This window comes from Halomonas rhizosphaerae (genome assembly GCF_030010555.1).
Lineage (GTDB): Bacteria > Pseudomonadota > Gammaproteobacteria > Pseudomonadales > Halomonadaceae > Halomonas > Halomonas rhizosphaerae.
In genome coordinates this window covers 1-56,337 of sequence record NZ_JASCQP010000035.1, presented here as the reverse complement: position 1 = coordinate 56,337, position 56,337 = coordinate 1, and the positions used below count along the sequence as shown (strand labels likewise).

General features: G+C 68.4%; 51 protein-coding genes and 1 tRNA gene (1 of these 52 only partly in view). 31 read left to right on the top strand and 21 right to left on the bottom strand.

The window, feature by feature from the left end:
- From mltB to QLQ83_RS16105, 7 genes are all read right to left on the bottom strand, one after another.
- On the bottom strand, positions 1-4 hold the 5' end (the start) of the coding sequence (mltB, locus tag QLQ83_RS16135; protein ID WP_282736534.1) for a lytic murein transglycosylase B. It extends 1,031 nt beyond the left edge of the window; only the first 4 of its 1,035 coding nucleotides appear in the window; the start codon lies at positions 2-4; the stop codon falls past the left edge of the window.
- A gap of 62 nt (positions 5-66) precedes the next feature.
- Positions 67-1,227: a rod shape-determining protein RodA gene (gene rodA, locus QLQ83_RS16130; protein WP_282736533.1), complete on the bottom strand. Its 1,161-nt coding sequence runs from the start codon at positions 1,225-1,227 to the stop codon at positions 67-69.
- 2 nt (positions 1,228-1,229) lie between these two features.
- Positions 1,230-3,137: a penicillin-binding protein 2 gene (gene mrdA / locus QLQ83_RS16125; protein ID WP_282736532.1), complete on the bottom strand. Its 1,908-nt coding sequence runs from the start codon at positions 3,135-3,137 to the stop codon at positions 1,230-1,232.
- Positions 3,138-3,229: 92 nt separating this feature from the next.
- Positions 3,230-3,697 carry a 23S rRNA (pseudouridine(1915)-N(3))-methyltransferase RlmH gene (rlmH, locus tag QLQ83_RS16120; protein WP_282736531.1) on the bottom strand — a complete coding sequence of 156 codons (468 nt, stop codon included), beginning with the start codon at positions 3,695-3,697 and terminating at the stop codon, positions 3,230-3,232.
- Complete coding sequence (rsfS, locus tag QLQ83_RS16115) at positions 3,694-4,062, bottom strand: ribosome silencing factor (protein ID WP_282736530.1); 369 nt, start codon at positions 4,060-4,062, stop codon at positions 3,694-3,696. The genes rlmH and rsfS overlap by 4 nt, the downstream gene beginning before the upstream one ends.
- 77 nt (positions 4,063-4,139) lie before the next feature.
- Positions 4,140-4,769 carry a nicotinate-nucleotide adenylyltransferase gene (gene nadD / locus QLQ83_RS16110; protein ID WP_282736604.1) on the bottom strand — a complete coding sequence of 210 codons (630 nt, stop codon included), beginning with the start codon at positions 4,767-4,769 and terminating at the stop codon, positions 4,140-4,142.
- Positions 4,770-4,828: 59 nt separating this feature from the next.
- Positions 4,829-6,136, bottom strand: coding sequence for a glutamate-5-semialdehyde dehydrogenase (locus tag QLQ83_RS16105; RefSeq protein WP_282736529.1), 1,308 nt, complete (start codon positions 6,134-6,136; stop codon positions 4,829-4,831).
- A 97-nt stretch (positions 6,137-6,233) separates the two neighbouring features.
- Between QLQ83_RS16105 and QLQ83_RS16100 the strand changes: the two genes are divergently transcribed.
- From QLQ83_RS16100 to QLQ83_RS16090, 3 genes are read left to right on the top strand one after another with little or no spacing between them, the layout of a single operon-like run.
- Positions 6,234-7,103: a hypothetical protein gene (locus tag QLQ83_RS16100; protein ID WP_282736528.1), complete on the top strand. Its 870-nt coding sequence runs from the start codon at positions 6,234-6,236 to the stop codon at positions 7,101-7,103.
- Positions 7,096-8,031, top strand: coding sequence for a diguanylate cyclase domain-containing protein (locus tag QLQ83_RS16095; RefSeq protein WP_282736527.1), 936 nt, complete (start codon positions 7,096-7,098; stop codon positions 8,029-8,031). The genes QLQ83_RS16100 and QLQ83_RS16095 overlap by 8 nt, the downstream gene beginning before the upstream one ends.
- 42 nt (positions 8,032-8,073) lie before the next feature.
- Positions 8,074-9,477: a bifunctional DedA family/phosphatase PAP2 family protein gene (locus QLQ83_RS16090; RefSeq protein WP_282736526.1), complete on the top strand. Its 1,404-nt coding sequence runs from the start codon at positions 8,074-8,076 to the stop codon at positions 9,475-9,477.
- 124 nt (positions 9,478-9,601) lie between these two features.
- Here the strand turns inward: QLQ83_RS16090 and QLQ83_RS16085 are convergent, their stop codons facing one another.
- From QLQ83_RS16085 to mpl, 3 genes are read right to left on the bottom strand one after another with little or no spacing between them, the layout of a single operon-like run.
- Positions 9,602-10,225, bottom strand: coding sequence for a LysE family translocator (locus QLQ83_RS16085; protein ID WP_282736525.1), 624 nt, complete (start codon positions 10,223-10,225; stop codon positions 9,602-9,604).
- Complete coding sequence (locus QLQ83_RS16080; RefSeq protein ID WP_282736524.1) at positions 10,222-10,839, bottom strand: flavin prenyltransferase UbiX; 618 nt, start codon at positions 10,837-10,839, stop codon at positions 10,222-10,224. The genes QLQ83_RS16085 and QLQ83_RS16080 overlap by 4 nt, the downstream gene beginning before the upstream one ends.
- The gene (gene mpl, locus QLQ83_RS16075; protein WP_282736523.1) at positions 10,820-12,223 is read right to left on the bottom strand and encodes a UDP-N-acetylmuramate:L-alanyl-gamma-D-glutamyl-meso-diaminopimelate ligase; all 1,404 of its coding nucleotides are present in this window, start codon (positions 12,221-12,223) and stop codon (positions 10,820-10,822) included. The genes QLQ83_RS16080 and mpl overlap by 20 nt, the downstream gene beginning before the upstream one ends.
- Before the next feature lie 208 nt (positions 12,224-12,431).
- Here mpl and QLQ83_RS16070 point away from each other — a divergent pair, with 208 nt between their 5' ends.
- A complete protein-coding gene (locus QLQ83_RS16070; RefSeq protein ID WP_282736522.1) occupies positions 12,432-13,691 on the top strand; it encodes a 6-phosphofructokinase in 1,260 nt (419 codons plus the stop codon).
- Between the two features lie 131 nt (positions 13,692-13,822).
- Here the strand turns inward: QLQ83_RS16070 and QLQ83_RS16065 are convergent, their stop codons facing one another.
- Positions 13,823-15,550 (bottom strand): bifunctional protein-serine/threonine kinase/phosphatase, encoded by a 1,728-nt coding sequence (locus QLQ83_RS16065; protein ID WP_282736521.1) that lies wholly within the window; start codon positions 15,548-15,550, stop codon positions 13,823-13,825.
- 221 nt (positions 15,551-15,771) lie between these two features.
- Between QLQ83_RS16065 and ppa the strand changes: the two genes are divergently transcribed.
- Positions 15,772-16,302 carry an inorganic diphosphatase gene (gene ppa, locus QLQ83_RS16060; RefSeq protein ID WP_282736520.1) on the top strand — a complete coding sequence of 177 codons (531 nt, stop codon included), beginning with the start codon at positions 15,772-15,774 and terminating at the stop codon, positions 16,300-16,302.
- A gap of 93 nt (positions 16,303-16,395) precedes the next feature.
- Here ppa and QLQ83_RS16055 read toward each other — a convergent pair whose 3' ends face one another.
- Positions 16,396-17,901: a DUF2333 family protein gene (locus QLQ83_RS16055; protein WP_282736519.1), complete on the bottom strand. Its 1,506-nt coding sequence runs from the start codon at positions 17,899-17,901 to the stop codon at positions 16,396-16,398.
- A 207-nt stretch (positions 17,902-18,108) separates the two neighbouring features.
- Here QLQ83_RS16055 and dsbD point away from each other — a divergent pair, with 207 nt between their 5' ends.
- From dsbD to purH, 7 genes are all read left to right on the top strand, one after another.
- Positions 18,109-20,016 carry a protein-disulfide reductase DsbD gene (gene dsbD, locus QLQ83_RS16050; protein ID WP_282736518.1) on the top strand — a complete coding sequence of 636 codons (1,908 nt, stop codon included), beginning with the start codon at positions 18,109-18,111 and terminating at the stop codon, positions 20,014-20,016.
- 206 nt (positions 20,017-20,222) lie between these two features.
- The gene (gene accB, locus QLQ83_RS16045; RefSeq protein ID WP_282736517.1) at positions 20,223-20,681 is read left to right on the top strand and encodes an acetyl-CoA carboxylase biotin carboxyl carrier protein; all 459 of its coding nucleotides are present in this window, start codon (positions 20,223-20,225) and stop codon (positions 20,679-20,681) included.
- 42 nt (positions 20,682-20,723) lie between these two features.
- Positions 20,724-22,064 carry an acetyl-CoA carboxylase biotin carboxylase subunit gene (gene accC, locus QLQ83_RS16040; protein ID WP_282736516.1) on the top strand — a complete coding sequence of 447 codons (1,341 nt, stop codon included), beginning with the start codon at positions 20,724-20,726 and terminating at the stop codon, positions 22,062-22,064.
- Positions 22,065-22,151: 87 nt separating this feature from the next.
- Positions 22,152-23,081: a 50S ribosomal protein L11 methyltransferase gene (gene prmA / locus QLQ83_RS16035; protein WP_282736515.1), complete on the top strand. Its 930-nt coding sequence runs from the start codon at positions 22,152-22,154 to the stop codon at positions 23,079-23,081.
- Between the two features lie 62 nt (positions 23,082-23,143).
- Entirely contained in the window at positions 23,144-24,202 is a 1,059-nt protein-coding gene (gene dusB / locus QLQ83_RS16030) for a tRNA dihydrouridine synthase DusB (RefSeq protein ID WP_282736514.1), read from the top strand.
- Positions 24,199-24,537, top strand: coding sequence for a DNA-binding transcriptional regulator Fis (gene fis, locus QLQ83_RS16025; RefSeq protein ID WP_282736513.1), 339 nt, complete (start codon positions 24,199-24,201; stop codon positions 24,535-24,537). Before dusB ends, fis begins: the two co-directional genes overlap by 4 nt.
- Before the next feature lie 83 nt (positions 24,538-24,620).
- On the top strand, positions 24,621-26,201 hold the full coding sequence (purH, locus tag QLQ83_RS16020) for a bifunctional phosphoribosylaminoimidazolecarboxamide formyltransferase/IMP cyclohydrolase (protein ID WP_282736512.1): 1,581 nt from the start codon (positions 24,621-24,623) through the stop codon (positions 26,199-26,201).
- 193 nt (positions 26,202-26,394) lie between these two features.
- Here purH and QLQ83_RS16015 read toward each other — a convergent pair whose 3' ends face one another.
- The 3 genes from QLQ83_RS16015 to folE all read right to left on the bottom strand — a co-directional run bounded on the left by QLQ83_RS16015 (position 26,395) and on the right by folE (position 28,951).
- Positions 26,395-27,852: an NAD-dependent succinate-semialdehyde dehydrogenase gene (locus QLQ83_RS16015; RefSeq protein WP_282736511.1), complete on the bottom strand. Its 1,458-nt coding sequence runs from the start codon at positions 27,850-27,852 to the stop codon at positions 26,395-26,397.
- A gap of 108 nt (positions 27,853-27,960) precedes the next feature.
- Positions 27,961-28,371, bottom strand: coding sequence for a dihydroneopterin triphosphate 2'-epimerase (folX, locus tag QLQ83_RS16010; RefSeq protein ID WP_282736510.1), 411 nt, complete (start codon positions 28,369-28,371; stop codon positions 27,961-27,963).
- Between the two features lie 22 nt (positions 28,372-28,393).
- On the bottom strand, positions 28,394-28,951 hold the full coding sequence (gene folE, locus QLQ83_RS16005; RefSeq protein ID WP_282736509.1) for a GTP cyclohydrolase I FolE: 558 nt from the start codon (positions 28,949-28,951) through the stop codon (positions 28,394-28,396).
- Positions 28,952-29,231: 280 nt separating this feature from the next.
- On the opposite strand from folE, the gene QLQ83_RS16000 reads away from it, so the two are divergent.
- A complete protein-coding gene (locus tag QLQ83_RS16000; RefSeq protein WP_282736508.1) occupies positions 29,232-29,783 on the top strand; it encodes a TraB/TrbI/VirB10 family type IV secretion system protein in 552 nt (183 codons plus the stop codon).
- 75 nt (positions 29,784-29,858) lie between these two features.
- Here the strand turns inward: QLQ83_RS16000 and QLQ83_RS15995 are convergent, their stop codons facing one another.
- Positions 29,859-30,845, bottom strand: a complete 987-nt coding sequence (locus QLQ83_RS15995) for a serine/threonine protein kinase (RefSeq protein ID WP_282736507.1) — start codon at positions 30,843-30,845, stop codon at positions 29,859-29,861.
- Positions 30,846-30,893: 48 nt separating this feature from the next.
- On the bottom strand, positions 30,894-31,610 hold the full coding sequence (locus tag QLQ83_RS15990) for a ComF family protein (RefSeq protein WP_282736506.1): 717 nt from the start codon (positions 31,608-31,610) through the stop codon (positions 30,894-30,896).
- Between the two features lie 70 nt (positions 31,611-31,680).
- On the opposite strand from QLQ83_RS15990, the gene bioB reads away from it, so the two are divergent.
- The 7 genes from bioB (at position 31,681) to bioA (ending at position 37,754) form a co-directional block, all read left to right on the top strand.
- Positions 31,681-32,826 carry a biotin synthase BioB gene (gene bioB, locus QLQ83_RS15985; RefSeq protein WP_282736603.1) on the top strand — a complete coding sequence of 382 codons (1,146 nt, stop codon included), beginning with the start codon at positions 31,681-31,683 and terminating at the stop codon, positions 32,824-32,826.
- A 6-nt stretch (positions 32,827-32,832) separates the two neighbouring features.
- Positions 32,833-34,005: an 8-amino-7-oxononanoate synthase gene (bioF, locus tag QLQ83_RS15980; protein WP_282736505.1), complete on the top strand. Its 1,173-nt coding sequence runs from the start codon at positions 32,833-32,835 to the stop codon at positions 34,003-34,005.
- Positions 34,002-34,709, top strand: a complete 708-nt coding sequence (locus tag QLQ83_RS15975) for an alpha/beta fold hydrolase (RefSeq protein WP_282736504.1) — start codon at positions 34,002-34,004, stop codon at positions 34,707-34,709. The genes bioF and QLQ83_RS15975 overlap by 4 nt, the downstream gene beginning before the upstream one ends.
- Positions 34,706-35,518 carry a methyltransferase domain-containing protein gene (locus QLQ83_RS15970; protein WP_282736503.1) on the top strand — a complete coding sequence of 271 codons (813 nt, stop codon included), beginning with the start codon at positions 34,706-34,708 and terminating at the stop codon, positions 35,516-35,518. Before QLQ83_RS15975 ends, QLQ83_RS15970 begins: the two co-directional genes overlap by 4 nt.
- Position 35,519: 1 nt before the next feature.
- Positions 35,520-36,221, top strand: coding sequence for a dethiobiotin synthase (bioD, locus tag QLQ83_RS15965; RefSeq protein ID WP_282736502.1), 702 nt, complete (start codon positions 35,520-35,522; stop codon positions 36,219-36,221).
- Between the two features lie 44 nt (positions 36,222-36,265).
- Positions 36,266-36,350, top strand: a tRNA-Leu gene (locus QLQ83_RS15960).
- Between the two features lie 117 nt (positions 36,351-36,467).
- Positions 36,468-37,754, top strand: coding sequence for an adenosylmethionine--8-amino-7-oxononanoate transaminase (gene bioA, locus QLQ83_RS15955; RefSeq protein ID WP_282736501.1), 1,287 nt, complete (start codon positions 36,468-36,470; stop codon positions 37,752-37,754).
- A gap of 12 nt (positions 37,755-37,766) precedes the next feature.
- Here the strand turns inward: bioA and QLQ83_RS15950 are convergent, their stop codons facing one another.
- Together QLQ83_RS15950 and QLQ83_RS15945 are read right to left on the bottom strand one after the other, a co-directional pair.
- On the bottom strand, positions 37,767-39,791 hold the full coding sequence (locus QLQ83_RS15950) for a CocE/NonD family hydrolase (protein WP_282736500.1): 2,025 nt from the start codon (positions 39,789-39,791) through the stop codon (positions 37,767-37,769).
- A gap of 28 nt (positions 39,792-39,819) precedes the next feature.
- Positions 39,820-41,124 (bottom strand): ATP-grasp domain-containing protein, encoded by a 1,305-nt coding sequence (locus tag QLQ83_RS15945; RefSeq protein WP_282736499.1) that lies wholly within the window; start codon positions 41,122-41,124, stop codon positions 39,820-39,822.
- Between the two features lie 227 nt (positions 41,125-41,351).
- Between QLQ83_RS15945 and QLQ83_RS15940 the strand changes: the two genes are divergently transcribed.
- The 5 genes from QLQ83_RS15940 (at position 41,352) to QLQ83_RS15920 (ending at position 47,246) form a co-directional block, all read left to right on the top strand.
- On the top strand, positions 41,352-42,347 hold the full coding sequence (locus tag QLQ83_RS15940) for a hypothetical protein (RefSeq protein WP_282736498.1): 996 nt from the start codon (positions 41,352-41,354) through the stop codon (positions 42,345-42,347).
- 16 nt (positions 42,348-42,363) lie between these two features.
- Entirely contained in the window at positions 42,364-42,666 is a 303-nt protein-coding gene (locus tag QLQ83_RS15935) for a winged helix-turn-helix domain-containing protein (RefSeq protein ID WP_282736497.1), read from the top strand.
- 8 nt (positions 42,667-42,674) lie between these two features.
- Entirely contained in the window at positions 42,675-43,730 is a 1,056-nt protein-coding gene (locus tag QLQ83_RS15930; protein ID WP_282736496.1) for an alpha/beta hydrolase, read from the top strand.
- Positions 43,731-43,922: 192 nt separating this feature from the next.
- Positions 43,923-45,854: a hypothetical protein gene (locus QLQ83_RS15925; protein WP_282736495.1), complete on the top strand. Its 1,932-nt coding sequence runs from the start codon at positions 43,923-43,925 to the stop codon at positions 45,852-45,854.
- An 84-nt stretch (positions 45,855-45,938) separates the two neighbouring features.
- Entirely contained in the window at positions 45,939-47,246 is a 1,308-nt protein-coding gene (locus tag QLQ83_RS15920) for an ATP-grasp domain-containing protein (RefSeq protein WP_282736494.1), read from the top strand.
- Between the two features lie 102 nt (positions 47,247-47,348).
- On the opposite strand, the gene acuI is transcribed toward QLQ83_RS15920, so the two are convergent.
- On the bottom strand, positions 47,349-48,332 hold the full coding sequence (acuI, locus tag QLQ83_RS15915) for an acrylyl-CoA reductase (NADPH) (RefSeq protein WP_282736493.1): 984 nt from the start codon (positions 48,330-48,332) through the stop codon (positions 47,349-47,351).
- 67 nt (positions 48,333-48,399) lie between these two features.
- Positions 48,400-49,038 carry an acrylate utilization transcriptional regulator AcuR gene (acuR, locus tag QLQ83_RS15910; protein WP_282736492.1) on the bottom strand — a complete coding sequence of 213 codons (639 nt, stop codon included), beginning with the start codon at positions 49,036-49,038 and terminating at the stop codon, positions 48,400-48,402.
- Positions 49,039-49,229: 191 nt separating this feature from the next.
- On the opposite strand from acuR, the gene QLQ83_RS15905 reads away from it, so the two are divergent.
- The 6 genes from QLQ83_RS15905 (at position 49,230) to trkA (ending at position 56,337) form a co-directional block, all read left to right on the top strand.
- On the top strand, positions 49,230-49,637 hold the full coding sequence (locus QLQ83_RS15905) for a hypothetical protein (RefSeq protein WP_282736491.1): 408 nt from the start codon (positions 49,230-49,232) through the stop codon (positions 49,635-49,637).
- A 248-nt stretch (positions 49,638-49,885) separates the two neighbouring features.
- A complete protein-coding gene (locus QLQ83_RS15900) occupies positions 49,886-50,488 on the top strand; it encodes a hypothetical protein (protein WP_282736490.1) in 603 nt (200 codons plus the stop codon).
- A gap of 242 nt (positions 50,489-50,730) precedes the next feature.
- Entirely contained in the window at positions 50,731-52,221 is a 1,491-nt protein-coding gene (trkI, locus tag QLQ83_RS15895) for a Trk system potassium transporter TrkI (RefSeq protein WP_411971139.1), read from the top strand.
- A 30-nt stretch (positions 52,222-52,251) separates the two neighbouring features.
- Entirely contained in the window at positions 52,252-54,231 is a 1,980-nt protein-coding gene (locus QLQ83_RS15890; RefSeq protein ID WP_282736489.1) for a DUF4118 domain-containing protein, read from the top strand.
- Complete coding sequence (locus tag QLQ83_RS15885) at positions 54,221-54,967, top strand: response regulator transcription factor (protein WP_282736488.1); 747 nt, start codon at positions 54,221-54,223, stop codon at positions 54,965-54,967. Before QLQ83_RS15890 ends, QLQ83_RS15885 begins: the two co-directional genes overlap by 11 nt.
- A complete protein-coding gene (trkA, locus tag QLQ83_RS15880) occupies positions 54,964-56,337 on the top strand; it encodes a Trk system potassium transporter TrkA (RefSeq protein ID WP_282736389.1) in 1,374 nt (457 codons plus the stop codon). The genes QLQ83_RS15885 and trkA overlap by 4 nt, the downstream gene beginning before the upstream one ends.

Below are 56,337 nucleotides of genomic sequence, written 5' to 3'. Positions count from 1 at the left end.
CCATCCAGCGTTTTCCCTGTGGTGACGACACCGTCATGTCAGCTCTCCCTGAGTCGTATCGACTGCCTAGCGCGGCAGCAGGCGGCGGTGGGCATGAATGGCCATGAGAATACCGAAACCCGCCATCAAGGTCACGCTGGAGGTCCCGCCGTAGCTGACCAGCGGGAGCGGTACGCCGACCACCGGCAGGATACCGCTGACCATGCCCACGTTGACGAAGACGTAGATGAAGAAGGTGAGGATGATGCTGCCCGCCACCAGGCGTCCGAAGGTCTCCTGGGCGGCGCCGGCGAGCCAGAGTCCGCGCCCCACGATCAGCAGGTAGAGCAGCAGGAAGGCCAGCATCCCCACCAGGCCGAACTCCTCGCCGAGCACCGCGACGATGAAGTCGGTATGACGCTCGGGAAGGAACTCCAGCTGCGACTGGGTGCCCTGCAGCCATCCCTTGCCCCAGAAGCCGCCACTGCCGATGGCGGTGGTCGACTGGATGATGTTCCAGCCCGCCCCCAACGGGTCGCTCTCGGGGTCGAGGAAGGTCAGGACCCGCTGGCGCTGGTAGTTGTGCAGGTTCATCCACAGCAGCGGCAGTGCGGATGCCGCCAGCACGCCGCAGAACAGGATGAAGCGCCAGGAGAGGCCCGCCAGCAGGATCACGAACACCCCCGCCGCGGTGACCAGCAGCGAGGTCCCCAGGTCAGGCTGCTTGGCGATCAGCACCACCGGCAGGCCGATGATCACCGCACAGACCAGAAGGTCGCGCCAGCGCGGTGGAAGGGGCTGACGACTCAGCCAGGCGGCGACCATCATCGGCATGGCCAGCTTCATCATCTCCGAGGGCTGGAAACGGATCACCCCGGGGATCACCAGCCAGCGCTGGGCGCCCATGCCCATGTCGCCGATCAGTTCAACGGCCACCAGCATCAGCACCCCGGCCACATAGACCGGTGGCGTCCAGCGCAGCAGGGTGGTCGGCGAGAGCTGGGCGAGGCCCGCCATCACCACGAGGGCCACGCCGAAGCGGATGGCCTGGGCGGTCACCACCGGCAGGCGCTGGCCACTGGCGCTGTAGAGCACCACCAGCCCGGCCAGCATCAGCACCAGCAGCATGCCGAGCAGCCAGGGATCCAGGTGGATCCGCTCCCACAGGCTGCGACGCCGGGCGATGCCGCTCAGGGAGGGCTTCACGGGATGGGCCCGCATGCCACGGGTCAGTTCGCTCCAGATCATGGTCAATTTCCTGCCACCCGGCCATCTTCGCGCTCGAGCACCTCACGCACCTCCTCGGTATCCGGGGCCTCGTCCTCGAGCAGCCAGGCATCGGTCATTGCCTTGGCCAGGTGAGCGGCATGGGTACTGCCCCCCCCGGCGTTCTCGACGATCACCGCCACGGCGATCTGCGGGTCCTCCACCGGCGCGAAGGCCATGAACAAGGCATGGTCGCGCAGCCGCTCCTTGAGCTCGTCGGCGTTGTACTTCTGGTCCTGGCCCAGGGAGAACACCTGGGCGGTACCGGACTTGCCCGCCATCCGATAGTCCAGGTCCTTGCCGATGCGCCGCGCGGTCCCCTCATTGCCCGAGACCACCTTTTCCATGCCGGAGAAGACTCGGTCCCACCACCCCTCATTGCCGAGCGTGATGTCGGCCGGGGTGTCCGGCAGGTCGACGGGCACTTCTTCCTCGCCGATCCGCTGAGCCAGGCGGGGCTTGACCCACTGGCCGCGGTTGGCCAGCACCGCCGTGGCGGTGGCCAGCTGCAGCGGGGTGAGCTGCCAGTAGCCCTGGCCGATGCCCACCGAGAGGGTCTCGCCGGGGTACCAGGGCTGGTTGAAGCGCCCACGCTTCCAGTCACGTGAGGGCATCAGGGCATCACTCTCGCCCTGGACGTCATGGGCGACTCGCTGCCCGAAGCCGAAGGCCGACATGTTCTCATGGATGCGATCGATGCCCAGGTCATGGGCCAGGGAGTAGAAATAGGTGTTGTTGGAGACGGCGATGGCCCGCTCCAGGTCGACGCGACCATGCCCCCAGCGCAGCCAGTTGCGGTAGCGCCGGGAGTCGTTGGGCAGTTGGAAGTAGCCGGGGTCGCGGATGGTGGTGTCGGGGGTGATCTTGCCCTCGGCCAGCCCCGCCAGGGCCAGGAAGGGCTTGATGGTGGAACCCGGCGGGTAATGGCCGCGAATCGCCCGGTTGTAGAGCGGCAGGTCCAGGTCCTCCTGGAGCGCCCGGTAGGAGGCGACGTCGATGCCGGTGACGAACTGGTTGCTGTCGAACCCCGGCACCGAGGCCAGGGCGAGGATCTCGCCACTCCCCGGGGCGATGGCCACGATGGACCCGCGTCGGCCGTCGAGCAGCTCCACGGCGAGCTTCTGCAGCTCGCTGTCCAGCGTCAGGGTCAGGTCCTGGCCCGGTACCGGGTCGGTGTGACCGAGCTCACGCAGCACTCGGCCGCGGGCATTGGTCTCCACCTTGCGCAACCCCGCCTGACCGTGCAGCGCGTCCTCGTAGAAGCGCTCCACTCCCGTCTTGCCGATGAAGTGGGTACCGGCATAGTTGCCTGAATCCAGACCCGCGAGCTCCTCGGCGTTGATCCTCCCCACATAGCCCAGCGCGTGCACCATGGTCTCGGCGTCGGGATAGTAGCGCAACAACTGGGCCTGGACCTCGACGCCGGGCAGGCGATGACGATTGACCGCCAGTCGGGCGATCTGTTCCTCATCGAGGTCGCTCATCAGCAACGCCGGCTGGAAGGGACGCTGGCGCTGGCGGGACCGCACCCGGAAGGCCTCGACCTCCTCCTCGGGGATCTCCAGCAGGTTGACCAGCAGCGACAGTGTGGCATCGAGGTCTTCGACCCGTTCTCGCACCAGGGTGAGATTGTAGGTGGGGCGGTTCTCGGCCAGCAGCACGCCGTTGCGGTCGTAGATCAGCCCACGAGTGGGTGGCAGCGGCTCCACCCGCACGCGGTTCTTCTCGGAGCGCGTGCTGTAGACCTCATGCTGCACCACCTGAAGGTAGAACAGCCGTCCGCCCAGCAGCCCGGTCAGGCACACCACCACCAGCACGGCCAGCAGTGAGCGCATGCGGAAGACACGCAGCTCCTGTTCCGGGTTCTTCAGGGTTTCGCGGCGCCGACGCATGCTCGGTGATGACCTCGGAATGGTTGAGCAGAAGAGCCTTCAGCGGTCATGGGTACAAACAGCCTTCAGCGGTGACAGAGCGGAAACGGGCTTCAGCGGTGATAGGGATGGCCGACCAGCAGGGTCCAGGCGCGATACAACTGCTCGGCGAGAAGGATGCGCACCAGCGGATGGGGCAGCGTCAATGGCGACAACGACCAGTGCTGGTCGGCACTCGCCGAGAGCGACGGCTCCAGGCCATCCGGGCCACCCACCAGCAGCACCACGTCACGCCCCTCGAGGCGCCAGGCGTCGGCCTCCCGAGCCAGTTGCTCGGTGCTCCAGGCCTTGCCCCCCACCTCCAGGGCGACGAGATGCTCCCCGCCCTTGAGGCGACCACGTATCCGCTCGGCTTCCGTCTCCATGGCTCGCGCCAGATCGGCATTCTTGCCGCGCTGCCCCGGGGCGATCTCCTCCACCTCCAGGGTGAAGTCCCTGGGCAGGCGTTTGCGATACTCCTCGATACCGCGCGACACCCAGTCGGGCATGCGCGTGCCCACCGCCAGCAGGCGGATCCTCATGAACCGTGAACCCCTTCCTCGACACGGGAGTCCGTATCGCTTGGCAGGTCGGCCCAGAGTCGCTCCAGGTCGTAGAGCTGCCGTGTCTCGGGGAGCATCACGTGCACCACCAGGTTGCCCAGGTCGACCAGCACCCAGTCGGCGCCATTCTCGCCCTCGACACCCAGCGGCGGGATGCCCTGCTCCTTGGTGGCCTGGACCACGTTGTCGGCCAGTGCCGCCACATGGCGGCTGGAGGTGCCACTGGCCACCACCATCAGGTCGGTCACGCTGGTCAGTCGTGAGACATCCAGGACGGCAATGTCCTGAGCCTTGAGGTCCTCCAGTGCGTCGATCACCAGAGTCTTGAGTGCGTCGATATGCATAGCCCTTCGTGTCAGCCCTTCATCAGCGGGAAATCCTCGGCCCCATTGTACCGACTTGGCGACCGCCTGGGCAGCACTCAGCGGTGCCGATAGAGGCCCCGTGACAGGAGTAGCGCCTCCACCGCCTCCGGCAGCAGATAGCGCACGCTGAGGCCCGCCGCCAGGCGCCGACGCACCTCGGTGGCCGAGATCGCCATGCGCGACGGCAGCCTGAGGCGCAGCAGCCGTCCGGCGGGCCGGGCCATGAGCGTCTCGCTTTCCTCGGCCTCGCGTCCGGCCAGCAGATCCACCAGCGGCTCGGGCAGCGTGGCCCGGTGGTCCGGTCGATCGATCACCACCACATGGGCCAGCTCGAAGAGCCGCTCTGGCTCATGCCAGTCGGCCAGCCGCAGGAAGGCATCGTGGCCCAGCGCCATCACCAGGCGCGCCTCACTACCGAATTCCCGGCGCAGCGAGGCGAGGGTGTCGGCACTGTAGGAAGTCCCGTCACGCTCGAGCTCCCGGGGGTCGGCGACCAGGCCCGGCGTATCGCCGATCCCCAGACGCAACAGGGCGAGGCGCTCGGCGGGCGAGACCCGGGGTTCGCCCCGCAGTGGCGGCATGGCGGCGGGCACCATGTGCACGCGATCCAGGGCCAGCGCCTCGCGAAGCTCCACGGCGCTGCGCAGGTGGCCCAGATGCACCGGATCGAAGGTGCCGCCGAGCATGGCGATCCGGGGCGGTGATGGCGGGTCGCGGTCGGCCCTGACGGGCAGGCCCGGTTGACTCACTGACGCACCTGGCCGTCGCCGAGCACCACGTACTTGCGGGTGGTCAGCCCCTCGAGCCCCACGGGCCCCCGGGCGTGCAGGCGATCGGTGGAGATGCCGATCTCGGCGCCCAGCCCGTACTCGAAGCCGTCGGCAAAGCGGGTCGAGGCGTTGACCATCACCGAGCTGGAGTCCACCTCGGCGAGAAAGCGTCGCGCCAGGCCATAGTGCTCGGTGACGATGGCGTCGGTATGGCGCGAGCCATAGCGCTCGATATGCGCCATCGCGGCATCGATGCCGTCGACCACGCGGATGGCCAGTACCGGGGCCAGGTACTCCGCCTGCCAGTCCGCCTCGCTGGCCTCGGCGAGGTCGCCGAGGATCGCCCGGGTCCGCTCGCAGCCGCGCAGCTCGACGCCATGCTCGCCGTAGGCGCGCGCCAGCGTCGGCAGCAGGGTCTCGGCCACCGGCGCATCGACCAGCAGGGTCTCCATGGTGTTGCAGGTGCCATAGCGGTGGGTCTTGGCATTGACCGCAATGGCCAGGGCCTTGTCGAGATCAGCGCTGGCATCGATGTAGACGTGGCAGACGCCATCGAGGTGCTTGATCACCGGTACCCGTGCCTCTCGGGTGATGCGCTCGATCAACGACTTGCCACCACGCGGGATGATCACGTCGACGTACTCCGGCATGCTGATCAGGCGACCCACGGCGGCCCGGTCGGTGGTCGCCACCACCTGAACGGCCCCCTCGGGAAGGCCTGCCCGTTCCAGCCCGGCGCGGATGCAGGCAGCGATGGCGGCATTGGAGTCGCGCGCCTCGGACCCGCCCCGCAGGATGGCCGCGTTGCCCGACTTGAGACACAGGCTCGCCGCCTCCAGGGTGACGTTGGGACGCGACTCGTAAATGATGCCGATCACCCCGAGCGGCACGCGCATCTGCCCAACCTGGATGCCGCTGGGCCGCGAGCGCAGGCCGTCGATCTCGCCGACCGGATCCGGGAGGGCGGCGACCTGGGCGAGTCCGTCGATCATGGCATCGAGACGCGTGTCGTCAAGCGCCAGCCGGTCGAGCAGGGCCGCCTCCAGGCCGCCCTCGCGTCCCCGGGCGAGGTCGCGGGCGTTGGCGGCCAGCACCTCGCCCCGGGCCCGCTCGAGATGCTCGGCCATGGCCAGCAGGGCGGCGTTCTTGGCCGCGGTGTCCACGCGGCGCATCCGTGTGGCCGCCTCGCGGGCGCCCTGCCCCAGGCGCTGCATGTAGGCGTCGACATCGCCGATATCGAGGATAGTGGCGTCGTGGTCCGAGCGGGAGGCTTGAGCTGTCATGCCGTTGCGTGTCTCCTGGGGCCGGCAACGCCGCGACAAGGGCGATGCCGGCGTTATACTGTGCCGTAAACCGGGAAGGGATTCATACTAAGCCACCATGCAGACCAAGTACAAAGTCGGACTGCTGCGCGGCAACCTGCTGGTCGCGGCGGCGCTGCTGGCCCTGCTGGCCATCGCCACGACGACCCTGACCGAGGCCCTGCTGCTGTGGCTGGCCGCGTCCTGGCTGGCCGTTACCGCGCTACTGCTCGCCTTCAACCATCGCCGTCCCGCCACGGTGCCCTGGCAGCTGCTGCCCGCCCTGCTGCTGGCCGCTCTGCTGTGGGTGGACCCCGAGCGGCACGTGACCTGGCTGTGGGCCTGGGCGGTGCTGCTGATGCTCCCCCAACCCCACTGGATCCTGCTGCTCGAGGCCCTGCTGGCGCTGGCCACCTGGTGGCCACTGCGCGAGCTGCTGGGGCTCGAGCAGTGGGCCCTGGCAGGCCTGCTGCTGGCGGCCCTGATGCTGTTGGGGCTGTCCAGGGCCCTGGACCTTCGCGCGCTGCGTCAGAGCACCCTGCGCCGGGCCCGCCTGGTTCCCGGCCTGCCGCTCTGGCCCGGCGCCAGGCTGGCCCAGGACCTCGCCCTCGAGCGGGCCCGCAGCCGTCGCGAGGGCGTGCATGCCGAGTTGCTGCTGCTGCATACCCCGCGACACCGCTGCTGGTCACTGGCCCACCGGCTCTGCCGGCTGACCCACAGTTTCGAGCCCTGCTACCGCCTCGACCCGCGAACCCTGGCCGTGATCCTGACCAGCCGCAACCATCGCGAAGCCGAGGAGCGTCGCGAGGCGCTTTGGCGCCATCTGGAGGCAAGGGGCCCGGCCCGGGCGATCGCCCTGACCGGCCTGGCATCGCTGGCGGACGAACGACAGGCCCTGACCCGACAGGCACCCGGCCTCCAGGTCGATGGGGAAGCGGCCGATGCCTGAACGCCGAGTCCGATTCCTGAGACTGTTCGCGGCCTGGTACGCCGGCGGGGCGCTGCTGCTGCTGGGCATGGCCCTGTGGCTCTACCTGATGGGCGAGTACGAGCGTCTCCCCCTTCCCGCTGCCCTCTTCCTGCTGATGCTGGTGGCCACCCTGCTGAGCGTGACGCGCGAGGATCACACGCGTCTGGCCGCCTACCTGGTGCTGATCTGCGGCTACCTGCTGATTGCCGTGGAACTGCCTCGACAGTCGGGGCTGCCGTCGCTCTGGGTCGGGGTGCCGCCGGTCCTCACCCTGCTGCTGCTACCGCTGGGCCCGGCGATGCTGCTCAACGTGGCGCTGACGCCGGTCTGGCTGGCCCTGCTCGGCGACGGCGAGCTCGACCGGAACATGCTGCTGGGCTATCTGACGCTGGTGGTCGTGGCGGCCCTGGTGCCCTGGGAGCAGGTCCGCCAGCATGCCTTGCTGCGGGCCACCGACCCTCGCGACCCCGAATGCCCGGCGGTGGGGCGCGCGACCCTGCACGAGCGACTGGCCAGCGAGGCCGAACGCGCCGCACTGCTCGGGCAGCCGCTGGCCGTGATGCTGATCCACCTGCCGCAGCTGGAGATGGCGGAGGAACAGTTCGGATCCCAGGCGAGACAGGCCCTGCTGGACTGCCTCTGCCAGGCCGTCACCAGCCGCTGTCGCGACCATGACATCCTGGGAAGGGAGGGGCCGGCGGATTTCTGGCTGGTACTGCCGGACACCACCGAGAGCGGCGCCCTGCTGGTGCAGCAGCGACTCGGCCAGGCTTTCGAGCAGGCCACCCTGATGGAGACCGGTCCGATGGAGGCGCGACTGCGCCTCTGCCGGCCGCGCCCGGGAGAATCCTGGCAACGATTCGAGCAACGCTTGCAGGCCGTCAGCCAGTCGCTGGCCGATGGTTGATTCGCCCCTCCGCCAGCGCACGGCACGGCAACGGAGCCCCCCTTGAGCATCGCCGATACCCTCTTCCAGCTGGCCCCCTCGCCGGGGCTGCTGCTGCTGATCATCGCCGCCATCGCCCTGATCGAATCCCTGGCACTGGTGGGGCTGCTGGTACCGGGCGTGGTCCTGATGACCGCCGCCACTTCCCTGGCCGGACACCAGGACCTGGCCCTGGGCCCGGTGCTCGGCGCCGCCTTCCTCGGCGCGGTGGCCGGCGACGGCCTGAGCTTTCTGCTCGGCTACACCCAGCGCGAGCGGGTGACCGTGCTGTGGCCGCTGTCACGACATCCCGAATGGCTGGCGCGGGGCGCCCGCTTCTTTCAGCGCCACGGCACGCTGTCGGTCTTCCTGGGCCGCTTCGTGGGCCCGGTGAGGCCCGTGGTGCCACTGATCGCCGGCATGCTGAGGATGTCGCCCCGCACCTTCACCTGGGCCAACCTGGGCTCGGCACTACTCTGGGCACCGGCCTATGTGCTGCCGGGTTACCTGCTGGGACGGACCTGGCAGCAGCTGCTGGACCTGCCCGAGGGGCTCAATCCCTGGCTGGTCGCCCTGGGCGTGCTGGTGGTCATTCTCGCCGTGGTGTTCTCCTGGTGCCGCCACCTGGTGACCCGCGACGGGCTCGCCTACCGCGGCCTCGCCTGGGCCTCGGGGCGAACCCCCCTGGGCCGGCGCCTCTGGCAGCTGCTCGCACCGCCCCATGAGGAGGAGCCACCGCTGGCCTCCTGGCTGCTGCTGATCCTCTCGCTGGCGGCCCTCTCCGCCTGGACCCTGGTGGTGATCCACCACGAGGGCCCGTTGGCCATGGATCTGCGTCTCGCGGGCCTGCTGGAGAGACTCGCGCTGCCGGGCCTGGCCACCTTCGGGGGGGGGATGGCCAAGGCCTGCGACCTGCTGGGCGTGCTCGCCTTCACCCTGCCCTGGGCGGCCTGGCTGCTGTGGCGACGCCAGCTGCCGGCCTTCTGGCACATCACCGGCGGGCTCGTTGGCGTCGCGCTGCTCAACACCCTGATCAAGGCGACCATCGGGCGGGCTCGGCCCGACACGCCGGCCGACCTGGCCGATTCCCTCTCCTACCCCAGCACCCACACCTCGACCGCCGTGGTGCTGTTCGGCATGGCCGCGGCCTTCGCCACCCGGGAACTGCCCCATGGCAGGCGCTTCCTGGCGTACTGGGCCGCCATTGCCGTGATCCTGCCGATGGCCCTGTCCCGCCTGCTGATCGGCGTGCACTGGCTCAGCGACCTGATCGGCGGTGCCCTGCTCGGCCTGGTGGTCTGCGCACTGGTGCAGCTGGCCTGGCAGCGACATCCCCGTCCGCGCCTCGGCCCCTGTCCCTGGCACCTGCTGGGTGTTGCCTCGCTGGTGCTGATCGCGGCCCGGATCGCCTGGTTGCCGGCGGTCTAAGCTGGAAGCTGGAAGCTGGAAGGCAGCATGATTCCACAGACGCTGGCGTCAGGGGTTTTCTTCAAGCTTCCAGTCGCGAAGCGACGCTCTTCCAGCTTCAAGCTCCTGGCCCGGCGCAGCCGGGTCAGCCCAGCGCCAGCCAGAGCCCCACGCCGACCATCAGGGTCCCGGCGAGGCGATTGAGCAGCCGCACGTTGCCGCTCTCGCCGAGCAGCCGGCGCAGGGTGCGTCCGCCGGTGGCATAGAGCAGCAGGCAGAGGAATTCGATGGAGAGGATCACCGCGATCAGCACCACCAGCTGGAGGACCAGCGGACGGGAGGCGTCCAGGAAGGGCGGCAGCAGGGCCATGAAGAAGGCCCAGCCCTTGGGATTGGCCACCGCGGTGACCAGCCCCTGCAGGGCCAGCTGGCCACGGGCGGCGGGGGGCCCCGCTTCCAGTTCCAGGGGTATGGCCATGCGCCCCCTAGAGCGCCACATCATCACGCCCAGGTAACCGAGATAGGCGCCACCCAGCCATTTGAACAGCGCGAAGAGCTCGGGCTGACGCAGCATCAGCGCCGCCACGCCGGCACCGGCGGCGAAGGCCACCAGGCCAACGCCCACCAGCTCGCCGGCCATCATCCACAGGGTACGCCGCACGCCCTGGGTCATGCCCAGCACCATGGCCAGGGTCATGCACATGCCGGGGGTGAGCGAGACCAGCAGGAAAGTCGGCACGAACACCGACAGCAGCGAAAGGTTGATCATGCCTCACCCCAGCGGGGCATCAGGCGATGCGCGACCCCCAGCTGGTTGAGAATCCGCGCCACGATGAAGTCGACCAGGTCGTCGACCGACGCCGGCTGGTGATAGAACCCCGGCGCGGCGGGCAGGATCACCGCCCCCATGCGGGTCAGGGCGAGCATGTGCTCCAGGTGGATCGCCGAGAAGGGGGTCTCGCGGGGCACCAGGATCAGCGTGCGTCGCTCCTTGAGCGCCACGTCCGCGGCGCGCTCGATCAGGTTGTTGCTGGCCCCGGTGGCCACCGCCGAGAGGGTCCCGGTGCTGCAGGGGCAGATCACCATGGCCGAGGGTGCCCCGGACCCCGAGGCGACCGGCGCCATCCAGTCCTCGCGGCCGAAGCAGCGGATCTGGCCGGGCACCGCCCCGCTGCGCTCGGTGAGGACCTCGGCCAGTCGGGCGGGACGCGCCGGCAGTTCGCGGTCGGTCTCGGTGGCGATCACCAGGTGGGCGGCCTTGGAGATCATCACCCACACCTGATGGTCGGCCGCCACCAGCGCCTCGATCAGCCGCAGGCCGTACTGGGCCCCGGAAGCGCCGGTCAGGGCCACCGTGACCGGGTCACGCAGTTCCGTCGGCATGGGCCACCTCCAGCGCCGCCAGCAGCTTCTCGTGGATACCGCCGAAGCCACCGTTGGACATCACCACGATGCGGTCCAGCGGTCGTGCTTCGGCGACCAGGGCCGCCACCAGGGCATCGAGGTCGTCGAGCAGCCGGGCCGGTACCGGGCTCGCCTCGAGCACCGGCGACAGCGACCAGTCGAGCCCCGGCGGCTCGAACCAGAAGGCGGCATCGGCGGCGGCGACGCTTGCCGCCAGCCGGTCGCGTAGGGAGCCCAGCCGCATGGTGTTGGAGCGCGGCTCGATGACCGCCAGCAGGCGCCCACGCGACGTCGCGGCCCGCAGCCCCTCCAGGGTGGCGGCGATCGCCGTGGGATGGTGGGCGAAGTCGTCGATCACCTGAATATTGGCCACCTCCCCACGCAGTTCCTGGCGACGCCGCGGCGTCGCGAAGCGCGACAGCGCCGCTGCGCCGCGCGGCAGATCGACCCCGCAGGCACTCGCTACCGCCAGGGCGGCCAGGGCGTTGCGGGCGTTGTGGGCACCGGTCAGTGCCCAGTCGACCACCGCGTCCTCATTCACCTCGGCGCCGCCATCGTGGCGCTCATGGATCACCCGGAAGCGCGAGGCATCCTCCCGCTCGAGCTCCAGCCGCCAGGGGCTTGTGGCCTGGGTGCCGAAGCGCTCCACCGGGGTCCAGGCCCCCATCTCGAGTACCCGGTCCAGGGCCGGCTCACCATCGGCCACCAGCAGGCGGCCCCGTCCGGGGACGGTACGCACCAGGTGGTGAAACTGTCGCTCGATGGCGCCCAGGTCCTCGAAGATGTCGGCGTGATCGAACTCCAGGTTGCCCAGGATGGCGATCTCGGGGCGGTAGTGGACGAACTTGGAGCGCTTGTCGAAGAAGGCCGTGTCGTACTCGTCGGCCTCCACCACGAAGGGGGCATCCTGGGCGCCGAGCCGGGCCGACACGCCGAAGTTGCGCGGCACCCCACCGATCAGGAAGCCCGGCGCCTGGCCGCCGGACTCCAGCAGCCAGGCCAGCAGGCTCGCCGTGGTGGTCTTGCCGTGGGTGCCAGCCACGGCGATCACCCGACGCCCCGGCAGCACCTGCTCGGCGAGCCACTCGGGGCCTGAGACGTAGGCCAGCCCCAGGTCCAGGACCGCTTCGACCTCGGGATTGCCGCGCGAGAGGGCATTGCCGATCACCACCCGGTCCGGTCGCGGCCAGAGGTTGTCCGCCGAGTACCCCTCGCACAGCGCGATGCCGGCCTCCTCGAGCTGGGTGCTCATCGGCGGATAGACGTTGGCGTCGGAGCCGCTGACGGTGAGGCCCAGTTCGCGGGCGAGCAGCGCCAGGCTGCCCATGAAGGTACCGCAGATTCCGAGGATATGAAGGTGCATGCGCTCTCCGGGAACTCATTGCGCCGCTGGCCGCGGCACGACCTGCGCGAGACTAGCATGGCCCCCTCGGCGCGCTCCAGCCGCCACCGTCGCCCGCGGGGCCCAAGGCGACTTGAGATCGGCGGGCACGCAGGTGCAGCCATTGCCACTTTCGGCTAGACTCACGGGCTTTCGGAACCCTTGACGTGACCAGGAACAGGTAAGCCCCATGGCCCAGCACAACGCCTTCTACGCCCAGTCCGGCGGCGTCACCGCCGTGATCAACGCCAGCGCCTGCGGCGTGATCGAAGCCTGCCGCCGCCACCCGGACCGGATCGGCAAGGTCTATGCCGGGCACAACGGCATCATCGGCGCCCTCACCGAGGACCTGATCGACGTCAGCCAGGAGACGGACGAGACCATCGCCGCCCTGCGCCACACCCCGGGGGGCGCCTTCGGCTCCTGCCGCTACAAGCTCAAGGACATCGAGTCCCACCGTGCCCAGTACGAACGGCTGATCGAGGTCTTCAAGGCCCACGACATCCGCTACTTCTTCTACAACGGCGGCGGCGACAGTGCCGACACCTGCCTCAAGGTCTCGCAACTCTCCGAGAAGCTGGGCTATCCGCTGACGGCCATCCATGTGCCCAAGACCGTGGACAACGACCTGCCGATCACCGACAACTCCCCGGGCTTCGGCAGCGTGGCCAAGTACATCGCCACTTCCACCCTCGAGGCCTCGCTGGACATCGCCTCGATGTGCGCCACCTCCACCAAGGTGTTCGTGCTCGAGGTGATGGGCCGCCACGCCGGGTGGATCGCCGCCGCCGGCGCCCTGGCCGGCCAGGGCGAGGGCGCCCCCCCTCACCTGGTGATCTTTCCCGAGGTGCACTTCAACCGCGCCAGGGTGATGGCCCGGGTGGAGGAATCGGTCAAGAAATACGGCTACTGCGTGATCGTGGTCTCCGAGGGCGCGCGCTACGAGGACGGCACCTTCCTCGCCGACTCCGGCAACACCGACGCCTTCGGCCACCGCCAGCTCGGCGGCGTGGCGCCGACCCTGGCCGGCATGGTCAAGCAGGACCTGGGCTACAAGTACCACTGGGCCGTGGCCGACTACCTCCAGCGGGCCGCTCGCCACCTGGCCTCGAAGACCGACGTCGAGCAGGCCTACGCGGTGGGCGAGAAGGCCGTGGAGCTGGCCATCGAGGGCAAGAACTCCATGATGCCTGCGATCAAGCGCGTCAGCGAGACCCCCTACGAGTGGCGCATCGAGGCGGCTCCGCTGGCCGAGGTCGCCAACCGCGAGAAGTTCATGCCGCGCGAGTTCATCCGCGAGGATGGCTTCGGTATCACCGAGGCCTGCCGCCAGTACCTGTCGCCGCTGATACAGGGCGAGGACTTCCCGCCCTTCGAGAACGGCCTTCCGAAGGTGGCGCACCTCAAGCTGGCCCGGGTCGAGCGCAAGCTGCCGGAATTCAAGATCTAGCCGCCGAGCGCCGAGCGCCGAGCGCCGAGCGCCGAGCGCCGAGCAGGATGGTGCTCGCGCACCACCAGGGCAACAAAGGAAACCCTCCAGCAAGCGACTCTGCTGGAGGTTTTTCTTGGCTGCTTGGCGCTTTATCGCAACAACCAGGAGAGCACCAGCAGCAGCAGCAGGATGCCCGCCACGCCCTGCCAGAAGCGGGTCGGCTCCCGCTTGCGCGCGCCGCCCTCCCCCGCGTCCCGGGCCGGATCCCGCGGCGGACGCAGCGCTCGACGGAACTCCGACATGCGCCGGAAGCGCAGCGCACGCTGGGGGTCCAGGGCCCGGCGCAGGGCATCGTCCAGAGCCACCGGCACCTCCGGGTTGAGGGTGCGAGCACTGCGATAGGCCAGCTGCTCCAGGTCGGTATGGCTGCGCAGCCGGTTCGGCGCCAGCGTATAGGGCAGCTCACCGGTGAGCAGCCAGTAGATGGTCGAGGCCAGGGAGTACTGGTCGCTGCGACGGCCGACGTCATCCTCCAACGCATACTCCGGCGCGCTGTGCTCGGTCAGCCCGAGCTGGCGAACCAGTTCCCGTGAACGGCGGTGGCCGTCGACGTCACGCAGGTGGCAGGCACTGAAATCTGCCAGCACCACCTGGCCATGCACATCGATCAGTATATTGTCGGGATGGATTCGCTGGTGCAGCAGGTCGCGGTGGTGCAGTGCCTGCACCGCCTTGCCCAGCTGGTTGGCAATGTCGAGGCGCTGCTCCAGGCTGGCCTGGGGATGGCGCCGGGCCCACTCGGCCAGGGTCACGCCCTTGACGTGGGCCATCAGGTAGTAGAGGAAGCGCCGCGGCCGCGAGGACTCCATGATGCGCACCACGAAGGGCGACTTGACGCGCTCCACCACCCACTGCTGCAGCAGGAAGTGCTCCAGGTAGGCATTGCGACTGGAGAGCTCGGGACTCGGCGCCTTCATCACCATCTCGCGGCCGCTGTGCAGGTCGCGCACGTGATAGACCCGCGACTGGGCCGTGCGCGAAAGCACCGACAGCACCTCGAGGCCGTCCAGGCGATCGCCTGGCGAGAGCTCCGGGGGAATCGGCAGGTCGCCATAGACGCGACCGGGCTGGTCTTCCGTTCCCTCGTCGGGCAGGCCATCGATGCGTACCAGCTGGAAGCAGAACTGGTCGCCGCCGTAGCCCCGCTCCTGCGCCCGCTCACGGGCCGCCGCGCCCAGGCGCTCACAGGCGGCATCCAGGTCGCTGGCATCTTCGCGAATCAGCCGCACGTAATCCGAGGGCATCAGGGTGCCCTGTACCGCCTGGGTGGTGAACAGGAAGATGTCTCCCTGCTTGAGCGGCATGCTGACATAATCGATCTCCAGGCCACTGTCCATGCCCATGGCACGGGAGGGGTAGCGGTAGCCGCCCAGGTCGGTGACATGGTCCCGGGAAAGCTGCTCGAACTCGGCGCCGCGCAGGCGGAACACCAGGGTATCCCCCATATGGAAGAGGTGCGCCTCACGCCCCCGGTAGACCATGGCGGAGAGCGAGGAGACATAGCTGCCGTCCGCCATCTGGCGGTTCTGGCTGAAACACCAGGCGTTCAGCGCCCGCAACACACGGGTCGCCGAGGTCTTGACGTCCCAGTGGTCGGGGGTGGAGAAGTAGTCGGTCAGAAACCCCTTCACGCTGAGATCCCCCGCCTGCTTGGCCAGGTTGTTGCGCAGGGTGGAGTCACTGATCAGGGCGCAGGCGCCCTTCGCCGCGAGCAGGGGAGGCTCGGGGAAACGCACCGACATCGAGCTGCGATGCCGTCGCCGTTCAGGCGCCACGAAGGCCTGTCCATAACTCAGTGACAGTTGCACGGGTGTCAAGGCAGTCTCCTCGCAGTCGGCGCGATGCGCCGGCCGGTGGCCGGCGCCTTCCATCGGAGACCCATGATACACCCTGTCCCACCGGCGGGCCCATCGACCAAAGGCAAGGCCTGCCACCTAAGGCCCATTGGTAATCCCTGCCGCGGCTTCGTATAATTCGGCGGATTTTGCGCCTGCCCGATTTCGCCAAGCCTTATTTTTGCCAACCCAAGGAAGCGACGATGAACTTAGACAACATCCCCGCCGGCAAGGACCTCCCCAACGACGTCTACGTGGCGATCGAGATCCCGGCCAACCACGCGCCGATCAAGTACGAGATCGACAAGGACATGGGCGCCCTGCTGGTCGACCGCTTCATGGCCACCCCGATGTTCTATCCGGCCAACTACGGCTTCATCCCGCACACCCTGGCCGACGATGGTGATGCCCTGGACGCCCTGGTGGTGACGCCCTACCCGGTCCAGCCCGGCGCCGTGATCCGCGCCCGCCCGGTGGGCATCCTCAACATGACCGACGAGGCCGGCGAGGATGCCAAGCTGGTGTGTGTCCCGCACCCCAAGCTCTCGAGCCTCTATGACGACGTCCAGGAGGTCACCGACCTGCCCGAGTTGCTGCGCCAGCAGATCGCCCACTTCTTCGAGAACTACAAGGACCTCGAGAAGGGCAAGTGGGTCAAGGTGGAGTCCTGGGAAGGCTCCGAGGCGGCCTGCAAGGCGATCGAGAAGGCCGTGGCGGCCCACGATAAGGCCTGACCCTCGGATACAGCGGTCATAGACAGCACCACCTGATACGACAACGGGCTGCCCTTGGGGCGGCCCGTTGTCGTTGCATGAGCGTCACGGTCGTCAGTTCGCCGGCTGCCCATCCTCAGCCGTGACATCTTCGTCGGCCGAAGCGTCGGCGCTGCCTTCCTTTGCGGCGTCGGAGGGCATCTGCTCACCATCTGTTGCGGTGGCATCGCCGGAAGAAGCATCGTCGCTGCCGTCCTCTGCCGCCTCGGCGGGCATCTGATCACCCTCGGTCGCGGTGGCATCGTCAGATGAGGCCTCGTCGCTGCCCTCCTCTGCGGCCTCGGCGGGCGTCTGCTCGCCACCGGGAGACGTCATTTCGCCCTCGCCGGAATCGCCGGCCTGTTCATCAACGGCCTGCGCTTCGGTGCCGTCATCGTTGTCCGGCGCAGCCATGGCCTCCTCGCCTTCGTCGGTGGCAGCCTCTTCGACGGGTTCCTCTTCGCTGGAGGCAGGCATTTCGCCCTCGCCTTCATCGGCAGGCGCTTCTTCGGCGGCATCCTCGCTGCGTTCCACCTCCACCACCGGTGGCTCGCTGGCAGTGGGGGCGGGCGTGGGCGTCACCTCGGCCAGGCCCTCGGTGACCTCGCGCGCCAGGTCCCTCGCACGCACCATGTGGTTGGCCAGCACCAGCGAATGGTTGGCGAAGATGCCGAAGCCCGAGCCATTCAGCACCACCGGGCTCCACAGCCGACGCTGGCTGCGTTCGAGTTCGGCCACCAGCAGCTCCCAGTGCTCGGTGACCCCGGCCGAGGCCAGCACATCGGCCTGGTCACGCCGCACCGCCTCGAGCAGGTGCATCAGGGCCCAGGCCTGGCCGCGCGCCTCGAAGAAGACGTTGTCGACGCGATACCAGGGCGTTCGTGCCGGCAGGGCGTCGGCGTCGATGTCCAGGTCGCGCAGCTCGTCGCGGCTGCCGATGCTCGCCGAGAGTCGCAGACCCAGGTCGTCCAGCGTCCCGGTGATCGCCTCGAGCCAGGCCGCGAGGCCCTGGCCCTGATCACCGAAGGCGGCCCCGCCGCCCTCTCCGAGCGAATCGAGGTAGCCGTCCAGTTCCTCAAGGGCCTGCTCCAGTCGCTTCTCGGTGGAAGGATAGAGCCAGTCGCGGCTGTCACCCATCAGGCGCTCCTGCACGCCCTCCAGTACCGGGGCCGACGACTGCTCCATGGCCGGCAGCGACCTCGAGAGCCGACGGGCCTGGCTGAGCACGCCCAGTTCCCAGGCCGGCATGTTATCGAGCCACAGCCCGGGCGGGGCGATATCGTTGCGCAGGTACCCGCCCGGCTTCTCGAGCAGGGTCTCGATCAGGGTCATCAGGCCGGCGGTGGTCACGGCGCCGCGGGCCGCGGGGCTGCCCGACCCCTCGCCACGCTGCTCGGCGACGGCCTGTTCCACGTCGAAGCTTTCCGGCGTGCGGCTCCACCAGATCCCCAGCCCCAGGCACACCACCAGGTAGATCACCAGCAGTGCCAGCAACGGCTTCCAGATCCAGCCATACTCCGGGCGCTCGAGCACCTCGGTCCGACTGCGGCGCCTGGCGCCACCCTTTTCCGTCAACGCCATGGTCAGGTTCCCTTGATGATGAAAGCTTCCGGCGACGCGACAATTCGGCGCAGCCTTGCGGGCGGGAGGCCATCAACAGCTCCCCTACTACTGCGATATCCTAGCAGGACCTTGGCCTCGCCGCCGATGGACGGAACCCGGCTTCGAGAAACGGGGTCCAATTCGCGCCGTGCCACCAACCAAGTTCACCGCAATCAAGGAAGTGCTGTGCCGATCGTCTTGCGACTCGCCCTGCTGATCACGCTGCTGTTGCCCCTGGGGGCCCAGGCCCAGTGGTTCTCCCAAGATGATGACGAGACCTTCCTGCCGGTGCTGGAGGCCTTCCAGCCCAGCGCCTGGCACGATGGCCAGACCCTCCATGTAGGCTTCGAGAACGCCGAAGGCTACTACCTCTATCGCCACCAGTTTGCCGTCGAGACCGACGTGGAGGGACTCGAACTGGGCGACCCCGAGCTCCCCCCGGGGCTGGCCAAGAGCGACGAATTCCTGGGCGACGTCAATGTCTTCTATGACAGCGTGGTCTTCGAGGTGCCCGTCGAGCCGGGCCACCAGGGCCCGCTGGACATCACCCTGACCTTCCAGGGCTGTGCCGATGCCGGCCTCTGCTACCCACCGGAACGGGTGGAGCTGACCGCTCCCGAGGGCGAGGCACCGGCCACCTTCGCCGGCTGGACGCCATCCGATGACGCAGGCGCTTCCGGCAGCGATGCGCCCGGTGATACGGCGCCTGCCGCGAGCGAGGCGGCCAACCGTGACGTCGCCGAGACCGGCGGCGGGGTCTCAGGCGCTGCCCCCCAGAGCGAGGATGGCCGCTTTCGCACCCTGATGGCCGAAGCCAGCCTGCCGCTGGTCCTCGGGCTCTTCTTCCTTGCCGGCCTGGGGCTGACCTTTACGCCCTGCGTGCTGCCCATGGTGCCGATCCTCTCCTCGATCATCGTCGGCCAGCACCCGACCCGCCCCCGGGCCTTCGCCCTCTCGGCCAGCTACGTGGCCGGGATGGCGCTGACCTACGCCGCCGTGGGGGTACTGATGGGACTGTTCGGGGCGGGCCTCAACCTCCAGGCCCGCCTGCAGTCGGCCCCGGTACTGATCACCTTCGCCGTTCTCTTCACCCTCTTCGCCCTGGCGATGTTCGGCGCCTTCGACCTGCGCTTCTCATCCAGGCTGGCCGGCCGCATCGACGGCTGGCAGGCCCGCGCCCAGCGCAGCGGCCCCGCCGGCCTGGCCCTGGCCGGGGCGCTGTCGGTGCTGGTGGTCTCGCCCTGCGTCTCGGCGCCGCTGGCCGGTGCCCTGGTATTCATCTCCACCACCGGCGATGCGCTGATGGGCGGGGCCGCGCTGTTCTCGCTGGCCCTGGGCATGGGCGTGCCGCTGCTGCTGGTGGGCACCTTCGGCACCACCCTGCTGCCCCGCTCCGGCGCCTGGATGAACGGCGTCAAGGCCGCCTTCGGCATCCTGCTGCTGGGGGTCGCCATCTGGCTGGTGGAGCGCCTGCTGCCGGGCAGCATCGCCCTGCTGCTGTGGGCCGGCCTGGCCATCGGCAGTGCCCTGGCCATGGGGGCGCTGACCGTCAACCAGGCCCAGGGCTGGCCGCGGGTCCGGCAGGCGGCGGGGCTGATGCTGCTGGTCTGGGGCATCGCCCTGGTGATTGGCGCCTCCCGCGGCGGGGAGGATCCGCTGCGGCCCCTGGCACCCGCCAACCCGGTGGCCGGCACCGCGACCGGAGAAGCGGCCACCATCGCCCGGGAGATCACCACCGTGGAGGACCTCGACGCCCTGCAGGCCTCGCTGGCCGAGAGCGACCAACCGGCCTTCGTCAACTTCACGGCCGACTGGTGCATCTCCTGCAAGGTGATGGAACGCGACGTCTACCCGGCACCCGAAGTGGCTGGCCACCTGGCCAACTTCCGGCGCATCAACGTCGACGTCACCGACAGCGGCGCCATCAGCCGCGAGGTGCTGGACCACTTCCAGCTGTTCGGCCCGCCCAGCCTGCTGTTCTTCGACGGCGACAAGGAACTGCGCGATGCCCGCATGCAGGGCGAGGTGAATGCCCCACAGCTGGCCAGCCACCTGGAGGGTGTGCTGGACTGGCTGGAGGGCCGGCAAGGCTGACCCCCGCGCCACGCCGGGAGCCGGCCTCGAACAGTGTTCCTGCTCGGCTGGACATCCTTGCCGATTTTCGGCAGACTCCGGCGTCATTGCTCTTTCATGGTCAATAGATGCCTCAAGACACGCCATCTTGCCGCGATCTATTGCAAGTTGGCCGGGGTTGACAGCGCCCCGGATCACCCCCCAACCCCACCGGTCGAGACAACGTCATGGATATCCGCAAGGTCAAGAAGCTGATCGAACTGCTCGAAGAGTCCAACATCAGCGAGATCGAGATCCAGGAAGGGGAAGAGTCGGTTCGCATCAGCCGCCACCCCAATGGCACGAACTGGCAGACGCCCATGCCCCAGCCCTATGAGCCACCGGCAGCGTCTGCCCACCAGGCGCCAGCCCCGGCTGCCGAGCCCGCCGCCGATGCCGCGCCGGCCTATCAGGGGCATACCGTCAACTCGCCGATGGTCGGCACCTTCTACCGTTCGCCGGCACCCGGCTCCAAGGCCTTCGTCGAGGTCGGCTCGAGCGTCAAGAAGGGCGAGACCATCTGCATCGTCGAAGCGATGAAGATGATGAATCAGATCGAGGCAGACCGGGACGGCGTGATCGAGGCCTTCCTGATCGATGACGGCGAACCGGTCGAGTTCGACCAGCCGATGCTCGTCATCGCCTGACGCGCTACCTGGCCTCATCATTCACCAACTGGCGGATTCCTCATGCTGGACAAGGTCCTCATCGCCAATCGCGGCGAGATTGCCCTGCGCATCCTGCGCGCCTGCAAGGAGCTGGGCATCAAGACAGTGGCGGTCCACTCGACGGCCGATCGCGAGCTGATGCACGTGCGCCTGGCTGACGAGGCCGTGTGCATCGGGCCGGCCTCCTCGGCGAACTCCTATCTGAACATCCCGTCGCTGATCAGCGCCGCGGAAGTCACCGACTCCAGTGCCATCCACCCCGGCTACGGCTTCCTCTCCGAGAATGCCAACTTCGCCGAGCAGGTCGAGCGCTCCGGCTTCATCTTCATCGGTCCCCGGGCAGAGACCATCCGCCTGATGGGCGACAAGGTCAGTGCCATCGAGTCGATGAAGAAGGCCGGCGTGCCGACGGTGCCCGGCTCCGACGGCCCCCTGGGGGAGGACGAGGGGGAGACCCTCGCCGTGGCCCGGCGCATCGGCTACCCGGTGATCATCAAGGCCGCCGCCGGGGGCGGCGGGCGCGGCATGCGCGTGGTGCATACCGAGGCACACCTGCTCTCGGCGGTCAACGTCACCCGCACAGAGGCCTACTCATCCTTCGGCGACGGCACCGTCTACATGGAGAAGTTCCTCGAGAACCCGCGCCACGTGGAGGTGCAGGTACTGGCCGACGGCCAGGGCAACGCCATCCACCTCTTCGATCGCGACTGCTCGCTGCAGCGTCGCCACCAGAAGGTGATCGAGGAGGCCCCCGCGCCGGGCATCGACGAGACCGCCCGCGCCGAGGTCCTCGAGGCGTGCCGGGAGGCGTGCATCACCATCGGCTACCGGGGCGCCGGCACCTTCGAGTTCCTATACGAGGACGGTCAGTTCTTCTTCATCGAGATGAACACCCGGGTCCAGGTGGAGCATCCGGTCACCGAGATGGTCACCGGCGTGGACATCGTCCGCGAGCAGCTGCGCATCGCCTCGGGTCTGCCGCTGTCGGTCCGCCAGGAGGACGTCAAGCTCGCCGGCCACGCCTTCGAGTGCCGAATCAACGCCGAAGATGCCAGGACCTTCATGCCTTCCCCGGGCAAGGTGACCCTCTACCACCCGCCCGGCGGGCTCGGCGTGCGCATGGACTCCCATGTCTACACGGGCTACACCGTGCCGCCCCACTACGACTCCTTGATCGGCAAGCTGATCACCTGGGGCGTTGACCGGGAGACGGCACTGATCCGCATGCGCAACGCCCTGGACGAGCTGCTGGTGGAGGGCATCAAGACCAACACCGACCTGCACAAGGACCTGGTGCGTGACGGCTACTTCCAGCAGGGGGGCGTCAATATCCACTACCTGGAGAAGAAGCTGGACCTCTGAGCCCGGCGTCTTTCCTGCCAGCGGGGCGGCCACGGCCGCCCCGCTTGCGTTACCCCTGCCGCTCCAAGCCTCGACCGGAGATCCCCCATGCCCTGGATGCAACTCAAGGCCCGCATCGCCCCTGAGCACGCCGAGCTCCTCGAGGAACTGCTGCTCGCCGAGGGCGCTACCGCCATCACCCTGCAGGACGCCTTCGATGACCCGGTCTTCGAGCCGGAGCGGGGCACTACCCCGCTGTGGGACGAGACGGTGCTCACCGGCCTCTACGACGACCTCGAGGGCATCGAGACGATGCTCGACCGGGTGCGCCAGGCCTGGGCCGCCGAGTTCCCCGAGGAACCCTGCCCCGAGGTGGAGGTCGAGCTGCTGGCCGACCGCGACTGGGAGCGCGAGTGGATGGCAGACTTCCACCCCCTGCGGATGGGTGAACGGCTGTGGATCGTGCCAAGCTGGCACGCCCCGCCGGAGCCCGACGCCGTCAACCTGCTTCTCGACCCGGGACTGGCCTTCGGTACCGGCACCCACCCCACCACGGCGCTCTGTCTGGCCTGGCTCGATGGCCTGTCGGTGGCCGGCGAGCTGCAGGACCTGGAGGTGCTCGACGTGGGTTGCGGTTCGGGCATCCTGGCCATCGCCGCCCTCAAGCTCGGTGCCCGGCGGGCCACCGGTACCGACATCGACCCCCAGGCGCTGCAGGCCAGCCGCGATAACGCCGAGCGCAATGGCGTGGCCGAGGCCGACTTCCGGCTCTGCTATCCCGAGCAGCTCGAGGCGGGTGATTTCCCGCTGGTGGTCGCCAACATCCTCGCCGGCCCCCTGGTGGAGCTGGCCGACGAGATCGCCGGCCGCGTGGCACCGGGAGGCCGGCTGGCCCTCTCGGGCATCCTCGAGGGTCAGGCCGAGGAGGTGCTCGAGGCCTACCGTGGACAGGGCCTGGTCATGGAGGAACCGGAGATCCGCGAGGGCTGGGTGCGACTCTCCGGGCGGCGCCCCCTGGCCGGCATTCGCCTTGAGTAGCGGTTCACCAACGCCGGTCGGGGGCGTATGATATGCAGCCCCTGACGCCAGTGACGCCGACCATGTCCGATTCTCGCCCCCTGCCCCTCATCGGCCGCCACCAACTGCCCAACCGGGTGATCCTGGCGCCCATGGCCGGGGTCACCGACCGACCGTTCCGGACGCTCTGTCGCCGCCTCGGGGCCGGCCTGGTGGTGGGCGAGATGGTCACCTCGGACCCCAGCCTGTGGCATACCCGCAAGTCCCGGCTGCGCATGGACCACCGCGGCGAGCCGGGCCCGCGCAGCGTGCAGATCGCCGGCGGTGACGCGGAGATGCTCGCCGAGGCGGCGCGTCTCAATGCCGAGATGGGCGCCGAGATCATCGACATCAACATGGGCTGTCCGGCCAAGAAGGTCTGCAACAAGGCGGCCGGTTCCGCCCTGCTGCGCGACGAAGCCCTGGTGGCCGAGATTCTCGACGCGGTGGTCGCCGCGGTGGACGTGCCGGTGACCCTGAAGATCCGTACCGGCTGGTGCGCCGAGAGCAACAACGGCGCGCGGGTCGCGCGCATCGCCGAGGAGGCCGGCATCCGGGCCCTGGCCGTGCATGGCCGCCATCGCCAGCAGCGCTACGGCGGCGAGGCGGAGTACGACACCATCGCCGCCATCAAGGCCGCCGTGGGCATCCCGGTGTTCGCCAACGGCGATATCGATTCTCCCGCCAAGGCACGCCGGATCCTCGACTATACTGGGGCGGATGCGGTGATGGTCGGCCGCGCTGCCCAGGGCAATCCCTGGATCTTCCGCGAGATCGACCACTACCTGCGCCATGGCCAGCGACTTGCCCCGCCGGGGGATGAGGAGCGTGCCGAGGTCCTTCGCCACCACCTCGCAGCCCTGCATGACTTCTACGGCGAGCATCTGGGTGTGCGCATTTCGCGCAAGCATCTCGGCTGGTACCTGGCCGGAGATGAACGTTTCGACGACGCCGGGCGGCGTGCCCTGCGGGCCACCTTCAACAGCCTGGAGAGTTGCCAGGCCCAGCGCCGCTTCATCGATGAACTCTTTCGTCACGCCCCCGCCGCGACGCCGCGCCGCGTTGCCCGGGCCGTGGCACCGGATGGAATCTGTGCCGCATGACCAGCAGCCAATCCCTTGACCAGAATGCCGCGCTGCCCGAGCTGGATGCCCGGGCCACCCGTGATCTCGCCGTGCTGAGCGAAGACGTCCGTCCGGGACCACAGGACGACCGCCCTCTGCGCGAGGCCGTGGAAGCCTCGCTGACCCGCTACTTCGATCACCTGGACGGCAGCAGCGTCACCGATCTCTACGCCATGGTAATGGCCGAGGTCGAGGCCCCGCTGCTCGCCTCGGTCCTCGAGCATACCCAGGGCAACCAGACCCGGGCCGCCGAGATGCTCGGCCTGAACCGCGGGACCCTGCGCAAGAAGCTCAAGCACTATGGCCTGATCTGACCGCTCCCACGAGGGAGTCCGTGGCACTCCCTTCGCTTTCCCGCCTCCCCCTTCACCACCATCGACAGAGAAGAGTGACCCCCATGGCCCAAGCCTCCTCCGCCGCGGTTCGCCGCGCCCTGATCAGCGTCTCCGACAAGACCGGCATCGTCGACTTCGCCCGCGGCCTCGTCGAACAGGGCGTCGCGCTGCTCTCCACCGGCGGCACCTTCCGCCTGCTCCAGGAGAACGGCATCGACGTGACCGAGGTCTCCGAGCACACCGGATTCCCCGAGATCATGGACGGCCGGGTCAAGACACTGCATCCGAAGATCCACGGCGGCATCCTTGGCCGCCGTGGCCAGGACGATGCCGTGATGGCGGAGCACGGCATCGTCCCCATCGACATGGTGGTGGTCAACCTCTACCCCTTCTCGGCCACCGTGGCACGGCCGGACTGCGCCCTCGAGGACGCCATCGAGAACATCGACATCGGTGGGCCGACCATGGTGCGTGCCTGTGCCAAGAACCATGCCCACACCACCATCGTAGTGGACGCCGGTGACTACCCCCGGGTGCTGAGCGAAATCGCCGCCGGGGACGGCGCCGTGAGTGATGCCACCCGCTTCGACCTGGCGGTCAAGGCCTTCGAGCATACCGCCGGCTACGACGCCGCCATCGCCGATTACCTGGGCCAGCGGGTACCCGGCGGCGAGGACGGCTTCCCGCGCACCTACAACCTGCAGTTCGAGAAGAAGCAGGCCATGCGCTACGGGGAGAACCCCCACCAGAATGCCGCCTTCTACGTGGAAGCCGACGCCAGCGAGGCCAGCGTGGCCACGGCCACCCAGCTGCAGGGCAAGGCGCTCTCCTTCAACAACGTCGCCGACACCGATGCCGCCTTCGAGTGCGTCAAGGCCTTCACCGACACCGCCTGCGTGATCGTCAAGCACGCCAACCCGTGCGGCGTGGCGGTGGGCGCAAGCCCGCGAGAGGCCTACGAGAAGGCCTTCGCCACTGACCCGACCAGCGCCTTCGGCGGCATCATCGCCTTCAACGTGCCGCTGGACGCCGAGACCGCCCGCGCCATCGTCGACCGCCAGTTCGTCGAGGTGATCATCGCCCCGGGGGTCGAGGGGGAGGCGCTCGCCATCGTCACCGAGAAGAAGAACGTCCGCCTGCTCGATGTCGGCGCGAAGTGGCCCGGCGAGCGCGAACATGCCCACGACTTCAAGCGCGTCACCGGCGGCCTGCTGGTGCAGGACCGCGACCTGGGCATGGTCGGCCGCGACGAGCTGACCGTGGTCACCGAGCGGGTGCCCAGCGAACAGGAGATGCGCGACCTGGCCTTCGCCTGGAAGGTGGCCAAGTACGTCAAGTCCAACGCCATCGTCTACGCCAAGGATGGCCAGACCATCGGCGTGGGCGCCGGCCAGATGAGCCGGGTCTACTCGGCGAAGATCGCCGGCATCAAGGCCGCCGACGAGGGCCTCTCGGTCCCCGGCTCGGTGATGGCCAGTGACGCCTTCTTCCCCTTCCGCGACGGCATCGATGCCGCGGCCGCCGCCGGCATCGCCGCGGTGATCCAGCCCGGGGGCTCCATGCGCGACCAGGAAGTGATCGACGCCGCCAACGAGGCCGGCATCGCCATGGTCTTCACCGGCATGCGCCACTTCAGGCACTGACGCCTGCGCCACGCGGCCAAGCGGCCAAGCGGCCAAGCGGCCAAGCGGCCAAGCGGCCAAGCGGCCAAGCGGCCAAGCGGCCAAGCGGCCAAGCGGCCAGGATGAGTACCTCCCGACCAAAAGCAAGCCCCGAAGGTCTCGACCTTCGGGGCTTGCTTGTAGCTCGGCGCTTGGCGCTATCAGCTTGGCGCTATCAGCCCAGATCGATGCAGAGGTACTTGGTCTCCAGGAACTCCTCCAGGCCCTGGTGGCCGCCCTCGCGCCCCAGGCCCGAGGCCTTGACCCCGCCGAAGGGGGCGGCGGCGTTGGAGATCAGGCCGGTGTTGATGCCCACCATGCCGTACTCCAGGGCGTCGGCGACGCGCCAGACACGCCCCAGGTCCCGGGAGTAGAAGTAGGACGCCAGCCCGTACTCGGTGTCGTTGGCCATGTTGACGGCGTCTTCCTCGTCATCGAAGGGGAAGACCGCCGCCAGCGGGCCGAAGGTTTCCTCGTGGGCCACCTTCATGCTGGTGTTGGCGAAGCTGATCAGGGTCGGCGTGAAGAAGTTGCCGCCCAGCGGGTGCGGATGGCCACCCAGCAAGAGCTCGGCGCCCTGGTCCACGGCGTCATGGACATGCTCGCTGACCTTGGCCACCGCCTTGTCGTCGATCAGCGGGCCGATGTTGATCCCCTCCTGGGTGCCGTCACCGACCTTGAGCTCGCTGTTCATGGCGACCGCCAGCTTCTCGCAGAAGGCGTTGACCACGCTGGACTGGACCAGGAAGCGGTTGGTGCAGACGCAGGTCTGGCCGGCGTTGCGGAACTTGGCGGCCATGGCCCCCTCCACCGCGGCGTCCAGGTCGGCATCCTCGAAGACGATGAAGGGGGCGTTGCCGCCCAGTTCTAGGGAGATCTTCTGGATGTGCTGGGAGGCCTGGGCCATCAGCTGGCGACCCACCTCGGTGGAGCCGGTGAAGGTGATCTTGCGCACCAGCGGCGACTCGGTCATCGCCGCGGCGATCTCGGAGGCGCGGCCCGGCACCACGTTGAACACCCCGCGCGGTACCCCGGCCCGCTCGGCCAGCTTGGCCAGGGCAGTGGCGGAGAACGGCGTCTGGCTGGCCGGCTTGACCACGATGGTGCAGCCGGCGGCCAGGGCGGCACCCGCCTTGCGGGTGATCATCGCCGCGGGAAAGTTCCAGGGGGTGATGGCACCCACCACGCCGACGGGCTGCTTGGTGACCACGATGCGCTGGTTGGGTTTGGCGGCGGGTACGGTCTCGCCGTAGATGCGCCGCGCCTCCTCGGCGAACCAGCGCAGGAAGCTCGCCGCATAGGCGATCTCGCCGGCGGCTTCCTTGAGCGGCTTGCCCTGCTCGAAGGTCATGATCATGGCCAGGTCGTCCTGGTGCTCGAGCATCAGGTCGTGCCACTTCATCAGGATGTCGGCGCGCTCCTGGGCGGTCATCGCACGCCACGCCGGCAGGGCGGCATCGGCCGCGGCGATGGCCCGCTCGGTCTCCGCCCGCCCCAGGCGCGGCACATCCCCCATGGCCTCGCCGGTGGCCGGATTGAGGACGTTGATCTGCTCGCCGCTGTCGGCGGCGACCCAGCTGCCGTCGATGTAGGCGAAGGGACAGTAGAGCTGCGTTTCCGTGAGGGCTTGCATGATCGTCTCCTGCCGCGAAGGCGGCCTCTTGTCGGTTTTCCCCATGCTAAGCGAAAGACCCCGGTGCACCAAGCACCGGGGTCCTTTAATCACCGTCTCGGGTCACCCTCAGCGTGGCCGGCGCGGCTCCCGCGAGTCGGAGAGCGTGATGGAGACGGAGTCGGCGAAGCGCAGCGCATGGGGCTTGTCGATCTCCACCTGAGCGGTCAGCACCTGGTCATGACTCATGATCAGGTCCAGCACCTCGCGGGTCATGCGCTCGAGCAGCAGGAAGCGATGGTCCTCCACCAGGGCGATCACTGCCTTGGTGATGGTGCGGTAGTTCAGCGCCTGCTCGATATGGTTGAACTCGACCGCCCTGTCGGCGCGATAGCGGATCACGGCATTGATCACCACGTCCTGGCGGTTCTTGATCTCGTCGTCCTTGATGCCGATATGGGTGCGCAGCCGCAGGTTCTTGATGCGGATCGTGGCGAGATCATGGTCGAAGTGCTGGTCGTCCAGGGCATGCATCGTCATGGCAGGGCTCCTTGCGGGGGGATCAGCGGCCGTTGACCAGGGTGAGGAACTCCTGGCGCGTGCTCTGCTTCTCGCGGAAGGAGCCGAGCATCACCGATGAGGTCATGCTGGAGTTCTGCTTCTCCACCCCGCGCATCATCATGCACAGGTGGCGCGCCTCGATCACCACCGCCACCCCGCGGGCCTCGGTGACCTGCAGCACCGCCTCGGCGATCTGGCGGGTCAGGTTCTCCTGGATCTGCATGCGCCGAGCGTACATGTCGACGATTCGCGCGAACTTGGAAAGCCCCAGCACCTTGCCGCTGGGCAGGTAGGCGATATGGCACTTGCCGATGAACGGCAGCAGGTGATGCTCGCACATGGAGTAGAGCTCGATATCCTTGACCAGCACCATCTCGTCGGTCTCGGACTCGAACACCGCGCCGTTGACGATCTCTTCCAGCGACTGGGTATAGCCGCGGTTGAGGAACTGCATCGCCTTGGCGGCCCGCTTCGGCGTGTCGCGAAGTCCCTCACGGTCGGGGTCCTCCCCCAGCTCGTGGATGATCCGGCGATAGTGGTTGGCGAGTTCTTCGGTCATGGTCAGGCCCCGTGGCAATGTCGGTGTCCGATGTAACGTTGGTGGATGGCCTGGCCATCACATCATATACAGAAAATATACAAGATTTTAGACTTGTACAATAAAAGAGTCTCGGGACTCGCTATTCTAGCGCATGACGCCCGGCAACGCAGGCGCGGTCGCCGCCAAGAGTGACATCGTGTCGCGTCTTCGCCGTGCGCGGCCGGCTGCCGGTCCGCCCGCCCTGTGGTAGAGTAATGGCTGCTTCATGCTGTGCCCAAGTCACCCTCGAGAGCCCGACATGATCAAGACCCATGCCACTGTGCTGATGGCCGCCATGCTGGCGATGCCGACCCTGGCCATGAGCGATACCCTCGAACTGCCGGCCGATGCGACCGTCGACGTTCAGGTCATCGACGTGCTGACGCTGTCCGAGCAGGCACCGGAACGCAACGATCTGATCATCCATCCGGTGGCCGATGGCGACGCCTCGCATGCCCTGCCGGAATACTGCGTGCTGATCGGCGACGCCAGCCTCGAGGGCGAGCGCATCCGCCTGACCACCCAGTCGCTGACCTGCATCGAGACCGATGGCAGCGAGAGCGAGATCTACAGCGGCGAGGTATCCGCCGCCGCCTACGACAGCGACGGCGACTTCGGACTCGCCGCCTGCCAGGACGGCAACTGCCGCCTGACCCCGGAGCAGACCTTCCAGCTGCGCCTGGCCAGCGACCTGGCCATCGAGCAGCAGGACAACCCCGCCGCCAAAATCAACGAGCAGCGCCGCCAGGCCGAGGGCGAGGGAGTCGCCAACCCGATTCCCGCCCAGGCACCGGATCCCGACGGCGACTGAACGTCACCCCGGTCACGACGAGACGCACCCCGAGGGGTGCGTCTTTCATGGTGGCGGACAAGCCTCCGTCCCCGATCAGGCCAGCCAGCGGGGCCTTGCCTCCAGCGCCTGGCGTTGCTGCTCCAGCATGCGCAGGTGGCCGTCCCAGTAGCCGGCATCGGCCAGCCAGGGGAACGCCGTCGGGAAGGCCGGATCCTCCCAGCGATCCACCAGCCAGGCGCTGTGGCGCAGCAGGCGCAGGGTGCGCAGCGGCTCCACCAGCACGAGCTCGCGGCGGTCGAAGTCACGGTGCTGCTCGTAGCCCTCGGCCACCTCGGAGAGCTGCATCTGGCGCTCCCCCTCCTCTTGCGCGGTGAACAGCATCCACAGGTCCTGGATGGCCGGCGCCATCAGGCAATCGTCGAAGTCGACCAGCGCAAACTGCTCGTCACGCCCGAGGATGTTGCCGATATGGCAATCGCCCTGCACCCGGATCGCCTGTTCCGCGCTCCAGGCATGGGGCGCCAGGCTGCGATGCAGTGTCGCGGTGATGCGCTCGTAGGCCTGACGCTGGCGTCGATCCAGCCAGCGGCTGGCCAGCACCTTGTCGCGGGCCTCGAGCACCATGCCATCCAGGTCCAGCACTCGACGGTGCACGAAACGCCCCCGCTCGCCCACCGCATGCACCGCGCCGATCAGCTCGCCCAGGGCGAACAGGTGGGCCGGATTCTCCAGCTCCGGCGCCTGCCCCGGGAGGTGGGGGAAGAGCGTGAAGCGAAAGCCCTGGGCAAGGTGCAGGCTCTCGCCCGCCGCGTCCCGCCAGGGAGCAGCCACGGCCACTCCGGCCACGGCGAGTTCGGCCAGGAAGTCGTGCTCCTCGCGGATCTGGGCGTCGGTCCAGCGCTCGGGGCGGTAGAACTTCACCACCCAGCGGCGGCGCTCCTCGTCGTGCACCAGGAAGACCCGGTTCTCGTAGCTGTTCAGCGTGAAGGGCTCGCCGGGCAGCCAGAAGCCGAGCGACTCCACCGCCGCGACCACCCGGGCGGGCGAGAGCTGCGAGAAGGGATGGGGGCTGGTGTCCATGGGGGCTCCTGGTACGTCTAGAGCCTTATGCTAACAGGGAAGCGACCGTCAGTGTCGCCCTGCCGGCGTCCGGGCCACCGCCCAGGCCTGCACCTCCTCGGCGCCGGCCTGGCGGCAGGCCATGGCCAGGGCATCCAGCGTCGCCCCGGTGGTCATGACATCATCCACCAGCGCTACCCGTCGCGGCAGGCCTGCGGAGAGGCGAAAGGCACCGCGCAGGTTGCGGCGCCGCTCGCCACGGTCCAGGCCGCGCTGGGTACGGGTGTCGCGGGTACGCTGCGCCAGTAACAGGGGGCAGCGAAGCTGTCGCCCGAGACGCGTGGCCAGCCAGCGCGCCTGGTCGAAGCCTCGCTCACGGGCCCGCCGTGGATGCAGGGGAACCGGGACCAGCGCCTCGGGCCAGCCTCGAACCGCCGGGGGCAGCCCGGCCGCCATCAGCTCCAGCAGCACCCGGCCCGCCCGCGGCGAGGCATCGAACTTGAAGCGCTGCACCAGGCCGGCCACCTCGGCGTCGTAACGCAGCGGCACCCAGGCCCCGTCGAAGGCCGGGGGTCGGCGCAGGCAGTGACCACAGCGACGTCCCCGCGCGGCGCCCGGCTGGGGCTCGGCGCAGCCGGGACAGGCACTCGGGTTCCAGGGCAGCTCCGAGACGCAGGCCTCGCACCAGGGGGCATCCCCCGGCAGGGGTGTCAGACAGAACACGCAGCGACCGGGAAGGGCTCGTCCCAGCCAACCGTCAACCTTGGCTTGCCAGGAGGTTGACATGACGACCGCAGGCCTTAGGCTATCCGTCAACCTGGATATGAACGTCAAGTTGACCATAAGCGAGCCCACCATGATCCCAGCGTCCCACGAATCCCGCACCGCTTCCCTGACCCTAGCCCCGCGGGGCGAGGTCCGCCACGACTGGACGGTCGAGGAAATCGAGGCGCTCTTCGCCCTGCCCTTCAATGACCTGCTGTTCCACGCCCAGCAGGTCCACCGTGCCCACTTCGATCCCAATGCCGTGCAGGTCTCCACCCTGCTCTCCATCAAGACCGGCGCCTGCCCCGAGGACTGCAAGTACTGCCCCCAGTCGGGGCACTACAACACCGGCCTGGGCAAGGAGAAGCTGCTGGAGGTCGAGAAGGTGGTCGAGCAGGCCCGGGCCGCCCGCGAGGCCGGCGCCAGCCGCTTCTGCATGGGCGCGGCATGGAAGAGCCCCCGCGAGAAGGATCTCGACGTGGTGCTGGAGATGGTGCGTCGCGTCAAGGCACTGGGGCTGGAGACCTGCATGACCCTGGGGATGGTCGACAACGACCAGGCTGGCCGCCTGGCCGAGGCCGGGCTCGACTACTACAACCACAATCTCGACACCTCGCCCGAGTACTACGGCGAGATCATCACCACCCGCACCTACGCCGACCGCCTGGAGACCCTGGGCAACGTGCGCCAGGCGGGCATGAAGGTCTGCTCCGGCGGGATACTCGGCATGGGCGAGGCGCCCCGCGACCGCGCCGCCCTGCTCCAGCAGCTGGTGCGCCTGGAACCGCACCCGGAGTCGGTGCCGATCAACATGCTGGTCAAGGTCCCCGGCACGCCGCTCGAGGACGTGGACGATCTCGACCCCATCGACTTCATCCGCGCCATTGCCGTGGCCCGCATCCTGATGCCGGCGAGCCATGTGCGCCTCTCCGCGGGTCGCGAGCAGATGAATGAATCCACCCAGGCGCTGGCCTTCCTGGCCGGGGCCAACTCGATCTTCTACGGCGACCAGCTGCTGACCACCGCCAACCCCCAGGCGGAACAGGACCGGGCGCTGTTCGACAAGCTGGGCCTTCATCCGGAAGTCGTGGGAAAGAGCGCAGGTGAGACCTGCGCCGACGATGCTCGCCAGCAGGCCGACCTGGAAGCCGCTCTTGAAGCCAGAGCGGCACGCCAGGCCGCGGCGGCGCTCGACGCGAGGGCCGGTGAGCTCGCCTACGACGCCACCCGGGCCTGATCCGCGATGCAGAATGCCTGGAGCAGCTACCTCGCCGAGCGCGCCGCGATCCAGCGCCACAGCGGGCGCTGGCGACGTCGCCGCACCCGCTGCGCGGGCGACGGGCGCCGTGACTTCGCCGGGAACGACTACCTGGGCCTGGCCAGGGACCCGCGTCTCGCCGAGGCCCAGGCCCAGGGCGCACGACGCTTCGGCGCCGGTGGGCGAGCCTCGCACCTGGTCAGCGGCCACCTCGCGGTGCACGAGGCCCTGGAACAGCAACTGGCCGCGCTCACCGGCCGGCCGGCCGCGCTGCTCTTCTCCACCGGCTACATGGCCAACCTCGGCACCCTGCAGGCGCTCTGCGATCCCGACACCCGGGTGTTCCAGGACCGCCTCAACCACGCCTCGCTGATCGATGGCGCCAGGCTCGCCGGTGCCCGCTCGCGGCGCTTCCACCATGGTGACCTCGGGGACCTCGAGCGGCTACTCGCCCGCGCCCCGGGCGACGGGCGCACGCTGGTGGTCAGCGACGGGGTATTCAGCATGGATGGCGACGTGGCCGATATCGCCGGGCTGGCCGCGACCAGCGCCCGCCATGGCGCCTGGCTGATGGTCGATGACGCCCATGGCCTGGGCGTGCTGGGCGAGGCCGGTGACGGCTGCGTGGGCCGCGTCCATGGCATCGAGCGGGTCCCCGTGCTGGTCGGCACGCTCGGCAAGGCGCTGGGCTCCGCCGGCGCCTTCGTGGCGGGAAGCAAATCGCTGATCGAGCATCTGATCCAGTTTGCCCGCCCCTATGTCTATACCACCGCCCAGCCCCCGGGAGTGGCCGCGGCCACCCTGAAGGCCCTGGCGTTGCTCGAGGCCGAACCCGACCGGCGCACCCGCCTGGCCACGCTGATCGCGCGCTTCCGCCGCGAGGCCCGCACCCTGGGGCTGCCGCTGGCCGCCTCCAGCACGCCGATCCAGCCGCTGGTGCTGGGCGATAGCCAGCGGGTGATGCACTGGGCGGCCTGGCTGGCCGAGCGCGGGATCACGGTCGGCGCGATCCGCGAGCCCACGGTGCCCCGCGGCCAGGCGCGGCTGCGCATCACCCTGAGTGCCGCCCACACGGATGCCGACCTCGACGCCCTGCTCGACGCCCTGGCCGACTGCCGAGCCCGGGAGGCCCTGGCCAGTGGGGAGGCGAGCCCATGACGCGCCTGGTGCTGCTCTCCGGCTGGGGCTGCGACGCCCGCCTCTGGCAGCCGCTGGCCGAGCACTGGCCCGAGGGGCTGGCGGTCAGCGCCCCCGACTGGCCCGGCTACGGGACCCGTCCTCCGCTGGCGGACCCCGGCAGCCTGGCTCAGCTGGCCGACGCCATGGGCGACGATCTCTCGGCGGACGCCATCTGGGTAGGCTGGTCGCTGGGCGGCCTGCTCGCCACCGCCCTGCTGGACCACCTGCCCGCGCCGCGTGCCCTGGTACTGCTCGGCATGAGTGAGCGCTTCTGTCATGAAGCGGGCATCCCAGAAGCGGAGCTGGCCGCCTTCCGTCGGGCCTTCGCGCGTGCCCCGGAGGCGACCCACCGGCACTTCCTGCGCTGGCAGCTCCAGGGCGAGTCTGACCCGCTCGCTGCCTACCGGCGGCTGCGCGAGCTGCTCGGCGATAACGGCGGCGCCGACCACGCTACCCTGGCCGCGGGGCTCGACCAGCTCGCCGGGCTCGACAACGCTGACCGGCTGGCCCGTTCGCCCTGCCCGGTATGGCGCGTCGGGGGGGATCGCGACCCGCTGCTGGCACCCGCATGGCGCACGAGCGCCGATTATCGCCTGGTCGATACCGGCCACTGCCCGATGCTCGGCCAGCCGTCGTCACTGGCCGCCTGCCTCCTCGGCATCGCCGGGGTGCCCGCGCCATGAGTGCCTTGCCGCTCGCCGCCCCCGCCTGCCGGAGCGCGACCCGGGGAGAGGACTGGCAGGCCCGTGTGGCCCACGCCTTCTCTCGCGCCGCCCCTCGCTATGCCGAGCGAGCCGTCGCCCAGCGGATCATGGCCGAGCCGCTTCGGTCTCGCCTTCCCGGGCATGCCGAGAGGGTACTGGACCTCGGCTGCGGGCCGGGCGAGCTGACCGCGCAGCTGGCCGGGCGCTTCGGTGCCGGCTGCACGGTCATCGGTCTGGACCTTGCCCCGGGCATGCTCGAGGTGGCCCGCCGCACGCACGGCGACGCGGCCCGCTGGCTGTGCGGCGATGCCGCCGCCCTGCCGCTGGAGGAAGCCAGCCAGGAGCTGGTGGTCTCCAACCTGGCGATCCAGTGGTGTCCGGACCTCGACGCCGTGATGGCCGAGCTTCGCCGCGTCCTGCGCCCGGGCGGCCGGGCGCTGGTCAACACCCTGGGACCCGGGACCCTGGCCGAGGTCGGACGGGCCTGGTCGCGCCCAGGCCGGCCCGCCGGCCTGCTGACCTTCCGCGACGCCGCCTGCCACCGGCGAGCGGCCCGGGCGGCGGGCTTCTGCCGCATCGACTGCCAGGAGCGGGCGGTGCGCTTCCATTATCCCGACCTCGCCGCGGTGATGGCCTCCATCAAGGGCGTCGGCGCCCAGACATCGCGGCCCGGGGGCCGGCTCACCCGCGCCGACCTGGCCCGGGCGTCGCGCCGCTTCGAGACACAGCGCGAGCCCGAGGGCCTGCCCGTGACCTATCGCCTGCTGACCCTGGAGCTGGAAACCTGACATGAGCGCCTACTTCGTCACCGGCACCGACACCGATGCCGGCAAGACCCTGGTCACCAGCGGACTGCTGGCCCTGGCGCACCGACGCGGCCTGACCACCCTCGGCCTCAAGCCCGTGGCCTCCGGCAGCGACCCCACGATCGAGGGCCTGCGCAATGCCGATGCCCTGGCCCTGCAGGCCCAGACGCGTCCCACCCTGCCCTACGCGACGATCAACCCCTTCGCCTTCGCCCCGGCCATCGCCCCGCACCTGGCCGCCCGCCGGGCCGGCGTGACGCTGGCCCTGGACGATCTGGTCGAGCGGACCCGGCCCCTGCTCGAGGCGGGGCGCGCCCTGACCCTTGTCGAGGGTGCCGGTGGCTGGCGGGTGCCCCTGAACGAGACCGAGGACCTGTCCGATCTGGCCGCGTGGCTCGAGCTGCCGGTGATACTGGTGGTGGGCCTGCGCCTGGGCGGCATCAGCCATGCGCGGCTCACCGCCGAGGCGATCACGGCCTCAGGCCTGCGCCTGGCGGGCTGGGTCGGCAGCCTGGTGGATCCGGCATTCGCCGACGACGATGCCCTCTACCGCGACAACCTGACGACCCTCGCGGCCACGCTGCCCGCCCCCTGCCTGGGCATCGTGCCGCGGCTGCCGGCCGGCGATGCGAGCGCCATGGCCGAGGCCGCCGCCGACCACCTGGCGCTGCCCGATGGCGATTGACTTGCGCCGGGGCGTCCGTAGAATGTGGTCGCCTGCCTGCCCGTGCGGATGTGGTGGAATTGGTAGACACGCCAGGTTTAGGTCCTGGTGCCTTCGGGCTTGGGAGTTCGAGTCTCCCCATCCGCACCATCGTGGTTCCCCGTTACGCTCTCCCGTTTTCGACGCGATGCTTCCGTCACCTCCCCGAGGTGCGCGGCGCCTTCGCGTGCCTGTCATATCACTTCACCGCTGCCACGGAGCCCTCTGATGTCCTCTCCCCTGCCCCCCTCTCCCGTCTGGCACCCCTATGCCCATCTCAAGACCCAGCGCCCGGCGCCCAGGGTGGTCGGCGGCGAGGGGCCACGCTTCACCCTGGAGGGCGGCGAGACGCTGCTCGACGCCACCTGCTCCTGGTGGTGCATGATCCACGGCTACGCCCACCCGCGCCTGGTGGCGGCGATCCGTGAACAGGCCGGCGAGCTCTGCCACGTGATGCTCGGCGGCCTGACCCATGAGCCCGCCGACCGCCTGGCCCGGGAACTGGTGCGCGTCACCCCGGCGGGACTCAACCACGTCTTCTACTCCGACAGCGGCTCGGTGGGCATGGAGGTGGCCATGAAGATGGCCGTGCAGTACCACCAGCTGCGCGGCAGGCCGGACAAGCATCGTCTGCTCTCACTGATGAAGGCGTATCACGGCGACACCGCCGGCTGCATGGCGGTCTGCGACCCCGAGGAGGGCATGCACTCGCTGTTCGCCGGCTACCTGCCCCGGCACCCCTTCGCCCCGGCGCCCACCGCCCCCTTCGATGCCGAGCCCGAGGCGGTGGCGGCGGACCTCGACGCCCTGCGCGAGGTGCTGGAGCGCCACCATCGGGAGATCGCAGCGCTCCTGATGGAGCCGCTGCTGCAGGCCGCCGGCGGGCTCAACATGACCTCGCCCCACTATCTACAGGGAGCGCGCGAGCTGTGCGACGCGTTCGACGTGCTGCTGGTGTTCGACGAGGTGGCCACCGGCTTCGGCCGCACCGGGCGAATGTTCGCCGCCGACCACGCCGACGTCACGCCAGACATCATGGTGCTCTCCAAGGGGCTCACCGGCGGTTACCTGGGCCACGCCGCGACGCTGGCCACCGACCGGGTACATGACGCCTTCATCGGCGACTCCCCCGAGCACGCCTTCATGCATGGCCCCACCTTCATGGGCAACCCGCTGGCCTGCCGGGTGGCCCTGGAGAGCCTGGCGGTGTTCGAGGAGGAGGACTACCCGGGCAAGATCGCCGGGCTCAGCCGGGTGCTGCGCGAGGCCCTGCTCGAGGACCAGGCGCTGGCCACGCACCCGGCGGTGGCGGACGTGCGGGTACTGGGGGCCACTGCGGTGATCGAGGCCCGCGATGCGGCGGCGCTTGCCGGCGTGGGCGACTGGGCCCGCGAGCAGGGCGTCTGGCTGCGTCCCATCGGCCGCTGGCTCTACACCATGCCGGCCTACGTCACCGCCGAGACCGACATGCGACGCATCACCGACGTCATGAAGGGCTGGTTCCTGGCGCGCTGAGCGCGCCGAGGCCTACACCAGCCGGCGCGGGATGGCGACATCCCAGTTGCGGCTGTAGACGCGCTGCTCGCCCTCGTAGGCATCCAGGGTGGCATGCAGCCGGAATTCTCCGGCCGTCGAGGTCAGCACGGTGCGGGTCACCGTGCGCACCTCCCAGTCATCCCGCTTCAGCGAACGCTCCCAGAGGGTCGTTCCCTCCAGGGAGGAGAAGTCGTCGTCCCGGGAGCGATAGGTCTCCACCGCGCATGTCGCCACCTCGATGCCGCTGTCCTCCAGCCGGATCCGACCGTTGTCGTTGATCACCTCGAGGGTAGAGAGGTCCTCGGCGAGGTCGCGATGCACATACCAGTTATGGTGTCCGGGCTCGAGGCGCGTGGTGTCGATGGAAGGCGCGGCTTCTGGCTCGGCGAACGGAGCCAGATGCTCGTCCTCGTCGCGCGGCGGGCGCACGGGCAGGTGCAGCGCGCTGTTCTTGTCGAAGACCGTCAGCCGCACGTGCTCGGGGGGGGGCCAGGCCAGCGGCCAGTAGGAGGTGGAGAGCGAGAGCCTCAGCCGATGGCCGCGGGGAAACACCTGTGCCACGTCGTTGAGCTTCACGCGAACCCGGTAGCGATGGCCCGCTTCCAGAACGGACGGCAGCTCATGGCTTTCGCGGTGGGTCAGGTTGAGCAGGCCGTAGGTCACTCGGGTGGCCTTGTCGTCGGGCGCCACGTCGGAGAGCCGGACCGCCACCATGGCCACGGGTCGGTCGGCGGCCAGCTCCAGCTCCAGCTCCGGCGCCCCCATCATCTCCAGGGTGGCCTCGAGTGGCGGCGTGTCGAAGATCAGGGCGCCGCCGTCCTCCTCGCGCTGGTCATGGGCCAGGTCGGGACCCGCCGCATAGGAGCACCACTTGCCGGCGAAAAGGCCACAGGTCAGCGGCGACTGCACGCTGAGTGCGCTCTCCTCGTCGCTGCGCGCGCCATCCAGGGCCAGTCGCCCCGGCGCCAGCGGCAGGCGCCAGTGGGTGACATTGGGCGATGGCCAGCTCGGCTCCGCCACCCAGCGCCCCGGCCGGCAGCCGTAGCGGGTAGTCGGCGGCATGCTGTCCTGCATCCACACTCGCAGTGCGGGATCCCGCTCCACGCCCCTGTCCACGCCCTTCAGCCACTGGTCCCACCAGCGCAGGCACTCCTGCAGGAAGCCGATGGCCGGTCCCGGCTCGCCGAGATGGGGGTACTTGTGGCTCCAGGGACCGATCAGCCCCTTGCAGAGGTCGGGCAGGTTCGCCACCAGTCGCTTGACCGCGTTGGAGTAGCCGTCCGCCCAGCCGCTGGCGGCCAGCACCGGCACCTGAACCCGGGAGAAGTCCTCGCAGATGGAGCCGTGCTGCCAGTAGCCGTCCCGGTGCGGATGCTCGAGCCAGGTCGAAAGCCACAGGCCGCTGCCCTCGAGCCGCCGGTGCCACATCTCGCGCCAGGCCTCACCGACCACGGTGGGGTCCGGCGGCAACGAGTTGTAGGCGAACATGGTGGAGGCCCAGGAGAGGTTGTCGCCGAGCAGACACCCCCCCATGTAGTGCACGTCATCCGCGTAGCGGTCATCCGTGGAACAGACGCTGACCACCGCGTGCAACTCGGGAGGCCGCCGGGCGGCCAGCTGCAGACCGTTGAAGCCGCCCCAGGAGATGCCGATCATGCCGACCTTGCCGCCGCACCAGGGCTGTGCCGCGATCCAGCGCAGGATCGCCTCGCCGTCCTCCAGCTCCTGCTCCAGGTACTCGTCGGTGAGCACGCCGCCGGAGTCTCCGCTGCCGCGTAGGTCCACCCGCAGCGAGGCATAGCCGTGCCCGGCAAAGTAAGGGTGGTGCATGGCATCGCGCCGCGCGGAGCCGTCGCGCAGGCGGTAGGGGATATATTCGAGGATGGCCGGCACCGGAGCCTGCTCGGCGCCCTCCGGCAACCAGAGCCGGGCGCACAGCTCGACCCCGTCGTCCATGGGAATCCAGACGGGATCCCGGCACTCGACCGGATGGGGAAAGTCGGTCACGACGCGCATGACGGTCTCCTTCAGGGAGGGCGATGGCTCAGCGAGGCTCCGGTGAGGAGAGTGGCGCGATCTCGAAGGGCAGCATCCGCCGGCACGACTCGATCCGCTCCGTCAACGCCTCGCGGGTCTGGGCCCCGGTGAACAGCACGCCAAGCTCCCAGGAGAAGGAGTCCTGGTGCTTGAGCTCCGAGAGCCGCATGCCCTCGCGCACGTTGAGATGCACCAGGGTGCCCGGGAACGCCTCCTCGACCCGGCGGATCTCCGCTTCCGTCGGCACCCGGCGCACCCAGCCATCCTCGAAGACCCGCAGCATCTGCTTGGCGGCGACGGGATAGCGGCCCTCGCGGTACGGCATGCGCGGCGCAATCCCCAGCGCCACGTCCACCATCACCTGGAAGTGCGGGGCGCCGTCGACCAGCTGGAAGATCGCCGCATGGGAACGCGAGATCCGGGCATTGATCTCCAGCAGCCAGATGCGGTCGGTCTGCTCGTCCAGGTAGTACTCGATGTTGAACGGCCCATCGTCATAGCCGATCCGGGTCAGGAAGCGCCGGGTGATCGCCAGCATCCGCTCCTGCACCTCGTCGGGCAGCGAGGAGGGATACTCGTAGCGCAGCAGCACGGAGGAGTGCGTGGCGTCGCGCAGGCTGTCGACAATGCCGACCAGGTGAACCTCACCGTTCTGGACATAGCCCTCCAGGGTGCACTGGCGGCCGGATGAGATGATCGCCTCGGCGATGCAGTGATGCCCGGTGACCGCCGCCACCTCCGCGGGCAAGTCGGCCAGGGCGGTGATCTCGTCGAAGGGGCGGCCGAAACGCCCGATGCCACGGCGGATCGCCGGCAGCACCTCGCGCAACTGGTCGGCGTTCTCGATGCGGAAACCGAGATGCGAGGAGTGGGCCTTCACCGGCTTGATCCAGAACGGGTAGTCGATCTCGACGGCTTCGACGGCCTGGTCGTCGAAGGGGTCGAGCGCCTGGAAGGCCGGGACGCACTCCGGCACGGCCCGGGCCTGCTCCAGGCGACTCCAGTACTTGTGCTCGCACTTGAGGAAGGCCTCCAGCGACGGGCCCGGCAAGCCCCGTTCCCGGCGCAGGACCGGCAGCAGCCCGCTGGTGGGGAAATCCCAGTACCCCACGATGGCATCCACCGGCCCGGGGAAGCGCTCGAGCTGGGCGAGGGCATCCGACACCAGGCGAGCGAAGGGGTACTCCTCGGCGTGCACGACCTCCTCGAGGGACAGCAGTTCGTGGAAGGCATAGTCCTCGACGTGGCGCAGGTTCGGCAGCATCCGCTTGCTCAGCGCATCGTGGCCGATGATAAAGACATTCCAGCTCATGTAGCCTCCTCCGGCATGCGTATCCCAACGGCGAGGGCACTGCCGGCGCGATCCAGGAACCCTAGGCGTCCCTCCAGCATGGCAGCTATCTGTCGGCCTGCCTTGATATCGATCAACGTGACTCCGCCGAACGCTCGTGCCCGGAAATCCGCCCCGTGGGTGCAAGACGATGGTGCCGATGCTGGAGAAGCCGGTAGACTTCCCCGAAAAAGGCAAGGGATACGGGAATGAAGGGTTTGCGCACACTGGTGGCCATGTGGCTGGTCAGCCTCGGCCTCGCCGCCCATGCCGACACCCGGGCGATCGACGACGACAGCGATCTGCCGGCCTGGGCGGAGCAGCGGATCGGGCCCTTCCATGCCCGTCTCTCGCGTTGGGTGGAGAGCACCTCCCGCGGCATCGACGGCTTTTTCGGCACCACCGATGCGCTGAGCGTGAATACCGACTCCTACCTGCGCCTCAGCCAGGAGTGGGACTGGCGCGAGGGCGACCCCTTCGACCAGGACCTGGGCGCCCGTTTCCGCCTCGACCTGCCCACCACCGAGGAGCGCCTGCGACTGATCATCGAGAGCGAGCCCGACGAGACCCGCGGCACCCTGGCGGAACGTGAGTCGGCGCTCAGCGATGACCGCGCCGACAGCCTCGGCGACCTGCTGGTGGGCCTGAACCGCCTCGGCGACAAGGACAAGGCCCGCCACTGGAACACCCGGGGCGGCGCCGGCATCAAGCTGCGCCTGCCGCTGGAACCCTACGCGCGCCTGACCACCCAGCGGCTCTGGACCCTGCAGGACGGGCCCTGGCAGCTGCACAGCGACAATCGCCTCTCCTGGTTCAACGGCGACGGCTACTCCGCCCGCACCCGCTGGGACCTGGGCAGGCCGCTGGACGAGAAGCGCCACCTGCGCCTTCTCACCAACGCCCAGTGGCGCGAAGAGGTCGACCGCCTCGAGTTCAGCCAGGCCGTGGAGCTCAACCGCCGCCTCAACCGCCGCAGCGTGCTGCGCACCTCAGGCGGCGTGATCGGCGAAAGTGGTTCCCACCCCGTCATCGAGGACAGCTACCTCGAGGTGCGGTTTCGCCGCGACGTCCACAAGGGCTTCACCTTCCTGGACGTCGCCCCCTCGCTGCACTTCCCTCGGGACGCCGACCGCGACCCTCGATGGGCGCTGACCCTGCGCCTGGAGATGTACTTCCGCCGCCATATCGACCGCGTCACCCTGTAACGCGAAGGATGCCCGCATGACCCTGAGCAAGACCCGCACCAGCTTCTACCGCCGCCTCTACGTGGCTCACCTGGTGGCCACCGGTACCGCCAGCGTGCCGGCCATCACCGCGGCCACCGGCATGCCCCGACGCACCGCCCAGGACACCCTCGGGGCCCTGGGCGAGCTGGACATCCTCTGCGAGTTCGAGCACCTGGCCGGCGAGCGCCACAACATCGGCGCCTACGTGATCCGAGACTGGGGCCCGATCGACCCGGCGTGGGTGGCGGCGCACGCCGGGCGGCTGCGAGACGCCCTGGGCTATCCGTCCAGTCCGTGAGCAGCACGGTGAAAGCCCGGGCCGGGAGAACGGCAGGCAGAGCCCGGCGACTTGCCCTGCGTATCGCGCCGCTCGGCCTGCTGCTCCTGCTGGCCGGCTGTGGCGAAGGGGCCCTGCGCCAGACGCCGGGGCCCGGCACCGACGCGGTCCGGCTGGCGCAGGGCCAGGTGATTGCCGAGGATGGCTACCGGCTGCCGCTTCGCCACTGGCCGGCCGAGGGCGAGCCACAGGCCATCGTGCTGGGGATCCACGGCTTCAACGAGCACGGCGGCACCTATCAGGTCCTGGCCGAGGCCCTGGTACCCCGTGGCATCACCCTCTATGCCCACGACCAGCGCGGCTTCGGCACCACGGCCCAGCGACGCATCTGGCCGGGCCACCAGCGACTGGCCGCCGACGTCACCCTGCTCGCCGAACTGCTGAACGAGCGCCATCCCGAGGCACCACTCTACCTGGTCGGCCACAGCATGGGGGGCGCGGTGGCGATCCTCGCCCTGAGCGACGACAATCCACCGCCGGTGGACGGCAGCGTATTGATCGCGCCCGCGGTGTGGGGCTTCGAGGCCATGCCCTGGTACCAGCGCCTGGGCCTGTGGCTCGGCGTGCGCCTCTTCCCCGCCCTGAGCTTCTCCTCGAGCACGGTCCAGCGCCTGGGCATCGAACCCACCGATGACCCCGAGATGAAGCGCCGGCTGGCCGAGGACCCGCTGATCCTGCGCCGCGCGCGCGTCGATACCCTGCATGGGGTGAGCCTGGCCATGGACGCGAGCTTGGAGGCCGCCCGCCGGCTGCCCGCCCCGGCGCTGATCCTCTATGGCACCGAGGACCAGATCATCCCGCCGGAGGCGATCTGCGCCCTGCTCGAGCGCCTGCCCGAGAAGGAGGGCATCCGCCTGGCGGTCTACCCGCAGGGCTACCACATGCTCACCCGCTACACGAAGCGCGAGCGCACCGAGGCCGATATCGCGGCCTGGCTGGCCGACCCCACCGCTCCCCTGCCCTCCGGGCACGAGCGCGACCGCCGGGAGGCCCGCCGGACCCTCTGCGATCAGTCTTCCGAGTGATTCCCAAGGATAGAGTAACGGAGCATGTCCGCCGGGGTTCGCCGTTGCGACACGGGCTGGCGCTGCAGAATGTCCTGCGCATGGCCCGTCCAGATGTGATTGACATGTCCCGAGATAGGACGGACTGTAGGATCAATGAGAGTAGATACAAACGACTCTGCCCATCATGACGATGGCACTTCAGGCGAGCTAGTGAAGCAGCTCGACGCCGCCATCGAGCGGCTTTCCGCCGCGAATGCCGTTGCAGAAGTCTCTCCCGTATTCGAGGTCATCGATGCGGCACGCCCCCTGATGTTCGATGCCAGGGGGCTGGAAGCCCTCTACGCACGCGTACCAACGATCGAGGCCGCCGGGTTCTTCGGAGGCAGCGACTGGGATTATCCCCAGACACTGGTGCCTTCGCTCGCCGTGCGTACCGTGCGACACGGCGACCCGGTCGCCACCCTGGTCGAGAGCCTGAGCCAGATTCGCTTGCTGGCCGTCGCCAAGGGCGACTATTCGCACCCCTCGGTCTCGGCGGAGCACGCTCATCACTTCCTCGCCCAGGTGATGGCCATGAACCTCGATATCGTGGTCAGCGACCTGCAGGAGAGCGACCGGCTGCGGCCTGACCGGCTCGGGTACGCCGTCCAGAACCTGTATCGCTACCTGCTTCAACACCTGGGCTACCGGAATCTTCTGGAGCACCTGGTAGCCGAGGTCTGGCGAATCCTGGCACAACGCCCCGTGCAGGTGGATGGCGTCAAGCAGATGGTGACCCAGATTGCCACCTGCCTGAACAACCCGGATGCCATGGCCGGCGAGGTCGGGGACGACGCCCTGCAGTTGATCAATGCCGTGTTCAGCCCCACCGAGGGCTGCCGCGAGGATCCCGGCTTCGAGGTGTACGCCGAGCGGCTGGCGAGCATGGACGACGCGGCCTTGCTGAGGGAAGCCATTGCCTTTGCCCAGGCCATGCACAGTACCGGCCTGGTCTCGCCCTACATGCCGGGGTTCATCCGTTACCTGCGCAGCCGATGGAACGCGTTGATCCCCACGGCACTCGGCCTGAGCCATACCGGGGCAGACGCCTTTCACTGCTACCCGGCGTTGATTCACACGCTGATCGATGACGCCCTGTTTGCCGAAACCAGTCAGGCCGCCTACGGTCTAGCCATGATGCTCGAGCGAGGCATTCTGTATTCGCCTCCGGTGGCACCGTCGCTGTGGCGGCAGCTGAGGCTATCGTTGTGCGATGCCGCGGCACAGAAGATCGTTGCTGTCTTCGGGCACCGCCGCTCGCCAGAATGCTTTCTGCTCGCCGACGTTCTCAATGTGCTCGGCCGCCCGCTGGGCGTGGGCCAGGGTAACTACCCCACCTGCCAGTCGACACGCGCCTTGTCCATGTGGGCCTTCAATACGCCGGCCGACCTGCTGCGGATCGTCGCCTGGGCGGCGCGAGACGACGAGATCGTGATGCGCTTCGAAGGGCACAACATTTCCTCCCGTGAGCTCGGCGCGGGCCTGGCAGCCGAGCCACCCGTGGATGTGGATGCCGTCTCGCTGCTCACCGTCCCTCACCTCGATCGCATCTACTTCGAGATGGGACGCCGCAGCGCCGGCCGCGGAGAGGATCCGCACAAGTGGGTCAACGCCGAGTTCCATGGCGATCATGTGGGCCATGGCTTCCGCATCGCGGTCGATGTGTATACCGGTGGCCTGAAGGACTTCGAGGGTTTTATCCGAGACTTTTATGCGGCCTATCACCCCTTCTACAACGGCAACATTCCGGTGATCAATCCGCAGCCCGCGGGCATTGCCGTGACCGATAGCGCCACGCGCTTTCTCGGCTGGCACGCGATCACGATCCAGCGCCTGGCGCTCGATCCGAGCCAGGTCATGCGGGTGTACTTCTTCAATCCCAACAACGACAGCGGGCAGGACTGGGGGCAGGACATCGTCACCTCGACCCAGGGCAATGGCGAACTCTACGGCGAGGCCTCGCTACCGGTTGCCCAGTTCGCGTCACGGCTGTACGTCTTTCACTACGACCCGCTCGAGAAGGGCGAGCCGGCCGATGTGCCAAACGATGAAGTGGACCGGGCCATGCGTCTGGCCCGGGATAGCTGGGCGTCGGGGCGATAGCCCGAGGATGCTTGGCCCTCTAGCTCGACAAGACCGCTAAGATCGAGCGCCAATGTTCTGCCCAGGGCAGAAGGAGAGCAACACATGTCGATTGCATCAGAAACCCCGGCCTCCAAGGACGTTTCAAGCTGGACCGACCCGACACTGGATTCGGTCCGCGGAACGGAAACGCCCAAGGATCCCAACAAGGGATATATCGCGCTGCTGGGCTGGAGCGTCAATGCCATCAAGGCCGCTCAGAAGTTTGACCGCCGCTACGTGGTGGTGGCGCCCGACTGGGCCGCCGACTTCTGTGAAGCCAACAAGATCCCCTACATTCAATGGGATTTCGTGCGCCTGAATGATCGATCCATGGAAATTGCCGAGCGGCTCAAGGCGGAAGGCGTTGATGTGGCCATCCCGCTGTTCGAGGAGACCGTCGAATGGTCAGGCGCGATCAACTCCGTGCTTATGGACAACCCCCGCATGTACGGGCAATCCATCCTGTTTCGGGACAAGGCACTGATGAAACGCCGCGCCCAGCTTGGCGGTATTCGCGTGGGGATCTTCGAGGAAGCTCACGAGAAAGAGGACATCGTCCGCTTCATGAAACGCGTCAACCAGACGCTGCTCAAGCTCGACGGCGACCCCGATGACCCGATTCACGTCAAGGCCTTCGACAAGGCGGGCTGTCTCGGACACCGCATGATCCGCAAGATCGATGAGATCGACAGCATACCGGCCGAAGAGTATCCGTTGCTGATGGAGAGTCACCTTGATGGCTGGGAGTTTGCCGTCGAGGCCTGGATCCATGATGGTGAGATCAAGTTCCTCAACATCTCCGAGTACGTCACCCTGGGCTATTCGGTGTTCGTTCCCGCCACCAGGGAACTCGAGAGCTGGCGCGATGCCATCACCAAGCAGATCAAGAAGTTGATCAAGACGTTCGACATCCAGTTCGGCCTGATCCATCCCGAGTACTTCGTGGCGGCGGATGGCGAAATGTACTTCGGCGAGGTCGCCTATCGTCCCCCCGGTTTCAAGGCCTTCGAGCTCATCGAGCGCGCCTACGGGTTCAGTGCCTACCAGGCATCGATGCTGGTCTTCGACCCCAAGAGCACCAAGGAGGAGGTCGATGCCTTCTTCCCCCGCGAAGTGGTCGACGCGAAAGGCTATGCAGGTTGCTTTGGCGTGTACCCACGGCGTCGTGTCGTCAGCAAGCTGGAGATGCCCAAGGAAACCATCGAGCACCCGTACTTCGAGTCTCACGAGCTGGTGGCGCCGGCCGAAGAGACGGTGCCGGACCGCTCCGCTTTCGGCACGCACTGGGGCCTCGTGTTCTTCTTCGGTGACGATCCGATCAGGATGCGGGACCTGCTCAAGGCGCAGGAAGACCTGGACTTCTACGTCTGATAACGCCTTGACGACAGCCTCTTGTCGAGGCGGTAAATGACAAGGGGCAGGGCTGGCCCCCTGCCCTTTTCATGCCTGGCGGTCCCACATCCGATCGCCTGACTAGCGTGCCATGTCGACCACCACGCGCCCGCGCACCCGACCGGCGAGCAGCTCGCCCGCCGTGTCGATGGCCTCCTCCAGGCCGATCGTGCGGGTGATGGCGTCGAGCTGCTCTGGGGCCAACAGCTCGCCGAGCCGACGCCAGGCCTCGACGCGATCCTCGTAGGGCCGCATCACGCTGTCGATCCCCGCCAGGGTCACGCCCCTCAGGATGAAGGGGGCGACGCTGCTCGGCAGGTCCATGCCCTGTGCCAGCCCGCAGGCCGCGACGGTGCCGCCATAGCGGGTCGCGGCCAGGACGTTGGCCAGGGTGTGGCTGCCCACCGAATCGATGGCCCCCGCCCAGCGCTCCTTCGCCAGGGGCCGCCCGGGCTCCGACAGCGTCTTGCGATCGATCACCTCCCGGGCCCCGAGGCCCTCGAGATAGTCTGTCTCCTCCGGGCGTCCAGTGGAGGCCACGACTCGATAGCCCAGCCGCGAGAGGAGCGCGATGGCATAGCTGCCGACGCCGCCATTGGCACCGGTCACCAGCACCTCACCCTGGTTCGGCGTCACGCCCTGGCGTTCCAGCGCCATGACCGCCAGCATGGCGGTGTAACCGGCCGTGCCGATGGCCATGGATTGACGGGCGCTGAAGGCCGATGGATGGGGGATCAGCCAGCGACTGTCCAGGCGGGCCTTCTCGGCCAGGCCGCCCCAGTGGGTTTCTCCGACACCCCAGCCGTTGAGCAGTACGGCGTCACCGGGCTGATAGGCCTCGGCCGTCGAGCTCTCGACCGTGCCCGCCAGGTCGATCCCGGGGACCATGGGAAACGTGCGCACCACCGGCCCCTTGCCGGTGATGGCCAGGGCATCCTTGTAGTTGAGCGTGCTGCACTCGACCCGCACCGTCACGTCCCCCTCGGGGAGTCGCGAGTCGTCGAGTGTCTCCAGCGCCACACGCTGGCTGTCGTCGTGCTTGTCGATCAGGATTACCTTGAACATCGTGAACCTCATTGATACGTCGATTTATGGACCGGTCGTCTATACAAGGACATGAACGCGCCCCGGGCTAACGGGGCAGCCCTTCCATGTAGGTGGTGATGAATATCTCCAGGGGGCGGGCGCGGCCCTCCAGCCGGGCGCGCATGACCGCCCCTTCCCAGCCGATCCAGAAGGCCTCGGCAAGCCAGTCGCAATCAGCCTCGCCAGCGAGCTCACCGGCGGCCTGGGCCTCGCGCAGGCACCGCGCCACGCGCTGCTGCCAGTCGTCGAGGGTCGTCCGCAACCACTGCCGATAGCCTTCCGGCAACCCTCCGACCTCCTGGCCCAGGTTGCCTACCAGGCAGCCCCGGCGGAAGTGGTGGCGTTCCATACCAGCCCTGGCATCGGCGACGAAGGCCTCGAGGCGCTGCAGGGGCCGGCATGACGCGTCCAGCAGGTGCTGGTCGAGCTTGTTGGCGAAGTAGGCGCCGTAATGCTCCATGACGGCACGCCCGAAGGCCTCCTTGCTGTCGAAGTAGTAGTAGAAGGAGCCCTTGGGCACGCCGACGCGCCGCAGGATGCCGTCGATGCCGGACGCGGTGAAGCCCTGTTCGGTCAGCACCTCGAGCCCGCTGCGAATCAGGGCCGCGCGGGTATCCGGGTCGTCGCGGGGGACGCGGGGCGGACGACCACGACGGGGCTTGGGAAGAGAGGTCGTTCGTGTCATGCCTTTAATATAGACCGATCGTCTATAAATTCAAGGCCTCCAGGAGCCCCCTGCACAGCGCACACAGTGATGGAGGCAGTACCCACCGCTTCCCGCAAGCCTGGCCTGGTGCCCCGCATTGACAGGCGCGGCCGGGCACGCCTACTATCGATAATTATTCTCATTAAAAGACTGTTGCGGGGTCGACCGTCATGAATCCCGAACGCCCCAGGGTGTACACCACCGTCGTCTTCCTGCAGGTCTCCTTCCAGGCCATCAAGCACTCCATGGCCGGCAAGGCGAGCGACGGCCTGCCCTGCTGGCTCGACGGCAAGATGCTGAGGATGCTCTGTCGTGACCTCAAGGCCTGCCGCGACGAGGCCATAGACCATGACGAGGCCCATCTGGCCCTGGAGGCCGCCTCTACCCAGTGCGACGAGCTGCTCGCCCACTGCCCGGGCGGGCTGAACAGCACCCTCTGCCACCGTCACCTGGATGCCATCCTGGTCGGGTTGCAACGCGCGCTCGTCGCGCTGGCTACCCCGACGGCCGCCGCCCCGACCGGCCTCTGGCACAACGCCACCCGCCACCTCCGCGAGGGCTGGCGCCGCCTCTCCTGAGGCCGCAGGGCAGTGTTTCTCGCTGCCCGCGTGCCACCCCGGCCGCCGAAAGCGGCTCGTCCCCGCAGCTGAGGCCGTCTGTTACCGGAGTATCACGACAATATCAGCCGGTCCGGGTTTGCCCCGGCGCTATAGTTCAAGCGATGGTCCAACCCGTTTCGCGCCCCTTGCGGCAAGCACAGGGGCGCATTTCGTGCCGGGCGCCTGCAAGCGCGAGCCGGCACCACGCCTACAGGAGGAAGAATCCTATGCGTGGCATCTTGTGGGGAGGCGTCATTACCGCGGGGCTGGCGGCGGCCTGCCTGCCGGACGACAGCGCCCGGGCCGATGACGTCGAGGCGTTGATCGCGTCGATCAAGGCGGCAACGGTGCGCTTCGAGGATGTGAACGTGGCACTGGCGGAAGGCTACGAACCGGATCCCTCCGGCGAGTGCGTGAGTGCCGCGGCCCATGGTCTGCCTGCCGAGCTGGGTGACATGGGCATCCACTACCTGCGCCCGGACCTGCTCGGCCTCACGGTCACCGCCCCCCGAGTCGACGGCACCAGCACCCATACCGACTTCATGACCCCCGCCATCCTGCTCTACGAGCCCCAGGCGGACGGCTCCCTGGTGCTGGTCGGGGTCGAGAACCTGGTGTTCCGCAAGGCCTGGGAGGCCGCGGGCCATGGCGAGCCACCGACCCTCGCGGGTCGCCGCTGGGACTACATGGTCGACGACCCCGATACGCCTGCCGAGGAGGCCCACCACTTCGAGCCCCACTACGACCAGCACGTCTGGTTCCGCGACAACCCCAACGGCAACCTCGAGCCCTTCAACCCGGCGGTCACCTGCAACGCCTGGAACGCCTGAGACCACCTGAGAATGCGGGGGAGGCAGCAAGGAGGAGCTCCTCCCCTGCTCTCGTATCCCTATGCTGCAAAGGCCACTCCAAGCGCCCCATGGGGCGCCACACCTGCTTTACGCCTTCTTCAGCGCACCATCATGCCCCCTCAACGCCTACTCCCCTGTCATCACTGTGCGGTCATTTTTTACGGACTTTTTATGTCGCTGCATGGTTGCATGGGCCCCTCTCTGATGAGTGGGACAAGAAGATGTCCAGGACGCTGAGCCTCCATCGCCACCTGAGTGATCGATTTCGCCAGTGGGCACCGGTCTTCAAGGCGGTGTCGGTCCTCTGGCTGGTGTTGGCGATGTTCATGGCACTCCCCTGGGCAGTGCTGGTGATCGAGGAAGATCCCGACGCCACGGCCTTCGGCCTGTCGATCCTGCTGGTCCTGGGGGCCGTGGTCCTCACCTGGGCCGTCACCTTCCGCGTCGCCGTGGAGCTGAAGTCCTGGCAGATGTTCGTGCTGACGGCTTTGAGCTGGATCACCGTCAGCGGATTCGCCAGCCTGCCGCTGGTACTGGGGGCGCCACAGCTCTCCTTCACCAACGCCGTGTTCGAGTCGGTGTCGGCGATCACCACGACCGGCTCGACGATTCTCGAGGGCATCGAGTTCCTGTCAGACGGCCTCAAGCTGTGGCGTGGCATCATGCAGTGGCTGGGCGGCATCGGCATCATCGTCATGGGGATCGCCATCCTGCCCTTCCTGAAGGTCGGGGGCATGCGCCTGTTCCACACCGAGTCCTCCGACTGGTCCGAGAAGGTCATGCCTCGTACCGGCGGCATCGCCAAGGCAACGCTCGGCATCTACTGTGGCTTCACGCTCACGGCGATGCTCGCCTACTGGCTGGGTGGCATGGCACCGCTGGATGCCGTGGTGCACGCCATGACCTCGGTTGCCACGGGCGGCTTCGCCAACTCCGATGCCTCCTTCGGGGCCTATGCCGACGCCCCTCACCTCCTGTGGATGGCCAGCCTCTTCATGCTCTGCGGCGCCCTGCCCTTCGTGCTCTACATCCGCGTGTTGCGCGGGGCACGGATGGCCCTGTGGCGGGACCAGCAGGTGCATGGGCTGCTGATCCTGCTGGCAACGGTCTGCCTATTGCTGACGCTGTGGCGCATATCGCTGGGTACGCCACCCTTCGAGGCACTCACCCACGTGGTCTTCAATGTCATCTCAGTAGTCACCACCACCGGCTATGCGTCGGATGACTACACGCTCTGGGGCCCCATGGCCACGGTGGCCTTCTTCTACCTCACCTTCGTCGGGGGCTGCAGTGGCTCGACCGCCGGGGGCATGAAGATCTTTCGCTTCCAGGTCGCCATGCTGCTGCTGGTCAGCCAGTTGCGCTTCCTGATCCACTCAAGTGGTGTCTTTGTCTCGCGCTACAATGGCCAGGCGCTGACCGACGAGATCACCCGGGGTGTGGTGGCGTTCTCGTTCTTCTTCTTCCTGACCATCGCCGGCCTGGCGCTCGGGCTATCGCTCATGGGACTGGACTTCATCACGGCGCTCTCGGGCGCCGCCACGGCCGTGGCCAATGTGGGACCGGGGCTCGGCGACATCATCGGCCCGTCAGGCAACTTCACCACCCTGCCGGATGCTGCCAAGTGGCTGCTGTGCATCGGGATGCTGATGGGGCGCCTGGAGATCCTGACGGTGCTGGTACTCCTGACCCCGATGTTCTGGCGGCGATAGGCGGCTATGCAAAAGGCCCTCGAGATGAGCATGCAGGCTATCGAAGAGCACACGGCCAGTCCGTCGCGCCACCCGGCGCCCATTCGGCTGCTGGTCGCGCTGAGCGGCGGGGCTGAGGATGCCGCTCTGGTACGTGCCGCCCATCGCCTGGCGTCTCGTGATCGCGTCCAGTGGTGTGCCGCCTACGTCGAGAGCGACAGAGAGGATCCGCAAAGGCGGCTGATGCTGGAGCGCGACTTTGCCCAGGTCCAGCGCCTGGGCGGCGATGTCCGCGTGGTCTCGGGACAGGATCGTGCCCGCGAGCTCTTGGCACTGGCGAATGAGCTGAAGGTTGCCACCCTGATGGTCGGCCATGGCCGCCCATCGGGCTGGCGAGTCTGGCGTCGTCCCCTGGCGGAGCGCCTGGCGCGATTGGGAGGACCCTTCGACCTCGTGGTGGCGGCCGAGGCACGTCAGCGGCCACGCTTTCGCCCTCGCCAACGCCAACGCCTCTGGCACTGGCGGGATTCGGGTATTGCCCTGAGCTCGACCCTGGCGGCGCTGGCCCTCTCCGCAGGCCTGAAGTCCTGGCTGGCACTGGGCAATCTGTCCTTGCTGTTTCTCGGCGCGGTACTGGTCAGTGCCACCCTGGCGGGAACCCGCTCTGCCATGCTGGCCGCCGTGCTGGGGTTTGTCAGTTTCAATTTCTTCCTGACCGAACCGCGCTACTCGCTGGCCATGGTGGAAGACGATCAACTGGTCACCGTGGTGGTCTACCTGCTGGTCGCCGTGGTGGTCGGGCAACTGGCAGGGAGCGCCCGAAAGCGCCTTCTTGCCCTGCGTGCGAGCCGCGAACAGACCTACCAGCTGCTGATCTTCTCCCGGGAACTCGCGGTGGCGACGGACCGGGAACGCGTCGGCGAAGTGGGCGTGGCCACCCTGATGCGCTGGCTCGGGTGTCCGGTGGTGATGCTGGACGCCACCGACAACAAGGGTGATGGGGCACTGCTCCATAGTGCGCCGGCGGGACACCGCCTTGACCCCGATGCCAGGACCGCCGTGGCGTGGACCCGTCTGCACCGTCGTCCCAGCGGCAAGGGGACCGAACAGCCGATGGATACCGACTGGCAGATCATTCCGCTGGTGGAGCAGGATCGGCTGGTGGCGCTGATCTGCCTTGCCCTGGGCAAGCGGGAGCACCCGCCATCGCCCGACGAGGAAGGGCGCATCGATGCCATGTTGCGCATGCTGACGTTGTCGCTGGAGCGGACTCGCCTGGTCGCCGACCTGGAGGCGTCGCGGCTTTCCGAGGAAAACGAGCGTCTGCGCTCGGCGCTGTTGTCATCGGTCTCCCATGATCTGAGAACGCCCCTGGCCTCGATCATCGGTTCCGCCAGCACCCTGCGCGACCTGGCCGATCAACTCAATGATACCGACCGTGCCGAACTCCTCGACGGCATCTTGAGTGAAAGTGAGCGTCTGGATCGTTACATCCAGAACCTGCTGGACATGACGCGGCTCGGACAGGGCGGCCTCAAGCTGGAGCGCGACTGGATCTCGCTGGAAGACCTGGTGGCCAGTGCCCTCCGGCGTCTGGGGCCTGCCCTTCAGGGGCTCCGCGTGCAGCGGGACTGGCCGGAGGACCTGCCGCTCTTGCACGTGCATCCGGCGCTCATCGAGCAGGCGCTGGTCAATGTCATCGAGAATGCGGCGCGCTTCTCGCCGCCAGGCGGGACGCTGCGCCTTGAGGCCGGGGTCGCGTCGGGCCAGCTATGGCTCGCGGTGACCGACCAGGGCCCCGGCATCGAGCCCCACCTGCGCGAACGGGTGTTCGACATGTTCACCACCGGCGGCGAGGGCGATCGCGGCCGCCATGGCAGCGGCCTGGGGCTGGCCATCTGTCGCGGCATGCTCGGCGCCCATGCCGGCACCATCGTCGCCGAGCCTGGCCGTGAGGGAACCGGCACGCGCATCGTGATGCGCCTGCCACTGCCCGACGCCACCGAGGAGCCTCGCCACCATGTCGAGTGAACCCCAACGCATCCTGGTCATCGACGACGAGCCGCAGATTCGCCGCTTCCTGCGCATCAGCCTGGTCTCCCAGGGCTTCGTGGTCTACGAGGCGGCGAATGGTCGCGAAGGGCTGGCGCTGGCCCTGAAGGAGGCCCCGGATCTCGTCCTGCTGGACCTGGGCCTGCCCGATATGGATGGCCAGGCGGTGCTCGATCGGCTGCGTGCACGCGGCCAGGTGCCCATCATCGTGGTTTCGGTACGCGGCCAGGAGGGGGAGAAGGTCCGGGCCCTGGACCATGGTGCCAACGATTACGTGACCAAGCCCTTCGGCATCCAGGAACTGCTGGCACGCATCCGTGCCCTGCTGCGTGTTCGCGAGGTGCCCCAGGGCATGCCGGAAGGCCTGCGCTACCGCGGCAACGGCCTGGTGATCGACCCCATCGAACGGCGTGTGTGGCGAAACGGCACACCCGTTCACCTGACGCCCAAGGAGTACGCCGTGCTCGAACGCCTATGCCGCCACAGCGGCCGGGTCGTCACTCAGACACAGTTGTTGCGCGAAGTGTGGGGCCCGAGCCACGCCGAGGATACCCACTACTTGCGCATCGTGATCAGCAAGCTGCGCCAGAAGCTCGGTGATGATCCCGCTGACCAGTCACTGCTGCAGACCGAGGCCGGGATCGGCTACCGCCTGATGATCGAGCCAGAAAGCACCGACGATCCCGGCGACAACAAGAAGGAGACCCTTCCGTGAAGATCATCATTCTTGGCGCCGGCCAGGTCGGCGGCACCCTGGCCGAGCACCTGGCCCGGGAGGAGAACGACATCACGGTGGTGGACACCGACGGCGAGCGCCTGCGCGAGCTGCATACCCGCCTGGACATCCGCACGGTCTCCGGGGCCGGCTCCTACCCCATGGTGCTTCGCCAGGCCGGCTGCGAGGACGCCGACATGCTGATCGCAGTGACCAACTCCGACGAGGTCAACATGATCGCCTGCCAGGTGGCCCACACCCTGTTCCGCACGCCGACCAAGATCGCCCGGGTGCGTGCCACCGCCTACCTGACCCGCAAGGGCCTGTTCGCCCACGAGGCGGTGCCCATCGACGTGCTGATCAGCCCCGAGCAGGTGGTCACCGACCATATCCGCCGGCTGATCGAGCATCCCGGCGCCCTGCAGGTGCTGGAGTTCGCCGGCGGCCTGGTGCAGCTGGTGGCGGTGAAGGCCTTCTACGGCGGCCCGCTGGTCGGCCAGGAGCTGGGCTTCCTGCGCCGCCACATGCCCAGCGTGGACACCCGGGTGGCGGCCATCTACCGCCAGAACCGGCCGATCATTCCCCGCGGCGACACCGTGATCGAGGCCGACGACGAGGTGTTCTTCATCGCCGCCCGGCGCGACATCCGCGCGGTGATGAGCGAGCTGCGCCGCCTCGACCGCGACTTCCGCCGGGTGATGATCGCCGGCGGCGGCAACATCGGCGAGCGCCTGGCCGAGCACCTGGAGCACAGCCACCAGGTCAAGATCATCGAGCACAACCTCGAGCGCTGCACCCAGCTCTCCGAACGCCTCGACCGCACCGTGGTGCTGCACGGCAGCGCCACCGCCAAGCGGCTGCTGGAGGAGGAGAACATCGAGGACTGCGACATCTTCTGCGCGCTGACCAACGACGACGAGGTCAACATCATGTCGTCGATGCTGGCCAAGCGCATGGGCGCCAAGAAGGTGCTGACGCTGATCAACAACGCCGCCTATGTCGACCTGGTGCAGGGCGGCGAGATCGACATCGCCATCTCGCCCCAGCAGGCCACCATCGGCAGCCTGCTGACCCACGTGCGGCGCGGCGACATCGTCAACGTCCACTCGCTGCGCCGCGGCGCGGCCGAGGCCATCGAGGCCATCGCCCACGGCGACACCCAGTCGTCCAAGGTGGTGGGGCGCGCCATCGGCGAGATCGACCTGCCCCAGGGCACCACCATCGGCGCCGTGGTACGCGGCAAGGAGGTGCTGATCGCCCATGACGACGTGGTGGTGGAGTCCGGTGACCACGTCATCCTGTTCGTGATCGACAAGCGCCGGCTGCGCGACGTGGAGCGGCTCTTCCAGGTCGGGTTGACGTTCTTCTGA

What these genes read in the sequence shown, in the direction of transcription:
- rodA (WP_282736533.1), bottom strand. Translation starts at nt 1,227, where the DNA reads ATGATCTGGAGCGAACTGACCCGTGGCATGCGGGCCCATCCCGTGAAG.
- mrdA (WP_282736532.1), bottom strand. Translation starts at nt 3,137, where the DNA reads ATGCGTCGGCGCCGCGAAACCCTGAAGAACCCGGAACAGGAGCTGCGT.
- rlmH (WP_282736531.1), bottom strand. Translation starts at nt 3,697, where the DNA reads ATGAGGATCCGCCTGCTGGCGGTGGGCACGCGCATGCCCGACTGGGTG.
- rsfS (WP_282736530.1), bottom strand. Translation starts at nt 4,062, where the DNA reads ATGCATATCGACGCACTCAAGACTCTGGTGATCGACGCACTGGAGGAC.
- nadD (WP_282736604.1), bottom strand. Translation starts at nt 4,769, where the DNA reads ATGCTCGGCGGCACCTTCGATCCGGTGCATCTGGGCCACCTGCGCAGC.
- QLQ83_RS16105 (WP_282736529.1), bottom strand. Translation starts at nt 6,136, where the DNA reads ATGACAGCTCAAGCCTCCCGCTCGGACCACGACGCCACTATCCTCGAT.
- QLQ83_RS16100 (WP_282736528.1), top strand. Translation starts at nt 6,234, where the DNA reads ATGCAGACCAAGTACAAAGTCGGACTGCTGCGCGGCAACCTGCTGGTC.
- QLQ83_RS16095 (WP_282736527.1), top strand. Translation starts at nt 7,096, where the DNA reads ATGCCTGAACGCCGAGTCCGATTCCTGAGACTGTTCGCGGCCTGGTAC.
- QLQ83_RS16085 (WP_282736525.1), bottom strand. Translation starts at nt 10,225, where the DNA reads ATGATCAACCTTTCGCTGCTGTCGGTGTTCGTGCCGACTTTCCTGCTG.
- QLQ83_RS16080 (WP_282736524.1), bottom strand. Translation starts at nt 10,839, where the DNA reads ATGCCGACGGAACTGCGTGACCCGGTCACGGTGGCCCTGACCGGCGCT.
- mpl (WP_282736523.1), bottom strand. Translation starts at nt 12,223, where the DNA reads ATGCACCTTCATATCCTCGGAATCTGCGGTACCTTCATGGGCAGCCTG.
- QLQ83_RS16070 (WP_282736522.1), top strand. Translation starts at nt 12,432, where the DNA reads ATGGCCCAGCACAACGCCTTCTACGCCCAGTCCGGCGGCGTCACCGCC.
- ppa (WP_282736520.1), top strand. Translation starts at nt 15,772, where the DNA reads ATGAACTTAGACAACATCCCCGCCGGCAAGGACCTCCCCAACGACGTC.
- QLQ83_RS16055 (WP_282736519.1), bottom strand. Translation starts at nt 17,901, where the DNA reads ATGGCGTTGACGGAAAAGGGTGGCGCCAGGCGCCGCAGTCGGACCGAG.
- accB (WP_282736517.1), top strand. Translation starts at nt 20,223, where the DNA reads ATGGATATCCGCAAGGTCAAGAAGCTGATCGAACTGCTCGAAGAGTCC.
- accC (WP_282736516.1), top strand. Translation starts at nt 20,724, where the DNA reads ATGCTGGACAAGGTCCTCATCGCCAATCGCGGCGAGATTGCCCTGCGC.
- prmA (WP_282736515.1), top strand. Translation starts at nt 22,152, where the DNA reads ATGCCCTGGATGCAACTCAAGGCCCGCATCGCCCCTGAGCACGCCGAG.
- dusB (WP_282736514.1), top strand. Translation starts at nt 23,144, where the DNA reads ATGTCCGATTCTCGCCCCCTGCCCCTCATCGGCCGCCACCAACTGCCC.
- fis (WP_282736513.1), top strand. Translation starts at nt 24,199, where the DNA reads ATGACCAGCAGCCAATCCCTTGACCAGAATGCCGCGCTGCCCGAGCTG.
- purH (WP_282736512.1), top strand. Translation starts at nt 24,621, where the DNA reads ATGGCCCAAGCCTCCTCCGCCGCGGTTCGCCGCGCCCTGATCAGCGTC.
- QLQ83_RS16015 (WP_282736511.1), bottom strand. Translation starts at nt 27,852, where the DNA reads ATGCAAGCCCTCACGGAAACGCAGCTCTACTGTCCCTTCGCCTACATC.
- folX (WP_282736510.1), bottom strand. Translation starts at nt 28,371, where the DNA reads ATGACGATGCATGCCCTGGACGACCAGCACTTCGACCATGATCTCGCC.
- folE (WP_282736509.1), bottom strand. Translation starts at nt 28,951, where the DNA reads ATGACCGAAGAACTCGCCAACCACTATCGCCGGATCATCCACGAGCTG.
- QLQ83_RS16000 (WP_282736508.1), top strand. Translation starts at nt 29,232, where the DNA reads ATGATCAAGACCCATGCCACTGTGCTGATGGCCGCCATGCTGGCGATG.
- QLQ83_RS15995 (WP_282736507.1), bottom strand. Translation starts at nt 30,845, where the DNA reads ATGGACACCAGCCCCCATCCCTTCTCGCAGCTCTCGCCCGCCCGGGTG.
- QLQ83_RS15990 (WP_282736506.1), bottom strand. Translation starts at nt 31,610, where the DNA reads ATGTCAACCTCCTGGCAAGCCAAGGTTGACGGTTGGCTGGGACGAGCC.
- bioB (WP_282736603.1), top strand. Translation starts at nt 31,681, where the DNA reads ATGATCCCAGCGTCCCACGAATCCCGCACCGCTTCCCTGACCCTAGCC.
- bioF (WP_282736505.1), top strand. Translation starts at nt 32,833, where the DNA reads ATGCAGAATGCCTGGAGCAGCTACCTCGCCGAGCGCGCCGCGATCCAG.
- QLQ83_RS15975 (WP_282736504.1), top strand. Translation starts at nt 34,002, where the DNA reads ATGACGCGCCTGGTGCTGCTCTCCGGCTGGGGCTGCGACGCCCGCCTC.
- QLQ83_RS15970 (WP_282736503.1), top strand. Translation starts at nt 34,706, where the DNA reads ATGAGTGCCTTGCCGCTCGCCGCCCCCGCCTGCCGGAGCGCGACCCGG.
- bioD (WP_282736502.1), top strand. Translation starts at nt 35,520, where the DNA reads ATGAGCGCCTACTTCGTCACCGGCACCGACACCGATGCCGGCAAGACC.
- bioA (WP_282736501.1), top strand. Translation starts at nt 36,468, where the DNA reads ATGTCCTCTCCCCTGCCCCCCTCTCCCGTCTGGCACCCCTATGCCCAT.
- QLQ83_RS15950 (WP_282736500.1), bottom strand. Translation starts at nt 39,791, where the DNA reads ATGCGCGTCGTGACCGACTTTCCCCATCCGGTCGAGTGCCGGGATCCC.
- QLQ83_RS15945 (WP_282736499.1), bottom strand. Translation starts at nt 41,124, where the DNA reads ATGAGCTGGAATGTCTTTATCATCGGCCACGATGCGCTGAGCAAGCGG.
- QLQ83_RS15940 (WP_282736498.1), top strand. Translation starts at nt 41,352, where the DNA reads ATGAAGGGTTTGCGCACACTGGTGGCCATGTGGCTGGTCAGCCTCGGC.
- QLQ83_RS15935 (WP_282736497.1), top strand. Translation starts at nt 42,364, where the DNA reads ATGACCCTGAGCAAGACCCGCACCAGCTTCTACCGCCGCCTCTACGTG.
- QLQ83_RS15920 (WP_282736494.1), top strand. Translation starts at nt 45,939, where the DNA reads ATGTCGATTGCATCAGAAACCCCGGCCTCCAAGGACGTTTCAAGCTGG.
- acuI (WP_282736493.1), bottom strand. Translation starts at nt 48,332, where the DNA reads ATGTTCAAGGTAATCCTGATCGACAAGCACGACGACAGCCAGCGTGTG.
- acuR (WP_282736492.1), bottom strand. Translation starts at nt 49,038, where the DNA reads ATGACACGAACGACCTCTCTTCCCAAGCCCCGTCGTGGTCGTCCGCCC.
- QLQ83_RS15905 (WP_282736491.1), top strand. Translation starts at nt 49,230, where the DNA reads ATGAATCCCGAACGCCCCAGGGTGTACACCACCGTCGTCTTCCTGCAG.
- QLQ83_RS15900 (WP_282736490.1), top strand. Translation starts at nt 49,886, where the DNA reads ATGCGTGGCATCTTGTGGGGAGGCGTCATTACCGCGGGGCTGGCGGCG.
- trkI (WP_411971139.1), top strand. Translation starts at nt 50,731, where the DNA reads ATGTCCAGGACGCTGAGCCTCCATCGCCACCTGAGTGATCGATTTCGC.
- QLQ83_RS15890 (WP_282736489.1), top strand. Translation starts at nt 52,252, where the DNA reads ATGCAGGCTATCGAAGAGCACACGGCCAGTCCGTCGCGCCACCCGGCG.
- QLQ83_RS15885 (WP_282736488.1), top strand. Translation starts at nt 54,221, where the DNA reads ATGTCGAGTGAACCCCAACGCATCCTGGTCATCGACGACGAGCCGCAG.